Raw genomic sequence first — 55,951 nt, 5'->3', positions numbered from 1 at the left:
CCTTGTTAGGTGCCATTATTTTTTATCTTATTTCTTTTTGGGCGGTTGATCATGTTGTAAATGTTGTTAAATGGGTGGAAGAGTCGCTTGTAAAAGCACCCATAACCGATATTATCTTTGGAAGCGTTGGCTTAGTTTTTGGATTAATCATCGCCTTTTTAATTGGGTATGCTTTAACAACTATTGAAGTGCCTGTCTTAAATACTGTTGCTCCTATTGTGTTAACCCTTATATTTGGCTATTTAGGTTTTCAGGTGGGCTTTAAAAAGCGTGATGAGCTTCTAACCTTATTTTCAAACAGAAAGAAGAAGAATATAGAAGAAGAAACTGAAGCACCACCGAAAAATGTGTTGAAATTATTGGATACAAGTGTCATTATTGATGGCAGAATCGCCGATATTTGCCAAACTGGATTTCTAGAAGGAACCATTGTCATCCCGCAGTTTGTTCTGGAAGAATTACAGCATATTGCTGACTCATCAGATGTTTTAAAGCGGAATAGAGGACGAAGAGGTCTTGACATTCTAAACCGAATTCAGAAAGAGCTTGCGATTAAAGTAGAGATTTATGAAGGTGACTTTGAAGAAATTCAGGAAGTAGATAGCAAGCTAGTGAAGCTTGCGAAAGTAACAAATGGAATCGTTGTTACAAATGATTTTAACCTAAATAAAGTTTGCGAATTCCAAGGGGTTTCTGTCTTAAATATTAATGATCTAGCCAATGCTGTTAAACCGGTTGTTCTTCCTGGAGAAGAAATGAAGGTACAGGTCATTAAAGATGGAAAGGAACAAAATCAAGGAATTGCTTATCTGGATGATGGCACAATGATTGTGGTCGAGGATGGCCGGGATTACATCGGAAAGCATATTGATGTCCTTGTCACGAGTGTTCTGCAAACCTCAGCTGGACGAATGATATTCGCGAAACCAAAGCTATTGGAAAAAGCATTATAAGGGATTGGGGTTTGTTTGAAATGGCTTATCAAGTCATCATTCCTGCTGCAGGCCAGGGAAAAAGAATGGGAGCGGGCAGGAATAAAGTTTTATTAGAAATAGATCAACAGCCGATTTTTATTCATACATTAAGAGTTTTTGAGCTAGATGAGAATTGCGAGGGCATTTATCTTGCCATCAATCCCCAGGATGAGAATGAAATGAAGGCGCTCCTTAAGGAATATGGCATTTCAAAGGTGATAGCTTTAGCTCCTGGCGGAAAGGAAAGGCAGCATAGTATTTATAATGCCTTAAAATGTGTGAAGCAAGAGGGAATCGTTCTTGTTCACGATGCAGCAAGACCATTTATTGATAAAAAACTTCTCGACTCGTTAGTAATAGCTGCAGAGAAAAATGGGGCCGCGATACTAGCGGTCCCTGTAAAGGATACAGTAAAAAAGGCTGCCGGAAATATTGTGACTGAAACGGTAGAAAGAACCAGCTTGTGGGCTGTCCAAACCCCACAGGCTTTTCGTTTTTCTATTTTAATGAATGCTTACCAGAAGGCTGAAGCAGATCATTTTCTCGGAACCGATGATGCAAGTTTGGTGGAGCGGACTGGGCAGGATGTTATGATTGTTGAAGGAAATTATGACAATATTAAGCTGACAACGCCAGAGGATTTATATTTTGCAGAGGCCATTATTCGGAAACGAATGGGCAATCAACCATAACTATTTTTATAAAAGAGGAGACAATAAGATGTTTCGAATTGGACAAGGCTTTGATGTGCATCAATTAACGGAAGGGCGCCCGCTTATACTAGGCGGAATTGAAATTCCATATGAAAAAGGTTTATTAGGTCATTCTGATGCGGATGTACTATTACATACAGTGGCTGATGCTTGTCTAGGGGCAATCGGTGAAGGAGACATCGGAAGGCATTTTCCCGATACCGATCCTGAGTTCAAAGATGCAGATTCAGCAAAATTATTAGAACATGTGTGGAATTTAGTTAAGGAAAAAGGGTATGAGCTTGTCAATGCAGATTGTACCATCATTGCTCAAAGACCAAAAATGGCTCCATATATTGGCCAAATTAGGGAGAGAATAGCCCAATTACTAGAAACCTCTGTTGAAAACATTAACGTAAAGGCTACGACAACTGAGAAGCTAGGATTTGTCGGCAGAGGCGAGGGAATTGCTTCACAAGTTGCTGTTTTATTGCAGAAAAAGAAATGATAAAATAAATCAATAAAAAAGTAGATTTTTAGAGGAGGACATAAGTAATATGTCAAACGATATTCGTGTACGTTATGCCCCTAGTCCAACTGGACATTTACATATCGGTAATGCCCGTACAGCTTTATTCAATTATTTATTTGCTAGAAGCAAAGGCGGGAAATTTATCATCCGTATTGAAGATACTGACAAGAAACGTAATATTGAAGGCGGAGAAGAAAGTCAGTTAAAGTACTTAACATGGCTCGGGATTGATTGGGATGAAAGCGTGGATAAGGATGGCGGCTTTGGCCCTTATCGCCAATCTGAGAGAAATGATATTTATGAAAAGTATTATCATGAACTTCTTGAAAATGGTTCTGCCTATAAATGCTATTGTACGGAAGAAGAGTTAGAGGCTGAAAGAGAAGCGCAAACGGCTAAAGGAGAAACGCCAGCTTACTCCGGCAAATGCCGTCATTTGTCTCCAGAGGAGCGTACAAAGCTTGAAGCAGAAGGAAGACAGCCGAGCGTTCGCTTCTTAGTTCCACAAGGTAAAGTATATGCTTTCGATGATATGGTTAAAGGAAATGTATCCTTTGAATCAGATGGAATTGGTGATCATGTTATCGTCAAAAAAGATGGCACACCTACCTATAATTTTGCCGTAACGGTTGATGATCATTTAATGCAGATTTCCCATGTATTAAGAGGGGATGATCACATCTCCAATACACCTAAGCAATTGATGATTTATGATGCTCTCGGCTGGGAAGCTCCGGTTTTTGGACATATGACATTAATTGTCAATGAGAGCCGCAAAAAATTAAGTAAGCGTGATGAGTCCATTATCCAGTTTATCGAGCAATACGAGGAGCTAGGCTATTTGCCTGAAGCCCTATTTAACTTTATTGCCCTATTAGGATGGTCTCCATCTGGCGAGGAAGAAATTTTCTCTAAGGAGGAGTTCATTAATATTTTTGATGCTAGCCGCTTATCTAAATCACCTGCTCTTTTCGATAAACAAAAGCTGACATGGATGAACAATCAATATATGAAAACGATTGATATTGATCGTCTTGTCGCCATTTCTCAGCCACATCTTGTAAAAGCGGGCCGAATTAGTGAGAACTTGACTGAAGAGGAAACACAATGGGTGCGCAGCCTCATTTCCTTATATCAGGAAAAAATGAGCTACGGCGCTGAAATTGTAGAGATGTCAGAGATTTTCTTTAGTGATAAAACAGTTATGGATGATGAAGCGAAGGCTGTTATCGAAGAGGAACAGGTTCCAGAGGTTCTAACTGCTTTTCTACAGGAAATTGAAGGCATAAGTGAATTCAAGGCCGATGAAATTAAGGCTGCGATGAAGGCTGTGCAAAAATCTACTGGCCATAAAGGCAAGAAGCTCTTTATGCCTATCCGCGTTGCGATAACAGGCCAGACTCATGGGCCGGATCTCCCGCAGGCAATTGAGCTTTTCGGGAAAGAAAAAGTAAAAATGCGATTAATGAGTATTTTAGATTAACATATTGCCCAAAATGTAATATAGTAATAAGTAACTCAATAAATGAAAAGTGTTGAAGAGGAAAAGTAAGAATATGATGCTTTTTAGAGAGAACCATCACCGGCTGAAAGTGGTTTAAGCCTCTCATTGATCTGAAGTGCCCCTCTGAGCCTCATTTCGAACGGATTTTTCATATCTTAGCAGTATGAAATTTTCCTAATAGAAGTGAGCGGAACTAATCCGTTAACAAGTAAAAGTTGAGACATTTCGATGTCTAAACAGAGTGGAACCGCGCATAAAGCGTCTCTGTCGTAATTGACGGAGGCGTTTTTTTTATACCCAAAATACAAAAACGATATAACAATTTTGGAGGGGGGTATTATTAAAAGTCTTCGATATGAAAGCTTATCCTCACTGAAAAAAGCACCATGTACACACTCTTTTTTAACCTGTGGAAATAAAAAATTTCCCGGAAAATACTATTCGAAAAAATCTTTTTTATAAATAAATTATCGAATGAAGATTAGGGAGGGGACAAACGTGTTTAATAGGCTAAAGGAAGATATCGAAGTTATATTTGAACAGGATCCGGCTGCAAGAAGTTATTTAGAGGTAATCTTAACTTATTCAGGCCTGCATGCCATATGGGCACATCGATTAGCACACGCGCTTTTTAAAAGAAAACTCTATTTTCTTGCAAGAGTCATCTCACAAATCAGCCGCTTTTTCACAGGAATTGAAATTCATCCAGGTGCGAAAATCGGAAGAAAACTTTTCATTGACCATGGGATGGGGGTAGTCATTGGGGAGACTTGCGAAATTGGTGATAATGTAACCATTTTCCAAGGGGTAACATTAGGAGGAACCGGGAAAGAGAAAGGAAAGCGGCATCCTACTATTAAGGATAATGCCTTGATTGCTACAGGAGCAAAGGTGCTTGGATCCATTACGATCGGGGAAAATTCGAAGGTTGGAGCGGGATCTGTCGTTTTACATGAAGTGCCTCCTAATTCGACAGTAGTAGGAATACCAGGTAAAGTAAAAATCCAGGATGGTGTTCGTATTAAAAAAGATTTAAATCACAGCGACCTTCCTGATCCTATTGCAGATCGATTTAAAGAATTGGAAAAAGAAATTGCCCAACTGAGCAATGAATTAGAGGACCTTAAGAAAGAAAGGAGCCTAGTTAATGGCCATTCAAATTTATAATACACTAACAAGACAGAAAGAGCCGTTTATCCCTTTAGAGAAAGGGAAGGTAAAAATGTATGTGTGCGGTCCAACTGTTTATAATTATATTCATATAGGAAATGCAAGACCGCCAATTGTTTTTGATACGGTTAGAAGATATTTTGAGTATAGAGGTTATGATATCAAGTACATCTCTAATTTCACAGATGTTGATGATAAATTAATCCGTGCGGCGAATGAATTGGGAGAAGAAGTTCCCGTCATTGCAGAGCGCTTTATCGATGCCTATTTTTCAGATGTTTCGGCGCTTGGCTGCAAACGTGCTGACGCCCACCCGAGAGTGACTGAGAGCATGGACATTATTATTGAATTCATTGAAGCATTAATTGAAAAGGGATATGCCTATGAATCTGAAGGGGATGTCTACTACCATACCCGCAAATTTAAGGAGTATGGAAAGCTTTCTCACCAATCCATTGATGAGCTTCGGTCAGGCGCCCGCATTGCTGTAGGAGAAAAGAAGGAAGACGCTCTTGATTTTGCCCTTTGGAAGGCAGCAAAAGAAGGAGAAATTTATTGGGATAGCCCATGGGGAAAAGGTCGCCCTGGCTGGCACATAGAGTGCTCCGCGATGGCGAAAAAATATTTAGGCGAAACAATTGATATTCATGCGGGCGGACAGGATTTAGCCTTCCCTCACCATGAAAATGAAATCGCCCAATCGGAAGCAGTAAGCGGAAAAACATTTGCGCGTTATTGGATGCATAACGGCTATATTAATATCGATAATGAAAAAATGTCAAAATCACTTGGTAACTTTGTTCTTGTCCATGACATTATTAAGAATCATGATCCGCAGGTGCTTCGATTCTTCATGCTGTCCGTTCATTATCGCAACCCAATTAACTATAGTGAAGAATTACTAGAAAATACGCGTGCGGGTATAGAAAGAATTAAAACATCCTACCAAAACTTGAAGCATCGCCAAGAAACAAGTGCAGACCTAACTGAAAACAATCAAGAATGGCTAGATAAAATTGCAGCACAGCACGAAGAATTTATCAAGGCAATGGACGATGATTTTAATACAGCAAATGCCATTTCTGTTCTCTTTGAGCTTTCCAAATTAGCGAATTATTATTTAATGGAGAAAAATACCTCCCTACAAGTGATTAAGGCATTTACTAAGGAATTTGAGGATCTTTTCCAAGTGCTTGGGCTCACTTTAGATTTCCCGAAAGAGGATTTGCTCGATGAAGAGATTGAGCGTTTAATCCAGGAGCGTATTCAAGCACGTAAGGATCGAAACTTCCAATTAGCCGACCAAATCCGTGATCAGCTAAAAGACATGAACATCATTCTTGAAGATACACCTCAAGGCATTAGATGGAAAAGAGGCTAAAGAATGCTTCAATACGATCATAAAATTGATGAGAAACAGCTAAACAGCCTCGCCCTTGCTTATATGGGCGATGCTGTTTTTGAAATCTATGTCAGAAGACATCTTATCCAGCATGGGCAGGTTAGGCCAAATCAGCTGCATAGAGAGGCCACTCATTATGTGTCTGCTAAAGCTCAATCGGTCATTATTCACCAGATGCTGGATTCAGACTTTCTGACAGAAGAGGAAATTGCCGTTGTGAAAAGAGGAAGAAATGCAAAGTCCGGTTCTGTCCCGAAAAATACAGATGTTCAAACCTACCGATATAGCACGGCATTTGAAGCGTTAATTGGCTATTTACATTTATCAGGTAAAGAGGAGCGGCAGGAGGAAGTGATCTTGTCTGCTTTTCGAATAGTAGAAGAAAGGAAAGGAGGAAATTCTAAATGAGCCAAGATTTTATTATGGGAAAAAACCCTGTAATGGAAGCACTTAAATCAGGACGGGATATTAATAAAATTTTCATAGCAGAGGGGTCACAAGGAGGACAAATGCAGCAGGTAATTGGGCTTGCCAAAGCATCAAATGTATTTGTTCAATTTGTCCCGAAGAAGAAATTAGATCAGATGGCGGAAGGGAATCATCAAGGGGTTGTTGCACAGGTTGCAGCCTACCAATATGCGGAAATAGATGATCTTTTCCAAGCAGCCGAAAAAAGAAACGAGGCCCCCTTTTTCTTATTATTAGATGAAATAGAAGACCCTCATAATCTAGGGTCGATCATGAGAACAGCTGATGCAGTAGGTGCACATGGAATTATTATTCCGAAGCGGAGAGCGGTAGGTTTAACGGCGACAGTTGCTAAGGCATCGACTGGCGCGATTGAGCATATCCCTGTTGTCCGTGTGACAAATATGGCTAGAACAATCGATGAACTTAAAGAAAAAGGCGTTTGGATTGCCGGGACAGATGCCAAGGGAAGTGAAGATTACCGCCGTTTTGACGGAACATTGCCGCTTGGTCTTGTCATTGGAAGTGAAGGAAAAGGTATGGGACGATTAATCCGGGATAAATGTGATTTCTTAATCCATTTACCGATGGCAGGCCATGTGACTTCTCTGAATGCATCTGTTGCAGCAGCTCTTTTAATGTATGAGGTCTACAGGAAGCGACATCCTCTTGAGGGATAGAAATGGACATCCTACTTGTTGACGGGTATAACGTAATTGGTGCCTGGCCAGAGCTAAGAGAGCTAAAGAAAAAGGATTTAGCAGCTGCCAGAGACCGGTTAATTGAAAAAATGGCAGAGTATCAGGGGTATTCTGGATATAGGGTCATAGTCGTATTTGACGCTCATTATGTGAAGGGTACCGAGAAGAAATATAAGGATTCAAAAGTGGAAGTTATTTTTACACGGACAAATGAGACGGCTGATGAAAGAATTGAGAAACTTGCCATCAGCCTAAACAATATTAAAACCCAAGTTCATGTTGCAACCTCCGACTATACAGAGCAATGGGCAATTTTTGGACAGGGTGCGCTGCGAAAGTCCTCAAGAGAATTATTAAATGAAATGAATTCGATTGAAAGTAAAATAGAAAAAAGGGTAAAGAAGATTCAGGAAAAGCAGCCATTTTCGAAAATCCCGCTTAGCAAGGAAATGGCAGAAATTTTTGAAAAGTGGCGCAGAGGAGACCAATGAGTGGTTGACGCTGGAAAAATTCTTACTGTATAATATTTCTATCTATGCTTGGTGCGGTCGGGGGGATCTTAGTGGATACTGACTTGAAAACAATCGATGAGAATAATTTAGGGTATATGCAGCTTGAAGATGAAGAATTGATTGATTTAGTGCATAAAGGCGAGAGTGAAGCGTTAGATTATTTAATTCATAAGTATCGCAATTTTGTACGTGCCAAAGCAAGATCATATTTTTTAATTGGTGCAGATAAGGAAGATATTGTTCAAGAAGGAATGATTGGCTTATACAAGGCTATTCGTGATTTTAAAGAGGACAAGCTATCTTCGTTTAAAGCGTTTGCAGAGCTGTGCATTACTAGACAAATTATCACAGCCATCAAAACCGCTACAAGGCAGAAGCACATTCCGCTGAACTCATACGTGTCATTGGACAAGCCGATTTATGATGAAGAATCAGATCGAACGTTAATGGATGTTATTTCTGGTGCAAAGGTAATGGATCCTGAGGAATTAATCATTAATCAGGAAGAGTTTGATCATATTGAGGTCAAAATGTCCGAGCTGCTTAGTGATCTTGAAAGAAAAGTACTTTCCCTTTATTTGGATGGACAATCTTATCAAGAAATTTCGGAAGAATTAAACCGTCATGTGAAATCAATAGACAACGCTCTGCAAAGGGTGAAACGAAAGCTTGAGCGGTATTTGGAGGTCCGAGAAATTACTTTATAGAGCGGATGGGAACAAGCAGATCACTCAATCTCCACTTTCCCTGTTATTGACATCGTTTATGGTCCGTGATAAAGTTTTAAGGACGTAAATGTATTTTAGTAGGTGGAATGATGAGAAAAAAAGTAGTACTAGCATGCAAAGAGTGCGGATCCAGAAATTATTCAACAATGAATAATAAAGACTCCGAGCGCCTAGAGCTTAAGAAGTATTGTAAAACATGCAGCAATCATACCATTCATAGAGAAACAAAGTAAGTAATTATTGTCGAATTTTATATATGTATTTTTCTAAATTTCATAAACTTCTTATTCACTAGAATAATCGTAATTTGATTTTTCGATTGTTTAAATTCATTATGAAATTTACTTAGATTATAAGTAAGTTGGGGGTTACAATATGCAGCGCATCTTGAATTTTTTCCGTGATATTGGACGTGAAATGAAAAAGGTCAGTTGGCCAAAGCGCAAAGAACTGACTGGCTATACTGTAACAGTCCTAGCAACTGTTGCGTTTTTTGCAGTGTTCTTCGCAGTGGTTGACTTAGGTATTTCTGAATTGATTCGATTAATTCTTGAATAACCCCTGTATATCCATGGTATAATGGTGAATAGCACAGGAAACATTTGCAAAGCCCGGTAACGGGTTTTTTATTTGGTTAAAAAATGTTTTATATAGGCAGTTTTTTACGAAAATAGTCAAACCTATTTAATGATACAGGGAGGGAAGGACGATTTAGTCCCCTTGAATGGAAAAGAATTGGTATGTTGTTCATACGTATTCCGGTTACGAAAATAAAGTAAAGGCAAACCTGGAGAAACGCGTAGAATCTATGGGAATGCAAGATAAAATCTTCCGGGTTATCGTTCCGGAAGAAGAAGAAACTGATTTCAAAAACGGCAAAAAGAAAGTAGTAAAGCGTAAAGTTTTTCCAGGCTATGTACTTGTAGAAATTGTGATGACAGATGATTCATGGTACGTAGTTCGGAATACACCAGGCGTTACGGGCTTTGTCGGATCAGCAGGTCACGGCTCTAAACCGACACCGCTATTGCCTGAAGAAGTTAATGTAATCTTGAAGCGTATGGGTGTTGAAGAAAGACGAGTAGAAATTAACTTTGAAATCGGAGAAATGGTTCAAGTGAAAGAGGGACCATTCGCCAACTTTACAGGATCGATTGAAGATATTGACAGAGACAAAGCGAAAATTAAAGTCCTTGTTAATATGTTTGGCCGTGACACGCCGGTTGAGTTGGATTTTTCTCAAATAGAGAAACTATAATTTGAAAAAAACTTGAAATTAGCTTTGAAAAGTGATAATATTTCAAAGGTCAGTATGTCTCAGGTTTAGAGACCGGACTATTGTTATGTTCTTTATCTTGATATAAAGACTATAAGTTGAGTGGGAGGGGACCCTAACAGTCACTAAGGCCCCATTTACCACATCACGGACTTTAAGGAGGTGTGTCTCGTGGCTAAAAAAGTAATCAAACTTGTAAAATTACAAATTCCAGCAGGTAAAGCAAACCCTGCACCGCCAGTAGGACCTGCACTAGGTCAAGCGGGTGTTAATATCATGGGATTCTGTAAAGAATTTAACGCACGTACAGCTGAACAAGCTGGCCTAATCATTCCTGTTGAAATTACGGTTTTTGAAGACCGTTCATTTACATTTATTACGAAAACTCCTCCTGCTGCCGTTCTTCTAAAAGTAGCAGCTGGAATTCAGTCTGGTTCTGGTGAACCAAACCGTAATAAAGTAGCAACAGTCAAGCGTGACAAGGTACGCGAGATTGCTGAAACAAAAATGCCTGACCTAAACGCTGCTAGCGTAGAAGCTGCAATGCTTATGGTTGAAGGTACTGCACGCAGCATGGGTATCGTTATCGAAGACTAATCCATGCTTAGAGTTTTAGGCTGTTCAATGGGGTTGCGTTGCTGAGCTTGGTTTCACACGCAACCTTTGTTCTGTCTAAGGCTTTGTGCTTTTCTGATGTCTAGCTCTGGCGCTGCTAAAGGCGCCTGCGCTTTTCAAAGTGGGAGGTTATTCCGCTAAAACCACAATCTAGGAGGAAAATACAATGGCTAAAAAAGGCAAAAAGTTTTTAGAAGCTTCTAAGCTTGTAGACCGTATGAAGGCTTATCCAATCGAAGAAGCGATTGATCTTGCAAAGAAAACAAACTTTACTAAGTTTGATGCGACTGTAGAAGTTGCTTTCCGCTTAGGAATTGACCCTAAGAAAGCTGACCAGAATATTCGTGGAGCGGTTGTGCTTCCAAACGGTACTGGTAAAACTCAACGCGTTTTAGTATTCGCAAAGGGTGAAAAAGCGAAGGAAGCAGAAGCTGCTGGAGCAGATTATGTAGGCGATGCAGAGTACATCAACAAAATCAGCCAAGGCTGGTTTGATTTCGATGTAATCGTTGCGACACCTGACATGATGGGTGAAGTTGGTAAGCTTGGTCGTGTGTTAGGACCAAAAGGCTTAATGCCAAACCCTAAAACTGGTACAGTTACATTTGATGTGGAAAAAGCTGTTAACGAAATTAAAGCAGGTAAAGTAGAATACCGCACTGATAAAGCTGGTAACATCCATGTTCCTATCGGTAAAGTTTCTTTCGAAAACGAAAAGCTTATCGAAAACTTCAACACAATTTTCGAAACAATGCTTAAAGTTAAACCATCTGCTGCAAAAGGTACTTACATGAAGAACGTATCTGTTACTTCAACTATGGGACCTGGCGTTAAAGTAGATCCTTCAACTGTTACAGTTAAGTAATTATTGGAAATTAACTTACAAGATTGACAAACAAAATTACATTTAGTAATATGTATTTTGTTGTTAAATATAATACCATTTGTACCGTAGACAGCAGGTGCTTCTTGCTTAATATCCTGCCGAGGTCATACGATAGATTATTGTTTTGCCTATTGTATACTCCCTCCATGTCTGCTTGATGTGGAGGTTTTTTATTGAACGGTATAAGTGCAGAAATTTCTACAGGAGGTGTAAAGATGAGCAGTGCTATCGAACAAAAGAAACAAACTGTCGAAGAAATTGCTGACAAACTAAAGGCTAGTGTATCAACAGTTGTTGTTGACTACCGCGGTCTATCTGTTGCTCAAGTAACTGAACTTCGTAAACAGCTTCGTGAAGCTGGTGTTGAATTCAAAGTATACAAAAATACTTTAACACGCCGTGCTGCAGAAGTTGCCGAACTAGCTGCTTTAAACGAAGTATTAACTGGTCCTAATGCGGTTGCATTCAGTACTGAAGATGTAATTGCTCCAGCAAAAATCATCAATGACTTCGCTAAAAAGAATGAAGCACTTGAAATTAAAGCAGGTGTAATTGAAGGAAACGTTGCATCAGCAGAAGAAATTAAGGCTCTTGCAGAACTACCATCTCGCGAAGGCTTACTATCTATGCTACTCAGCGTGCTTCAAGCACCTATCCGCAATCTTGCTCTTGCTGCAAAAGCTGTTGCAGACCAAAAAGAAGAACAAGGCGCGTAAGTTGAATTTTTTAACGATAAACACATCGGTTTAAACCAAATATAAGGAGGAAACATTATCATGACTAAAGAACAAATCATTGAAGCAGTAAAATCTATGACTGTTTTAGAATTAAACGACTTAGTAAAAGCTATTGAAGAAGAATTTGGTGTAACTGCTGCAGCTCCTGTAGCTGTTATGGGTGGTGCTGCTGGTGCTGCTGAGGAAGAAAAAACTGATTTTGATGTAATCCTTGCTTCTGCAGGCGATCAAAAAATCAAAGTTATCAAAGTTGTTCGTGAAATCACAGGTCTTGGACTTAAAGAAGCAAAAGAACTTGTTGACAACACTCCAAAAGCAATCAAAGAAGGCGCTTCTAAAGAAGAAGCTGAAGAAATCAAAGCTAAACTTGAAGAAGTTGGAGCTGGCGTTGAAGTTAAGTAATATAGAAAAAGAAAAGCTCGCTGTATAGCGGGCTTTTTTTAACCTCTCATTATTTCTACAGCCAAATCCCCGTTGGAGGTGACGATATCGTGTCAGAACATTACTATTCCAAAACACAAAGTACAGAAAGTAATCCTAAATATTGGAGCTTTACTTTAAAGGAGCATTCATTTCGTTTTAAGACGGATAATGGAGTTTTCTCAAAAAGCGAAGTTGATTTTGGATCCAGGCTGCTAATCGAAATGTTCGAACAGCCAGGTATTGAAGGGAACATCCTTGATGTTGGCTGTGGATATGGACCGATTGGACTTTCAGCAGCGAAGCTTATGGAGGACCGCCTTGTCCATATGGTGGATGTTAATTCAAGGGCGTTAGCACTCGCTCGTGAAAATGCGGAGTTAAATCAAATTAAAAATGTATGTATTTATGAAAGTGATCGCCTTGAAAATGTTAAGGCTGACAAGTTTGCGGCGGTATTAACGAATCCTCCAATTCGGGCGGGCAAAAAAGTTGTTCATGATATTTTTGAGCAAAGCTATCATAAATTACAGAAAGGCGGAGATCTCTGGGTAGTGATACAAAAAAAGCAGGGAGCCCCGTCAGCTATTGAAAAGCTATCAGAGTTTTTTAGTGAAATAGAAACGGTAGAAAAGAAAAAAGGCTATTATATTTTGCGGGCAAAAAAAGATTGACTTGACTTTTTGCGTATGTTAGCATTATATAATGCCAACATAATACGTTCCGATTATTTACTAAAATACACAAAAGTTGTATAATTTTGGTTTTTAATGGGAAAGATAATAAAATATTGTCGTTATGTGAAAATGTGGTTTTTTGAACTAAAAACCCTTTTTTCTTTTTGTCATGGGTGAATTAATGATGGTTGTTGATTTGGTTATTTATGTGCATGTTAACGAGTTTTATTCGAGACGAAAACATTCGAGAACATGTTGGAAATGGCTTTTTACAGGTCAACGATATTATTTAACATATCCTTTGTCTTAAGATAGGACAGTTGTTCTATTTGAGAATATTATTGCCATTAAGCTTGATTTGAGGGGTGAATCAGTTGATAGGTCAACTTGTTCAGTATGGACGACACCGCCAACGTAGGAGTTACGCGCGAATCAGTGAAGTTTTAGAATTACCAAATCTAATCGAAATCCAAACCTCTTCTTATCAATGGTTTCTTGATGAGGGTTTACGTGAAATGTTCCAGGACATTTCGCCGATTGAAGACTTTACTGGTAATTTATCGCTTGAATTTATTGATTACAGCCTTGGCGATCCAAAGTATTCCGTTGAGGAATCGAAAGAACGAGATGTTACATACTCTGCACCGTTACGTGTAAAGGTACGTCTTGTAAACAAAGAAACAGGCGAAGTTAAAGACCAGGATGTTTTTATGGGTGACTTCCCGCTTATGACGGAAACAGGTACATTTGTGATCAATGGAGCTGAACGTGTAATCGTATCTCAGCTTGTTCGTTCACCGAGTGTATATTATAGTGGAAAATTAGATAAAAACGGGAAGAAAGGCTTTACGGCAACTGTCATCCCGAACCGCGGCGCTTGGCTTGAGTATGAAACAGATGCCAAGGATGTCGTGTACGTTAGAATAGATCGTACTCGGAAACTGCCCGTTACGGTTCTTTTGCGTGCCCTTGGGTTCGGTTCTGATCAAGAAATCATCGATTTGATTGGAGACAATGAATACATTCGCAACACGCTAGAGAAAGACAATACAGAAGGTACAGATAAGGCGTTATTAGAAATTTACGAACGCCTTCGTCCTGGCGAACCTCCAACTGTAGATAATGCGAAAAGTTTATTAGTTTCAAGGTTTTTCGACCCTAAGCGTTATGATTTAGCAAACGTAGGAAGATACAAGATTAATAAAAAGCTTCATATAAAAAATAGATTGTTCGGGCAAAAATTAGCTGAAACGCTAGTTGATCCGGAAACAGGCGAAATTATTGCTGAAAAAGGTGTAACTCTTGATAGGCGTACACTTGACCGCATTCTGCCAAACCTTGAAAAAGATATTGGTTTCAAGACAGTTAGCCTTGTTGGTGGTGTACTTGATGAGGATATCACGCTTCAGTCTATTAAAATTTATGCACCTAACGAAGATGGCGAAAAGGTTATTAATGTAATTGGGAACGCGTATGTTGAAGAGGCAGTAAAGAATATATCACCTTCAGATATCATTGCTTCTATCAGCTACTTCTTTAACCTATTGCATTCTGTAGGGGATACAGATGACATTGATCATCTTGGAAATCGACGTTTGCGTTCTGTTGGTGAGCTTTTACAAAACCAGTTCCGTATTGGTCTTTCCAGAATGGAACGTGTGGTTCGTGAAAGAATGTCCATTCAAGATACAAACACGATCACTCCGCAGCAATTAATTAATATTCGCCCTGTCATTGCATCTATTAAAGAGTTCTTCGGAAGCTCACAGTTATCTCAATTCATGGATCAGACAAATCCGCTTGCAGAATTAACGCATAAACGCCGTTTATCTGCGCTTGGACCAGGTGGATTAACTCGTGAACGCGCCGGCTTTGAAGTGCGTGACGTTCACTATTCCCACTATGGCCGTATGTGTCCGATTGAGACTCCTGAGGGACCGAATATTGGATTGATTAACTCATTATCATCATTTGCAAAGGTGAACAGATTCGGCTTTATTGAAACGCCTTATCGTCGTGTTGACCCTGAAACAGGCAAAGTAACAGACCGTATTGATTATTTAACGGCTGATGAAGAAGATAACTATGTAGTAGCCCAGGCCAATGTGCTTCTTGCTGATGACGGTTCCTTCCTTGAAGAGGAAGTTGTAGCACGTTTCAAAGGTGAAAACACAGTTGTCCCTCGTGATCGTGCCGACTACATGGATGTATCACCAAAGCAGGTTGTATCTGCTGCTACAGCGTGTATTCCGTTCTTAGAAAATGATGACTCCAACCGTGCACTAATGGGTGCAAACATGCAACGTCAAGCTGTACCTTTGATGCAGCCAGAAGCTCCAAGAGTTGGAACAGGTATGGAATATGTATCTGGAAAAGACTCCGGTGCTGCGGTCATTTGTAAGCACGAAGGAATCGTTGAACATGTTGAAGCCCGCGAAGTATGGGTTCGCAGAATTGTTAATGTAGATGGCCAAGAAGTAAAAGGCGATCTTGATAAATATAGAATGCTGAAATTCATCCGTTCCAACCAAGGAACTTGCTACAACCAGCGTCCAATCGTTGCTGTTGGCAACCGTGTTACGAAGGGTGAAATCTTAGCCGACGGTCCTTCCATGGAGCTTGGGGAATTAGCACTTGGGCGTAATGTCCTAGTTGCCTTCATGACATGGGATGGATATAACTATGAGGATGCCATCATTATGAGTGAGCGTCTCGTGAAAGATGATGTTTACACCTCTATCCATATTGAGGAGTATGAATCAGAATCTCGTGATACGAAGCTCGGACCTGAAGAAATTACTCGTGATATTCCAAACGTTGGGGAGGATGCTCTTCGCAATCTGGATGAAAGAGGAATTATTCGTACAGGTGCTGAGGTTAAGGATGGCGATTTGCTAGTAGGTAAGGTAACCCCTAAGGGTGTAACAGAACTTACTGCGGAAGAAAGATTATTACATGCTATCTTTGGTGAAAAGGCTCGAGAAGTCCGTGATACTTCCCTTCGTGTTCCACACGGCGGCGGCGGAATCGTTCTGGATGTTAAAGTCTTTAATCGAGAAGATGGAGATGAGTTGCCCCCAGGCGTAAATCAACTCGTGCGTGTTTACATTGTTCAAAAGCGTAAAATCTCCGAAGGGGATAAGATGGCCGGACGACATGGTAACAAAGGGGTTATCTCTAGAATTTTACCAGAAGAAGATATGCCTTATATGCCGGACGGAACACCTGTTGATATTATGTTAAACCCATTAGGGGTACCATCACGTATGAACATTGGACAGGTGCTTGAGCTGCATCTTGGTATGGCTGCCAGATCTTTGGGCATCCACGTTGCTTCTCCTGTATTTGATGGTGCAACTGAAGAAGATGTTTGGGCAACTATTGAAGAGGCTGGAATGGCGCGTGATGCGAAAACAGTCCTATATGATGGACGTTCAGGAGAGCCTTTTGACAACCGGGTATCTGTTGGTGTCATGTATATGATTAAACTTGCTCACATGGTTGATGATAAACTTCATGCTCGTTCGACAGGTCCATACTCTCTTGTTACACAGCAGCCTTTGGGCGGTAAAGCTCAATTTGGCGGACAGCGTTTCGGAGAGATGGAAGTATGGGCGCTTGAAGCGTATGGCGCTGCTTATACATTGCAGGAAATCTTAACGGTTAAATCGGATGATGTTGTAGGACGTGTGAAAACGTATGAAGCCATCGTCAAAGGCGAAAACGTTCCAGAGCCTGGAGTACCTGAGTCATTTAAAGTATTAATTAAAGAACTTCAAAGTCTAGGTATGGATGTTAAGATTCTTTCAGGTGATGAGAAAGAAATTGAAATGCGTGATACGGAGGATGAGGAGGATATGCAGCAAGCTGAATCCTTCACAATTGCTCCTGAACCGCAAAACTCAGAAGCTGAAGAAGTTGTTACTAAAGAGTAGGTTACGGATAAAATTTAATATTAGTTCACAGCCTTCGCATATTTAAGCGGGGCTGATGAACATTATCATTGCACCCCAATTGCTTTTTATGGGCAAAATGGGCATAGCCCGGAGATAAAAAGGGAGGTAGGCCCCTTGATAGATGTAAACAATTTTGAGTATATGAAAATCGGCCTTGCTTCACCAGATAAGATCCGTTCGTGGTCACATGGTGAGGTAAAAAAGCCTGAAACGATTAACTATCGTACGTTAAAACCTGAAAAAGACGGTTTATTCTGTGAACGAATTTTCGGACCAACAAAGGACTGGGAATGTCATTGCGGAAAATACAAACGTGTACGCTATAAAGGTGTAGTTTGTGACCGATGCGGCGTTGAGGTTACGCGTGCAAAGGTGCGTCGTGAAAGAATGGGTCATATTGAGCTTGCTGCTCCTGTTTCCCACATCTGGTATTTCAAAGGAATCCCAAGCAGAATGGGACTTGTTCTTGATATGTCTCCGCGTGCTTTGGAAGAAGTCATTTACTTTGCGTCTTACGTAGTGACTGATGCAGGTGACACGGCCCTCGAGAGAAAGCAATTGCTTTCGGAAAAGGAATACCGGGCATATCGTGAAAAATACGGAAATAAGTTTCAAGCTTCTATGGGTGCTGAATCCATTAAAAAACTTCTTTCAGATATTGATTTAAATAAAGAAGTTGACATTTTAAAAGATGAGCTAAGAACCGCACAAGGACAGCGAAGAACACGTGCTATTAAGCGTTTAGAAGTATTGGAAGCTTTCCGTGGTTCAGGCAATGAGCCATCTTGGATGATCCTTGATGTACTCCCTGTTATCCCGCCGGAGCTTCGTCCGATGGTTCAGCTTGATGGCGGCCGTTTCGCTACATCTGACCTAAATGATTTATACCGTCGTGTGATTAATAGAAATAATCGTCTAAAACGTTTATTGGATCTTGGTGCGCCTAGTATCATTGTTCAAAACGAAAAGCGTATGCTCCAAGAAGCCGTAGATGCTTTAATTGATAATGGCCGCCGTGGCAGACCTGTTACAGGACCTGGTAACCGTCCATTAAAATCACTATCTCACATGTTAAAAGGTAAGCAGGGACGCTTCCGTCAAAACCTATTAGGAAAACGTGTTGACTACTCTGGCCGTTCGGTTATCGTTGTAGGACCTAACTTAAAGATGTATCAGTGCGGACTTCCGAAAGAAATGGCATTAGAGTTATTTAAGCCATTCGTTATGAAAGAGTTAGTCGAAAAGGGCTTATCTCATAATATTAAATCGGCCAAACGCAAAATTGAACGTGTTCAGCCAGAGGTTTGGGATGTTTTAGAAAGTGTTATTAAAGAACATCCAGTTCTTCTGAACCGTGCCCCTACTCTTCATAGATTAGGAATTCAAGCGTTTGAACCAACATTAGTTGAAGGCCGTGCTATTCGTCTTCATCCGCTCGTTTGTACAGCCTATAACGCTGACTTCGATGGTGACCAAATGGCGGTTCACGTTCCACTTTCATCAGAAGCACAAGCTGAAGCACGTCTGTTAATGCTTGCAGCTCAAAACATTTTGAATCCGAAAGATGGAAAACCAGTTGTAACTCCTTCTCAGGACATGGTATTAGGAAACTACTACTTGACTCTTGAAAGAGATGGCGCAGTTGGAGAAGGGATGATTTTTAAGGATGTAAATGAAGCGTTGCTCGCGTATCAGAATGGATATGTCCACCTGCATACACGTGTGGCAGTTCATGCTGGATCCTTGAAAAATCCAACATTTACACCGGAGCAAAATCAGAAGCTCCTTGTTACAACAGTAGGAAAGCTAATCTTCAATGAAATTTTGCCGGCATCCTTCCCTTATATAAACGAGCCTACTAGACAAAATTTAGAGGAGGAAACTCCAGCTAAATATTTTGTAGAAAGAGGTCAGGAAGTACTTTCGGTTATTCGTGAAATGCCGCTAGTAGATCCGTTTAAGAAGAAGATTCTTGGTAATATTATTGCTGAAGTTTTCAAACGCTATAAAATTACTGAAACATCAAAAATGCTTGACCGCATGAAGGATCTTGGATTTAAGCACTCTACAAAAGCAGGTATTACAGTTGGTGTTTCTGACATCGTGGTACTTGGCGAGAAGGAACTGATTATCCAAGAGGCACAAACAAAAGTTGATAATGTTATGAAGCAGTTTAGACGCGGTCTCATAACAGAAGATGAGCGTTATGATCGTGTTATCTCCATTTGGAGTGCTGCAAAAGACACCATTCAAGAGAAATTGATGAAGTCACTTGATAAATCAAACCCTATCTTTATGATGAGTGATTCCGGCGCCCGTGGTAACGCATCTAACTTTACTCAGTTAGCAGGTATGCGCGGACTGATGGCGAACCCGGCCGGTAGAATTATCGAGTTACCAATTAGATCAAGTTTCCGTGAAGGCTTAACAGTATTGGAATACTTTATTTCTACTCACGGTGCTCGTAAAGGTCTAGCCGACACAGCGTTAAAAACAGCGGACTCAGGTTATTTAACACGTCGTCTAGTAGACGTTGCTCAAGATGTCATTGTTCGTGAAGATGATTGTGGTACGGATAGAGGCTTACTAATTAGTGCGTTGAAAGATGGCACTGAAGTGATTGAAACTTTGGAAGAACGTCTAATTGGCCGACATGCGAGAAAGGCTATTAAACATCCGGAAACTAAAGAAGTAATCGTACCTGAAAATGGTCTAATTACGGAAGATCTTGCTCAAGAGGTTACAGAAGCGAACATAGAACAAGTTTGGATCCGTTCAGCATTTACTTGTAACACGCGCCACGGCGTATGTAAGAAATGCTATGGCCGCAATCTAGCAACTGGTCAAGAGGTTGAAGTTGGTGAGGCAGTAGGTATTATCGCTGCTCAATCTATCGGTGAGCCTGGAACACAGTTAACGATGCGTACATTCCATACAGGTGGAGTTGCGGGAGACGATATTACACAAGGTTTGCCGCGTATCCAAGAATTGTTTGAAGCACGTAATCCTAAAGGGGTAGCTGTTATTTCCGAAATTGAAGGAATTGTAGTAGGGATTAATGAAGGCAGAGACCGTCAGCATGAGATTGTTGTCCAAGGTGAAGTAGAATCCCGCACATACTCAGCGCCATATACAGCACGACTTAAAGTAGCGGTGAATGACCAGGTAGAACGCGGACAGGAATTAACGGAAGGTTCGATTGATCCGAAGGAATTAATCAGAGTGAAGGACGTTACGGCTGTTCAAGAATACTTATTACGCGAAGTACAGAAGGTTTATCGTATGCAAGGGGTTGAAATTGGTGACAAGCACATCGAAGTAATGGTTCGCCAGATGCTTCGTAAGGTACGTGTCATTGATGCAGCTGAAACAGATGTATTGCCAGGGACACTTCTTGACATACATCAGTTTACAGATGCTAATGAGAAAGCCCTTCTTGCTGGTAAGCTTCCTGCAACAGGACGTCCAGTGTTACTAGGTATCACGAAAGCATCACTTGAAACAGATTCGTTCCTATCTGCTGCATCATTCCAGGAAACAACTAGAGTTCTTACAGATGCGGCGATTAAAGGAAAACGTGATGAACTACTGGGATTAAAGGAAAATGTTATCATTGGTAAGTTAGTCCCAGCTGGAACTGGAATGCAGCGTTATCGCAGAGCTGAGCCTTACACAAAGGAAGAGGCGGCTGAGGATGCAGTTCCTGTAGAATAAATTCAGATGATCGGTGCTGGCTAAATCGCTTGGCCAGTACCGTTTTTTAAATGGATTACCATCATATTTTTTAAAAAAATATAAGATTGTTTGTTGACATCCAAAAATGAAGATGGTAATATAGCAAAGGTGCTCCTATTAACTGGATACTTTGGAGGATGTCACTTATGTCTTATGAAAAAGTATTGCAGGCAAAAGAAGTAATAATAGGAACTAGGCAAACTGTGAAAGCACTGCAGACAGGAACAACTAAAGAGGTTATTATTGCCAAAGATGCAGACCCGAAAGTAATCGCAAATGTGGCAAGTAAAGCATCTGAAGTAAATGTTCCGGTTCTCTATGTAGACTCCATGAAAAAGCTTGGAAAAGCATGTGGAATTGATGTTGGTGCAGCAGCTGTTGCGATTATCAATTAAAAACTGTTTTTGTAGAACGAATCTACAAAGACTTTGTTTTTTGCAACAAAATGAACCACCTGGATGTGTGGGCTTAAACAAAATAGTGAAGGGAGGACAATTCAATGCCTACAATTAACCAATTAGTGCGCAAGCCTCGTCAAACGAAAGAGGATAAGTCAAAATCACCTGCGCTAAACAAAGGCTATAACAGCTTCAAAAAAGCACAAACAAATGTTTCTTCACCACAAAAACGCGGTGTATGTACTCGTGTTGGTACAATGACTCCGAAAAAACCAAACTCAGCATTACGTAAATATGCTCGTGTACGTTTATCTAACGGGATCGAGGTTAATGCTTATATTCCTGGTATCGGTCATAACCTGCAAGAACACAGCGTTGTTCTAATCCGTGGCGGACGTGTAAAGGACTTACCGGGGGTACGTTACCATATCGTTCGTGGAGCATTAGACACAGCTGGTGTTGCTAACCGTATGCAAAGTCGTTCTAAATACGGTCAAAAGAGACCAAAAGCAGCGAAAAAATAATTTCAATAAAATAAAGAAAAGAATTTTTGAAAGGAGGAACTAATATGCCACGTAAAGGTCCTATAGCAAAAAGAGACGTATTACCGGATCCGATTTACAACTCAAAGCTTGTTAGCAAACTTATTAATAAAATGATGGTTGACGGTAAGAGAGGTAAATCTCAAGCAATTCTTTACTCAGCATTTAATATTATTAGCGAGCGCGCTGGAAAAGAGCCAATGGAAGTTTTCGATCAAGCGCTTAAAAACATCATGCCTGTACTTGAAGTAAAAGCACGCCGTGTCGGCGGATCTAACTACCAAGTACCAGTAGAGGTGCGTCCAGATCGTCGTACAACTCTTGGTCTTCGCTGGTTAGTAAACTACTCTCGTCTACGTGGAGAAAAGACGATGGAAGAGCGTTTAGCTAACGAAATTCTAGATGCTGCTAACAATACTGGAGCATCTGTTAAGAAACGTGAAGACACTCACAAAATGGCAGAAGCTAACAAAGCATTTGCTCACTATCGTTGGTAGGATTTATACCCAATACAAAATATTACTCATACTAGGAAGGAGAAAGACCCAATGGCAAGAGAGTTCTCCTTAGAAAATACTCGTAATATCGGAATCATGGCTCACATCGATGCCGGTAAAACAACAACAACTGAGCGTATTCTTTACTACACAGGAAAAATCCACAAAATCGGTGAAACACACGAAGGTGGAGCCCAGATGGACTGGATGGAGCAAGAGCAGGAGCGCGGAATCACGATTACATCTGCAGCAACAACTGCACAATGGAAAGGTCACCGCGTTAACATCATCGATACACCAGGACACGTAGACTTCACAGTTGAAGTTGAACGTTCACTTCGTGTACTTGATGGTGCAGTTACTGTCCTTGATGCTCAATCTGGGGTAGAACCACAAACCGAAACAGTATGGCGCCAAGCTACAACTTACGGCGTGCCACGTATTGTTTTCGTTAACAAAATGGATAAACTCGGTGCAGATTTCTTATATTCTGTAAAAACTCTACATGATCGTCTACAAGCGAATGCTGCTCCAATTCAATTACCAATCGGTGCTGAAGATGCGTTCAAAGGTATCATTGACTTGGTTGAAATGGATGCTACATTCTACAACAACGATCTTGGAACTGATATTCAAGTTGGAGAAATCCCAGAAGAATATCAAGCTCAAGCCGAAGAATATCGTGAAAAGTTAATTGAAGCAGTAGCTGAACTTGATGAAGAACTAATGGAAAAATACCTTGGTGGAGAAGAAATCACTAAGGCAGAGCTAAAAGCGGCTATCCGTAAAGCAACTCTAAGCGTTGAATTCTATCCAGTAATGTGCGGAACTGCTTTCAAAAACAAAGGTGTTCAAAAAATGCTTGATGCAGCAATCGACTATCTTCCGTCTCCACTGGATATTCCAGCTATTAATGGTGTTAATCCAGATACAGAGGAAGAAACAGAGCGTCACGCAGATGACAGCGAGCCGTTCTCAGCTCTTGCTTTCAAAGTTATGACTGACCCTTATGTTGGTAAACTTACATTCTTCCGTGTTTACTCTGGTACATTGAACTCAGGTTCTTATGTGAAAAACTCAACGAAAGGTAAGCGTGAGCGTGTAGGACGTATTCTGCAAATGCATGCTAACTCTCGTGAAGAGATTTCGATTGTACATGCTGGAGATATCGCAGCGGCTGTAGGTTTGAAAGACACGACTACAGGGGATACACTTTGTGATGAAAAAGCTCCTGTTATCTTAGAATCTATGGAATTCCCAGAGCCAGTTATTCAATTATCTATCGAGCCAAAAACAAAGGCTGACCAAGATAAGATGACAACTGCTCTACAAAAGCTTCAAGAAGAAGATCCGACATTCCGTGCACATACTGACCAGGAAACTGGAGAAGTTATCATTGCTGGTATGGGTGAGCTTCACCTTGATATCCTTGTTGACCGTATGCGTCGTGAATTTAAAGTAGAAGCTAACGTTGGTGCACCACAGGTTGCCTACCGTGAAACTTTCCGTGCTTCAGCGTCAGTTGAAGGTAAATTTGCTCGCCAATCTGGTGGACGCGGACAGTATGGTCATGTTTGGATTGAATTCTCTCCAAACGAAGAAGGTAAAGGCTTTGAATTCGAAAATGGTATTGTCGGTGGGGTTGTTCCTCGTGAATATATCGCTCCTGTACAAGCTGGTCTTGAAGATGCGCTTGATAGAGGAGTCCTTGCTGGCTTCCCATTAGTTGATATTAAGGCTAGATTGTTTGATGGATCTTACCATGATGTTGACTCATCTGAAATGGCGTTTAAGATTGCTGCATCAATGGCATTGAAAAATGCAGCATCTAAATGTAGCCCTGTAATTCTTGAGCCGGTAATGAAGGTTGAAGTTATTATCCCTGAAGAATACATGGGAGATATTATGGGTAACGTTACTTCACGCCGTGGTCGCGTTGAAGGTATGGAAGCTCGCGGCAACGCTCAAGTTGTACGTGCAATGGTTCCGCTATCAGAAATGTTTGGTTACGCTACTTCATTACGTTCAAGCACACAAGGTCGTGGTGTTTTCTCTATGACATTTGATCATTACGAAGAAGTACCAAAATCAATTTCTGAAGAAATCATCAAAAAACATAAAGGTGAATAAAAGTAATTGATTTTACCTTTTTAATCAAGTATAACTACTATTGTAAGCATCATAGCTGCGAGGGGATTTCTCTTCGCGGCTCAAATAATACTTATTTTTTATATATTAAAGGAGGATTTTCCTAATGGCTAAAGCTAAATTTGACCGTTCAAAACCCCATGTTAACATTGGTACAATCGGACACGTTGACCATGGTAAAACTACTTTAACTGCTGCTATCACTACTGTACTTGCAAAGAAAATGGGTGGAGAAGCAAAAGGTTACGACCAAATCGATAACGCTCCAGAAGAAAAAGAGCGTGGAATCACTATCTCAACTTCTCACGTTGAGTACGAAACTGAAAACCGTCACTATGCACACGTTGACTGCCCAGGACACGCTGACTACGTTAAAAACATGATCACTGGTGCTGCTCAAATGGACGGCGGTATCCTAGTAGTATCTGCTGCTGACGGCCCAATGCCACAAACTCGTGAGCACATCCTTCTTTCTCGTCAAGTAGGTGTACCTTTCCTTGTTGTGTTCATGAACAAGTGTGACATGGTTGACGATGAAGAGCTTCTTGAATTAGTAGAAATGGAAGTTCGTGACCTTCTTTCTGAATACGACTTCCCAGGAGATGACATTCCTGTAGTTAAAGGTTCTGCTCTTAAAGCTCTTGAAGGTGAAGCAGAATGGGAAGAAAAAATCATTGAGCTTATGGCTGCTGTTGATGAGTATGTTCCAAACCCAACTCGTGACACTGACAAGCCATTCATGATGCCAGTTGAGGACGTATTCTCAATCACTGGTCGTGGAACTGTTGCTACTGGACGTGTTGAGCGTGGAGTAGTTAAAGTTGGAGACGTTATTGAAATCACTGGTTTCACAGAAGAGCCAAAATCAACTACAGTTACTGGAGTTGAAATGTTCCGTAAATTACTAGACTACGCTGAAGCTGGAGATAACATCGGTGCTCTTCTTCGTGGTGTAGCTCGTGAAGATATCCAACGTGGACAAGTACTTGCTAAGCCAGGTACAATCAAGCCACACACAGTTTTCAAAGCTGAAGTTTACGTATTATCTAAAGAAGAGGGTGGACGTCATACTCCATTCTTCACTAACTACCGTCCTCAGTTCTACTTCCGTACAACTGACGTAACTGGTATTTGTAATCTTCCTGAAGGCGTAGAAATGGTTATGCCTGGAGATAACATTGAAATGCACGTTGAGCTTATCGCACCAATCGCTATCGAAGAAGGAACTAAGTTCTCTATTCGTGAAGGTGGACGTACAGTAGGCGCTGGCGTTGTTGCTACAATCGTTGAATAATTAATGATAGAAACCAGGTGGGTGACGATCCATCTGGTTTTTTATTTTGCTTTATAGAGAATAAGGAAATAGTACTGTTTCTTCTATATATGTACTATGAAGTAAATATTGATGTTTTTATATGACTAGAAAAATGATTTATGTAATTATTGGATTCCCGAAGACTCACTTGAAAATTAGAATGAATGCCGCTATAATAATACGAGTGTGAAAGACATCTAGAAATTGCATTATTTAGTGTTGCAATTGACTTGTGTTTTCTGTATAATAGACAATGTTGGTCTTTGACTGCGATGAAGTGAAAGGTTGCTGACACACCCGGCCGCTTTGCCATGGCGAGTGTGTGGGAAATTTTCACGGAGAATGTCTATTTTAAAATAGGCGAAAAGGAGGGAAAATAATGGCAAAACAAAAAATTCGTATTCGTTTAAAAGCGTATGATCACAGAATCCTTGATCAATCTGCTGAAAAGATTGTTGAGACTGCAAAACGTTCTGGTGCGGCTGTATCTGGCCCGATTCCATTACCGACTGAAAAGTCTATCTACACAATCCTTCGTGCGGTTCATAAGTACAAAGATTCTCGTGAGCAGTTCGAAATGCGTACGCACAAACGTCTAATCGACATCGTTAACCCAACACCACAAACGGTAGATTCACTAATGCGTTTAGATTTACCATCAGGTGTAGATATCGAAATCAAACTTTAATGAAATAAATTTAACTTAACTATCTAGGAGGTGTGACTGAAATGACCAAAGGAATCTTAGGAAGAAAGATTGGTATGACTCAAGTGTTCGCTGAAAACGGTGATCTTATCCCGGTAACAGTAGTTGAGGCAGCTGCAAACGTTGTTCTTCAAAAGAAATCAGTTGAAACTGACGGCTACGAAGCAATCCAAATCGGATTTGACGACAAACGTGAGAAGCTATCTAACAAACCTGAAAAGGGCCATGTTGCTAAAGCTAACACTGCTCCTAAGCGCTTCGTTCGCGAATTACGCGGAGTGAATTTAGGAGAATATGAAGTTGGTCAAGAAGTCAAAGTTGATATTTTCGCAGCAGGTGAAACTGTTGATGTAACAGGAATCTCAAAAGGTAAAGGTTTCCAAGGTGCAATTAAACGCCACGGACAATCCCGCGGACCAATGTCTCACGGTTCACGTTACCACCGTCGTGTTGGTTCAATGGGACCTGTTGCTCCAAACCGTGTATTCAAAGGTAAATTATTACCAGGACGTATGGGCGGAGAGCAAGTTACAGTACAAAACCTTGAAATTGTAAAAGTTGACGTTGAACGTAACCTATTATTAATTAAAGGTAATGTACCTGGAGCTAAAAAATCTTTATTAAAAATCAAAAGTGCGGTAAAAGCATAGTAATAAGTCGGAAAGGAGGAAATAAGAATGCCGAAAGTAGCATTATTTAACCAAAGCGGTTCTCAAGTTGGTGAAATTGAGCTTAATGATACGATCTTTGGTATCGAGCCTAATAACCACGTTCTATTTGAAGCGGTTGTTATGCAAAGAGCTTCTTTACGTCAAGGAACTCACAAAACTAAAATCAGATCTGAAGTAGCAGGCGGCGGTCGCAAGCCATGGCGCCAAAAAGGCACTGGCCGTGCTCGTCAAGGTTCTATCCGCTCACCACAATGGCGTGGCGGTGGTACTGTGTTTGGTCCTGTTCCACGTAGCTACAGCTACAAGCTTCCTAAGAAGGTTCGTCGCTTAGCGATCAAATCAGCATTATCTTCTAAAGTGTTAGCAGAAAACATTTTAGTATTAGAAAGCCTTGCTTTCGAAACTCCAAAAACAAAAGACTTTAAAGGTGTTTTAAAAGGTCTTTCTATTGAATCCAAAGCACTTATTGTAACAGCTGACCTTGATGAAAACGTAGCATTATCTGCTCGTAACATTCCTGGTGTAACTGTTGTAACTGCTACAGGAATCAACGTTCTGGACGTTTTAAATCATGATAAATTAATCATGACGAAAGCAGCAGTTGAAAAAGTAGAGGAGGTGCTTGCATAATGGATGCACGCGATATCATTAAGCGCCCCGTAATTACTGAAGCTTCTTCTGATTTAATGGCCGATAAAAAATATACGTTTGAAGTTGACGTTAGAGCTAATAAAACTCAAGTTAAAGATGCTGTAGAAACTATCTTCGGTGTTAAAGTTGAGAAAGTAAACGTTATGAACTACAAAGGTAAATTCAAGCGTATGGGACGTTTTGGTGGATACACAAACAAACGTCGTAAAGCAATTGTTAAATTAACAGCTGACAGCAAAGAAATCGAATTCTTTGAAGTTTAATATTAATTGAAGAGGAGGGAATAAAATGGCGATTAAAAAGTATAAACCTACCTCTAACGGTCGTCGCGGCATGACAGGTTTCACTTTCGAAGAAATCACTACTGATAAACCCGAAAAATCCCTGTTAGCTCCATTGAATAAAAAAGCAGGCCGCAACAACCAAGGTAAGATAACTGTTCGTCATCAAGCCGGCGGTCATAAACGCCAGTATCGTATTATCGACTTTAAACGTAACAAAGATGGCATTCCAGGACGCGTTGCTACGATCGAGTACGATCCAAACCGTTCATCAAGAATTGCTCTAATTAACTATGTAGATGGTGAAAAGCGCTACATCCTAGCTCCTAAAAACCTAGAAGTAGGTATGGAAGTAATGTCTGGTCCAGAGGCTGACATTAAAGTGGGTAACGCTCTGCCATTAATAAACATTCCAATGGGTACTGTAATCCATAACATCGAGTTAAAACCTGGTAAAGGTGGACAATTAGTCCGTTCTGCAGGAACTTCTGCTCAAGTTCTTGGTAAAGAAGGTAAATATGTTCTTGTACGCCTAAACTCTGGCGAAGTACGTATGATCCTCGCTACTTGCCGTGCAACTATCGGTCAAGTAGGTAACGAGCAACATGAGCTTATTAACATCGGTAAAGCTGGACGTTCCCGCTGGTTAGGTAAGCGCCCAGCAGTTCGTGGATCCGTAATGAACCCTAACGATCACCCACACGGTGGTGGTGAAGGACGTTCACCAATCGGACGTAAGTCTCCAATGACTCCTTGGGGCAAACCAACACTTGGTTTCAAAACACGCAAAAAATCAAACAAGTCGGATAAGTTTATTGTTCGTCGCCGTAAAAAATAACGGGATTGCCCTACGGTTCACGTATGGAACCGTAGATCAATCGCGAAGGGAGGTTCACTCATGGGTCGCAGCTTAAAAAAAGGACCTTTTGTTGATGATCATTTAATGACAAAGATCGAAAAGCTAAATGAAACTGATGGCAAACAAGTTATCAAAACTTGGTCTCGCCGTTCTACGATCTTCCCGCAATTCATCGGACACACAATTGCAGTTTACGATGGTCGTAAACACGTTCCTGTATATGTCACTGAAGACATGGTAGGCCACAAGCTTGGAGAATTTGCTCCAACACGCGCTTACAAAGGGCATGGCAATGATGATAAGAAAACAAGACGTTAATGAGAGGAGGGCATTCTTATGCAAGCTAAAGCTGTTGCAAGAACAGTTCGTATTGCTCCTCGTAAAGCTCGTTTAGTCGTAGATTTAATTCGAGGAAAGCAAGTAGGTGAAGCAGTAGCAATTTTGAACTTAACTCCAAAAGCTGCTTCTCCAATCGTAGAGAAGGTTTTGAAATCTGCATTAGCAAACGCTGAGCACAACTACGAAATGGACGTTAACAATTTAGTGGTTGCTCAAGCTTTCGTTGACGAAGGACCAACACTTAAACGTTTCCGTCCTCGTGCAATGGGCCGTGCAAGCCAAATTAACAAACGTACTAGTCATATTACTATCGTTTTATCAGAAAAGAAGGAGGGATAATCAGTGGGTCAAAAAGTAAATCCAGTCGGTTTGCGTATCGGTGTTATCCGTGATTGGGAATCAAAATGGTACGCAGGCAAAGACTATGCTGATCTTTTACACGAAGACCTTAAAGTTCGTGAGTACATCACAAAGCGTCTGAAGGATGCTTCTGTATCAAAAGTAGAAATCGAACGTGCAGCTAATCGTCTAAACATCACTATTCACACTGCCAAGCCAGGAATGGTTATTGGTAAAGGTGGTACTGAAGTTGAAGCACTTCGTAAAGCTCTTAACTCACTTACTGGCAAACGTGTACACATCAATATTCTTGAAATCAAAAAAGCTGATATCGATGCGAAATTAGTTGCGGAAAACATTGCTCGTCAATTAGAAAACCGCGTATCTTTCCGTCGTGCTCAAAAACAAACTATTCAACGTGCAATGCGCGCTGGTGCGAAAGGTATCAAAACAATGGTATCTGGACGCTTAGGCGGTGCTGATATCGCTCGTTCTGAATCTTACAGCGAAGGAACAGTTCCACTTCATACTCTTCGTGCTGATATCGATTATGCGACAGCTGAAGCTGATACAACTTACGGTAAGCTTGGTGTGAAAGTATGGATTTATCGTGGAGAGGTCCTTCCTACGAAGAAGAAATCTGAGGAAGGAGGCAAATAATATGTTACTGCCTAAACGCGTAAAATATCGTCGTGTGCACCGTGGAAATATGCGCGGTCAATCAAAAGGCGGCACAGAAGTGAATTTCGGTGAATTCGGTCTACAGGCTACTGAAGCTTCATGGATCACGAACCGTCAAATTGAATCAGCTCGTATCGCTATGACTCGTTACATGAAACGTGGCGGTAAAGTTTGGATTCAAATATTCCCTCATAAGCCATACACTGCCAAGCCTCTAGAAGTCCGAATGGGTTCCGGTAAGGGTGCTCCTGAAGGATGGGTAGCAGTTGTTAAGCCTGGGAAAGTAATGTTCGAAATTGCAGGTGTTTCTGAAGAAATCGCTCGTGAAGCTCTTCGACTTGCTGCACACAAGCTTCCGCTTAAGTGTAAGTTTGTAAAACGAGAAGAAATTGGTGGTGAATCAAATGAAAGCTAATGATATTCGTGACCTTACCACTGCCGAAATTGAACAAAAAGTCAAATCATTAAAAGAAGAATTATTCAATCTTCGCTTTCAGTTAGCGACTGGCCAGCTTGAGAATACAGCTCGTATTCGTGAAGTGCGCAAATCAATCGCTCGTATGAAAACAGTGATTCGTGAAAGAGAAATTGGTTTTTCAAAGTGAAATTGAGAGGAGGTTCGCACAATGAGTGAACGCAACCAACGCAAAGTTTACACTGGGCGTGTTGTTTCAGACAAAATGGATAAGACCGTTACTGTCCTTGTTGAAACTTACAAAAAGCACCCTTTATACGGTAAACGCGTTAAGTACTCTAAAAAATTCAAAGCTCATGATGAGCAAAATACAGCGAAAACTGGCGATATTGTCCGTATTATGGAAACTCGTCCGCTTTCAGCTACAAAACGCTTCCGTCTTGTAGAAGTAGTAGAAAAAGCAGTTATTATCTAATTGTTCGGAAAAGAGTTAATTCCGAAGGGAGGTTACACACATGATTCAACAGGAATCACGTTTGAAAGTTGCAGACAACTCTGGTGCTCGTGAAGTACTTACAATTAAAGTTCTTGGTGGCACTGGCCGCAAATACGCTAACATCGGTGATATTATCGTTTGTACAGTGAAACAAGCAACACCAGGTGGCGTTGTTAAAAAAGGTGATGTTGTTAAAGCAGTAGTTGTTCGGACAAAGAGCGGTGTACGCCGTAATGACGGTACTTACATTCGTTTTGATGAAAACGCATGTGTAATTATTCGTGACGATAAGGGTCCTCGTGGTACTCGTATCTTCGGACCTGTTGCTCGTGAACTACGCGACAGCAACTTCATGAAAATTATTTCTTTAGCTCCAGAAGTTCTATAATTAAAACTAAATTGCCTTTAAGGAGGTGCTTACTGATGCATGTGAAAAAAGGTGACAAAGTTATGGTCATCTCTGGTAAGGATAAAGGCAAAACGGGTGTCATTCTTGCAGCGTTCCCTAAACAAGACCGAGTACTTGTTGAAGGAGTAAACATTGTGAAAAAACATTCCAAGCCATCCCAAGTGAATCCGCAAGGCGGAATCATTAGCCAAGAGGCTCCGATTCATGTGTCAAACGTTATGCCTATCGACCCTAAGTCTGGCAACCCAACACGGGTAGGCTATAAAACGGTTGATGGCAAAAAAGTACGTGTAGCAACAAAATCCGGTGAAGTTCTAGATAAATAGTTTATAGAAGAAGGGAGGTACAATGAATGAGCCGCCTAAAAGAAAAGTATACAAAAGAAATTACTCCTGCTCTTATGAGCAAGTTCAACTATAAATCAATTATGCAAGTACCTGCGATTGATAAAATCGTTATCAACATGGGTGTTGGTGATGCTGTTCAAAACGCTAAAGCACTAGACAATGCGGTTGAGGAATTAGCGCTAATTGCTGGTCAAAAACCAGTTGTTACTCGTGCAAAAAACTCTATCGCTGGATTCCGTCTTCGTGAAGGTATGCCGATCGGTGCGAAAGTTACTCTTCGTGGAAAGCGTATGTATGAGTTCTTTGATAAGTTAGTCTCTGTATCACTTCCACGTGTACGTGACTTCCGCGGTATTTCCAAGAAGTCTTTTGACGGACGTGGAAACTATACTTTAGGTGTAAAAGAGCAGTTAATCTTCCCTGAGATTGATTACGATAAAGTAAACAAAGTTCGTGGTATGGATATTGTTATCGTAACTACAGCTAATACTGATGAAGAAGCTCGTGAACTTTTAACTCAATTTGGAATGCCGTTCCAAAAGTAATCGCTAAATAGAGGGAGGCGAAAACGTGGCTAAAAAGTCAATGATTGCGAAACAAAAACGCACGCCTAAATATAAGGTACAAGAATACACACGCTGCGAACGTTGCGGACGTCCACATTCTGTTTACCGTAAATTTAAGCTTTGCCGTATCTGTTTCCGTGAATTAGCATATAAAGGTCAAATTCCTGGCGTGAAAAAAGCTAGCTGGTAAACCTATAGGTTTAGGAAGGAGGTAAAAACAATGGTCATGACAGATCCAATTGCAGATTTGCTAACTCGCATCCGTAATGCGAATATGGTACGTCACGAAAAATTAGAAGTTCCTGCTTCTAATATCAAAAAAGAAATCGCTGATATCCTTAAGCGTGAAGGTTTCGTACGCGATGTTGAGTTTATTGAAGACAACAAACAAGGGATCATCCGCATTTTCTTAAAATACGGTTCTAATAACGAACGTGTAATCACTGGTCTAAAGCGTATTAGCAAACCTGGACTTCGTGTATATGCAAAAGCTGATGAAGTTCCACGTGTACTTAACGGCCTTGGAATTGCTCTAGTTTCTACTTCTCAAGGAGTTCTTTCTGATAAAGAAGCTCGTGCAAAACAAGTTGGCGGAGAAGTTTTAGCATACGTTTGGTAATAGACTTTCTTAATGAATGGAGGTGCAATAAATGTCTCGTATAGGTAAAAAACCAATTGAAGTTCCAACTGGTGTTACAATTAACATCGATAGTAAAAACACAGTTACAGTAAAGGGTCCTAAAGGTGAACTTACTCGTTCATTCAGCCCGGACATGACGATCCAACTGGAAGAGAATGTACTAACTGTTTCTCGTCCATCTGAATCGAAAGAACACCGTACTTTACACGGTACAACTCGTGCATTACTTTCTAACATGGTTGAAGGTGTATCCAAAGGTTTTGAAAAAGGTCTTGAGCTAATCGGGGTCGGATACCGTGCTCAAAAGCAAGGTACTAAACTTGTACTAAACGTAGGGTACTCTCATCCTGTTGAAATTGAACCTGAAGCTGGCGTGGAAGTAGAAGTTCCATCTAACACAAAGGTTATCGTTAAAGGAATCAACAAAGAACGTGTTGGTGCTTTAGCGGCTAACATTCGTGATGTTCGTCCTCCAGAGCCTTACAAAGGAAAAGGTATCCGCTATGAAGGCGAATATGTGCGTCGTAAAGAAGGTAAAACTGGTAAGTAATGCCGCATAGGTAAACGAAAGGAGTGACTTAAATGATTACGAAGGCTGACAAAAATGCAGTTCGTAAGAAAAGACATGGCCGTGTACGCGCTAAACTTTCTGGAACTGAAGCTCGTCCTCGTTTAAACGTGTTCCGCTCTAATAAGCATATTTATGCTCAATTAGTTGACGATGTAAAGGGAGTTACTTTAGCAAGTGCTTCTACTTTAGATAAAGAAGTAAGTCTAGAATCTGCAGGCAACGTTGATGCAGCAGTTAAGGTCGGAGAATTAGTTGCAAAGCGTGCAGTTGAAAAAGGAATCAAAGCTGTCGTATTTGACCGTGGAGGTTACCTCTATCATGGCCGCGTAAAAGCATTAGCTGATGCTGCTCGCGAAAACGGTTTAGAATTTTAATAGACAAAGGAGGGACACAAAAAGATGCGTCGTATTGATCCAAACAAACTTGAACTTGAAGAACGCGTAGTTACGGTTAATCGTGTAGCGAAGGTTGTTAAAGGTGGACGTCGTTTTCGTTTCTCTGCTCTTGTAGTAGTAGGTGACAAAAACGGTCATGTCGGCTTTGGTACTGGTAAAGCACAAGAAGTACCAGAAGCAATCCGTAAAGCGATTGAAGATGCTAAGAAAAACTTAATCGAAGTACCAATGGTTGGAACAACGATTCCTCACCAAGTTATTGGTAACTTCGGTGCAGGGGAAGTACTTCTAAAGCCTGCATATGAAGGTACTGGAGTTATCGCTGGTGGACCAGTTCGTGCGGTACTTGAATTAGCTGGTGTTGGTGATATTCTTTCTAAATCTTTAGGAACAAACACACCAATCAACATGGTTCGAGCTACTTTGAACGGTTTAACACAATTAAAACGTGCTGAGGACGTAGCTAAATTACGTGGTAAATCAGTAGAAGAACTGTTAGGATAAGGAGGGAAATCAAATGGCGAATAAACTAGAAATTACCCTCACTCGCAGCGTGATTGGCCGCCCAGGGGACCAACGCGAAACAGTTAAAGCTCTTGGCTTACGTAAAATGCACCAAACAGTTGAGCATCAAGACAATCCGGCTATTCGCGGAATGATCAATAAAGTTGCTCACCTTGTTACGGTAAAAGAAATATAATATTCACTCTTCTACAAAATAAGGAGGTGCCAACATGAAACTTCATGAATTAAAGCCTGCAGAAGGTTCACGCGGGGAGCGTAAACGCAAAGGCCGTGGAATCGGTTCTGGTAATGGTAAAACTGCTGGTAAAGGTCATAAAGGTCAAAATGCTCGTTCTGGCGGCGGTGTACGCCCTGGATTCGAGGGTGGTCAAACACCTTTATTCCAACGTTTACCAAAACGTGGTTTTACAAACATTAACCGTAAGGAATATGCGGTAGTGAACCTTGATGCTCTAAATCGTTTTGAAGAAGGAACGGAAGTAACTCCTGAACTTCTTATCGAAACAGGTGTAGTAAGCAACGAAAAAGCAGGAATCAAGATTCTTGCAAAAGGCAAAGTTGAGAAAAAGCTTACTGTTAAAGCTCATAAATTCTCCTCTGCTGCAAAGGAAGCGATTGAAGCTGCCGGCGGTCAAACTGAGGTGATTTAATGTTTCAGACAATCTCCAATTTTATGCGCGTGGGTGATATAAGAAGAAAGATCATATTCACCCTTTTAATGCTGGTTGTATTCCGCATCGGTACATTTATACCGGTACCAGGCGTGAATGCGGAGTTTTTGAAGTCACAGGACCAATTTAATGTATTTGGACTTCTAAATACATTTGGCGGCGGAGCACTAATGAATTTCTCCATACTGGCAATGGGAATCATGCCGTATATCACGGCATCCATTATCATTCAGTTATTACAAATGGATGTTGTTCCTAAGTTTACTGAATGGTCAAAGCAAGGAGAAGTGGGACGCCGAAAGTTAGCTCAGTTTACCCGCTATTTTACAATTGTGCTTGGTTTCATCCAAGGCTTTGGTATGTCCTATGGGTTTAATAACCTAGCAGGTGGGCAGTTAATTGAAAATCCAGGTATTGGAAGTTATCTTCTAATTACAACTGTATTAACGGCTGGAACTGCATTCTTAATGTGGTTAGGTGAACAAATTACTTCTAAAGGTGTAGGGAATGGAATCTCTATTATCATCTTTGCTGGGATCGTAGCTGGTATTCCATCAACGATTAACCAAATCTACGCTCAGCAATTTGAAAATGCTGGAGAGCAGCTATTCCTTCGCATCGTTACAGTCGTATTAATTGTTGTTGCTGTTGTTGCTATCATTGTAGGTACCATTTTTATTCAGCAGGCTTTAAGGAAAATTCCTATTCAGTATGCAAAAAGAATGGTAGCAGGCAAAAGCCCTGTTGGAGGTCAATCCTCACACTTACCTTTAAAAGTAAACGCTGCTGGTGTTATTCCGGTTATCTTCGCTGTTTCTTTTATCGTTACTCCTAGAACAATTGCCTCGTTCTTCGAGCAAAATGATGTAACACTCTGGATTCAACGAGTATTTGATTACTCACATCCAATTGGTATGGTAGTGTACAGTGCTCTTATCATTGCCTTTACTTATTTCTACGCTTTCATTCAAGTGAATCCGGAACAGGTTTCTGATAACTTGAAGAAGCAAGGTGGATATATTCCTGGTATTCGTCCAGGAAAGAATACGCAAGAGTATTTAACACGCGTTCTATACCGTTTAACATTTGTAGGTGCCATCTTCCTAACAGCTATTGCGATCTTACCAGTTCTATTCATTAATATTGCTGGATTGCCGGAATCAGCTCAAATCGGTGGAACTAGCTTACTCATTGTTGTCGGTGTTGCACTAGAAACGATGAAGCAGCTAGAGGCTCAGCTTGTTAAACGTCACTATAAAGGCTTTATTAAATAATTTGGTTTTTAGGGAACCATGGAGGTCCCTAAAAGCCAATCAGATTTAGGGGGATTTCACATGAACCTAGTATTAATGGGGCTCCCTGGTGCCGGAAAAGGTACACAAGCAGAAAAGATTGTCGCTAAATACGGCATCCCTCATATCTCTACTGGAGATATGTTCCGTGCAGCCATTAAGGATGAAACGGAACTTGGCCTTCAGGCGAAATCATTCATGGACAAAGGCGAACTTGTTCCTGATGAGGTTACTATTGGTATTGTCCGCGAAAGATTATCCAAGGATGACTGCCAGAATGGCTTCCTGCTCGATGGCTTTCCTAGAACTGTTGCTCAAGCAGAAGCATTAGAAAACATCCTTGTGGGATTAAATAAACAGATTAACTACGTGATTAATATTGATGTTGATAATAGTATTCTTATGGATCGCCTAACTGGCCGTCGCATCTGTAAAGATTGCGGTGCTACTTATCATCTTGTTTTCAATCCTCCTGCAAAAGAGGGAGTATGCGATCGCTGCGACGGAGAGCTGTATCAGCGTGCTGATGATAATGAGGATACTGTGAAGAATCGCTTAGATGTTAATATTAAGCAAACAAAACCACTGCTCGATTTTTATGAAACAAAAGGCTATTTGCGCAATATTGATGGGCAGCAGGAAATAGATAAAGTATTTTCTGATGTAGATCAATTACTCGAGGGCTTGCAATAATGATCATTTGCAAAACACCGCGTGAAATTGAAATCATGCGCGAGGCTGGAAAAATTGTAGCACTTACTCATGAAGAACTGAAAAAACATATTGCACCCGGCATTACAACTTTAGAGCTAGATGCAATTGCAGAAAAGTTTATTCGAAAACATGATGCAATACCATCCTTTAAAGGTTATAATGGCTTTCGCGGCAGCGTTTGTGCTTCAGTTAACAATGAGCTTGTCCATGGCATTCCTAGTAATCGGGTATTAAAGAATGGCGATATTATTAGCGTTGATATCGGTGCTAAATATAACGGTTATCATGGTGATTCAGCTTGGACGTATCCGGTAGGTTCAATTGATAAGGAGACTCAGACACTTCTTGATGTGACCGAGGAATCTTTATATAAGGGCCTTATGGAAGCAAAACCAGGTGTACGTCTGTCGAACATCTCACATGCGATTCAAACGTATGCGGAATCATTTGGTTTTTCCATTGTACGTGAGTATGTGGGTCATGGAATCGGGCAAGACTTACATGAGGATCCGCAAATTCCTCATTATGGTCCCCCAGATAAGGGCCCGCGTTTAAAACCAGGAATGGTTCTTTGTATTGAACCCATGGTGAATGCAGGAAGCCGATATGTGAAAACGTTAGAAGACAATTGGACAGTTGTAACGGTTGACGGAAAAATGTGTGCCCATTTTGAGCATACAATTGCGATCACCGACACAGGCTATGAGATTCTTACCAAAGTTTAAGCCAGGTTGTAATCTCGCAGTCCATGCAATTTGTTCTACTTTTAGTCAAACCGTATTGGTTCTTTGCGGACTTGATGCTATCGATGTGATATAATATTAAGGTTGTTGTATGGCCTATAATTTTTTAAGACTGATGATGATTTTTTAATCTTCATCTTAAGAATAAACCAGACTGCATCTGTAATTTCATTGATCAAGCATCTCCAGAAGTTCAGGAAGATTACAAGAATCCGGTTGTGTAATGGATGCAATACACTTTGACTATTATGTTAAAGTGAAGAAATGAATTCGTATATATTTGAAAAAGGGGGACTTGTTCGATGGCGAAAGACGATGTAATTGAAATAGAAGGTACTGTTGTTGACACTTTGCCAAATGCCATGTTTAAAGTAGAATTAGAGAATGGTCATACTGTACTAGCTCATGTTTCTGGAAAAATTCGTATGCACTTCATTCGAATTCTGCCAGGAGATAAGGTAACAGTTGAGCTTTCTCCATATGACTTAACACGCGGAAGAATCACTTATCGTTTTAAATAACCACTGCACTCCGTACTACTAAGGAGGTTAGGATAATGAAAGTAAGACCATCAGTTAAGCCAATCTGCGAAAAGTGTAAAGTTATCCGCAGACGTGGCAAAGTTATGGTTATCTGTGAAAACCCTAAACATAAACAAAAACAAGGCTAAAAACAAGGAGGTGCGCAAAGAATGGCACGTATTGCTGGTGTAGATATTCCACGTGAAAAACGTGTAGTAATCTCATTAACTTACATCTATGGGATTGGTAAAGAAACAGCTAAGAAAGTTTTATCAGAGGCTGGTGTTTCTGAAGATACTCGTGTTCGTGATTTAACAGAAGACGAATTAAATAAAATCCGTGAAGTCATCGATAAATTAAAAGTTGAAGGTGACCTTCGTCGTGAAGTATCACTTAACATCAAGCGTTTAATGGAAATCGGCTGCTACCGCGGTCTTCGTCACCGTCGTGGTTTACCTGTTCGTGGACAAAATACTAAGAACAATGCTCGTACACGCAAAGGTCCTCGTAAGACTGTAGCGAACAAGAAGAAATAATCAGTAAAGGAGGTACTTTAAATGGCACGTAAAACTAATACACGCAAACGCCGTGTGAAAAAGAATATTGAACAAGGTGTTGCTCACATTCGTTCTACTTTCAATAACACAATTGTAACTATTACAGACGCTCATGGGAATGCACTTTCATGGTCAAGCGCTGGCGCATTAGGGTTTAAAGGTTCTCGTAAATCTACTCCTTTCGCAGCTCAAATGGCAGCAGAAACTGCAGCGAAGTCTTCTATGGAGCATGGAATGAAAACTCTAGAAGTAACTGTTAAAGGACCTGGTGCAGGCCGTGAAGCTGCAATTCGTGCACTTCAAGCTGCTGGTTTAGAAGTTACTGCAATTAGAGACGTAACTCCAGTTCCTCATAATGGATGCCGTCCACCAAAACGTCGCCGCGTTTAATTTTTCTGTATAAATTTTGTATCCTTGTCTATAATGGGATATGATGGAAAATTTTCTTGCTTTTATACAGACTATTATTCAAGTTGTTGTGCGCAAAACGGGAACGTATACATGGGGAATTTCGGTTATGAATATAGCCGGGGTTTCGACGTTTTGAAGGAGGGTGTATTTTCATGATCGAAATAGAAAAACCAAAAATCGAAACGGTTGAGATCAGCGATGATGCCAAGTACGGGAAGTTCGTTGTAGAGCCACTTGAGCGTGGATATGGTACAACTTTGGGTAACTCCTTACGTCGTATCCTTTTATCCTCACTTCCTGGTGCCGCAGTTACATCAATTCAAATTGATGGGGTACTTCATGAGTTCTCAACAATTGAAGGCGTCGTAGAAGATGTAACATCTATTATTTTGAACATCAAAAAGCTTGCACTTAAGATCTACTCTGATGAAGAGAAGACGCTTGAGCTTGATGTACAGGGTGAAGGTGCTGTTAAGGCCGCTGATATTACTCATGACAGTGATGTTGAAATTCTAAATCCAGATCTTCACATCGCGACTTTAGGAACAAATGGTCATTTGCGTATGCGTTTAACTGCTAAGCGCGGACGTGGATATACGCCGGCTGTCCAAAATAAAAGAGAAGATCAGCCGATTGGCGTCATACCAATTGATTCAATCTATACACCAGTTTCGCGTGTTTCTTTCCAAGTAGAAAATACACGCGTAGGCCAAATGACTAACTACGATAAGTTAACATTTGACGTTTGGACTGACGGAAGTACTGGTCCTCAAGATGCGGTTGCACTTGGTGCTAAGGTTTTAACCGAGCATTTAAATATCTTCGTTGGTTTAACTGATGAAGCTCAAAATGCTGAAATTATGGTTGAAAAAGAAGAAGATCAAAAAGAAAAAGTACTTGAGATGACAATCGAAGAACTAGATTTATCTGTTCGTTCATATAACTGTTTAAAACGTGCTGGTATCAATACCGTTCAAGAGTTAGCTAATAAAACGGAAGAAGATATGATGAAGGTTCGTAACTTAGGCAGAAAGTCTCTTGAGGAAGTTAAACACAAACTAGAAGAGCTTGGATTAGGCCTACGAAAAGATGATTGATAAGCTAGACGCTTTGAAGCATTTTCAAGTAGCTACAATAGCTTAAAGAATCACTTCAACAAAGGAGGGAAACTTTCATGGGATACAGAAAGTTAGGACGTACTAGCTCTCAACGTAAAGCTATGTTACGTGACTTAGCAACAGACTTAATCATCAACGAGCGTATTGAAACAACTGAAGCTCGTGCGAAAGAACTTCGTTCAGTTGTTGAGAAATTGATCACTCTTGGAAAACGTGGCGATTTACATGCTCGTCGTCAAGCAGCTGCATATGTGCGCAACGAGGTAGCTAACGCTGAAACGAATCAAGATGCTGTACAAAAATTATTCAGCGATATCGCTTCTCGCTTTGAAGAGCGCCAAGGTGGATATACTCGTATTATGAAGCTTGGACCTCGTCGTGGAGACGGAGCACCAATGGTCATCATCGAGTTAGTATAATTTTTTAACAAAAAGGGGCGAGAGACAGTTTGTTCAGAAACTTGTTCATTGCCCCTTTTTTGTAAAATGACCTTCTGCCTAATTGTGGCATCCGAGGAATTTAAGTAAAAAGTGAGTGTTACGATGAGCGTACTTATAGGCGTTGGCTAAGTGATCTATTTTTCATATATCACTTGTATGACTCGTCTAGCTCTTGCACCTTTCCGAGTTTTTTAGTTTGCGTATAACAGGTGGGGCCTGTTTTTTTCGGAAAGGTGCAGACTTTTTAAATAAAGTAAAATGACAAATGTTGTATGGGCTTTTAATAGGGAGACAGCTTTGGCATTTTATACAGCTCAGATAACAGATATAAGTTTAGAAATTATTGTTTCCTTTGTGAGGGAAGTGTAAATTCTGAAATATTGTTATCAGCATTATATATCCACTGTCATACTATTGAGGCTCGCCAATTGTGGCGGGTTTTTTAATAGTTAAAAGTCTATTTCGGTGTTGATTGTCTGGCAGTACAGTTTAGAATAGAGAGAGAAGAGTGAGATGAGGGGAGGAACAACTATGAGCAAGAAACCGTTAGTCCAGCTTAAAAATGTCTCATTTCAATATGATATTCAGGCTCCGTATGCTCTTCACGATGTATCTTTTGAGATCTATGAAGGGGAATGGCTTGCGATTGTAGGTCATAATGGTTCTGGTAAATCTACGCTAGCGAAGCTATTAAATGGATTGCAGTACTCACAGGAAGGTTCCATTACTGTGAATGGGATCCCATTAACTGAAGAGACGGTCTGGGATACTCGAAAAATTATAGGAATGGTCTTTCAAAACCCAGATAATCAGTTTGTTGGGACGACTGTTCAGGATGATGTGGCTTTTGGTTTAGAAAATAACGGAATTGCTAGAGATGAAATGATAGAAAGAGTTCATAGTTCCTTAGAAAAAGTGAAAATGGCGCAATTTCTTGATCAAGAGCCGCACCATCTATCAGGTGGTCAGAAACAAAGGGTGGCTATTGCAGGTGTCATTGCTCTTAGGCCTTCCATTATTATTTTAGATGAAGCAACATCCATGCTGGATCCAAGGGGCAGGGAAGAGGTTCTAGAAACGGTTAGGGAGTTAAAAGAAACCCATAATATGACCGTCATTTCCATTACCCATGACTTAGAAGAGGCTGCAAAAGCTGATCGAATTATTGTGATGAACAAAGGTAAGCTGTACAAAGAGGGGGCGCCAGGGGAAATTTTCCAAATGGATGAAGAGCTGGTGAAACTCGGTTTAGATATTCCTTTTCCAGTCAAAATGAGTAAGCTATTAAAGGAACAAGGAATCTCCTTATCAAGGCATTTTTTATCTGAAGAAGAGTTGGTGACTGAGCTATGGACATCTCACTGCAAAAAGTAGAATATCGCTATCAGGTAAATACCCCTTTTGAACATTTAGCCATAAAGGATGTCTCCATTAATATTCCGTCTGGAACGTTTCTGGCGATAATTGGGCATACAGGCTCCGGTAAATCTACTGTTCTTCAGCACCTAAATGCACTGCTAAGACCAACCGCGGGAAAAGTCTTGATTGGCGAGAAAGAAATTACTTCAGAAAAAAAGCAAAAAAATCTTAGAGAAGTTCGGCAAAAGGTTGGCATTGTCTTTCAGTTTCCGGAGCATCAATTGTTTGAAGAAACGGTTGAGAAGGATATTTGCTTTGGGCCAATGAATTTCGGCGTTTCCGAGGAGGAAGCGAAGAAAAGGGCTAGAATTGCCATCAAGCAAGTAGGGCTTGCAGACGAAATTCTCGAAAAGTCCCCGTTTGACTTATCTGGCGGGCAAATGCGGAGGGTTGCGATTGCTGGAGTACTTGCGATGGAGCCGGATGTGATCGTCCTGGACGAGCCTACTGCAGGCCTTGATCCAAGAGGGCGGAAGGAAATAATGGATATGTTCCACGCGCTTCATCAGGAAAGAAACCTATCAACCATTCTAGTCACTCATAGTATGGAGGATGCTTCCAGATATGCAGATCAAATTGTGATTATGCATAAGGGAGAAGTGTACAAAAAAGGAACACCCGAAGAGATTTTTTCAATGCCTGAAGGTTTAATTGAGCTTGGATTAGATGTGCCAGAGGTTGTCCGTTTCCAGCAAAAAATTGAAAAGGCATTCCAAATGAAATTTCCAAAAACTTGCTTATCGGTTGAAAAGCTAACAGAAGAAATCGCTGCTGTCATAAAGAGGGGTGACCAAAAATGATGGAGAAAATGATTTTTGGCCGCTACGTACCAGCTCAGTCTGTTATTCATCGAATGGATCCACGATCCAAGCTTATAGTGATTTTTCTATTTGTATGTATCGTTTTTATTGCAAACAACAGTTTAACTTATGGGGCATTATTAATTTATACTTTTTTAATGGTGTCAATGTCTAAAGTTCCTATGCGATTCATTCTTTCAGGTCTGAAACCTGTTCTTTGGCTCGTGCTTTTTACATTGCTCTTGCATTTGTTTTTGACAAAGGACGGGAAAATTCTATTTCAAGCAGGCTGGTTTACCATTTATGAAGAGGGATTAAGGATGGGGCTCTTTATTTCCATGCGTTTCTTCCTGCTGATCTTAATGACGTCCATCCTGACGTTAACAACGACACCGATTGAGATTACAGATGGTCTTGAAAGTCTGCTGCATCCTTTAAATAAAATTAAGTTTCCAGTTCACGAGCTTGCTCTCATGATGTCCATCTCTTTAAGATTTATTCCAACCTTGATGCAGGAGACAGATAAAATTATGAAGGCGCAGACAGCAAGAGGGGTAGATTTTACAAGCGGACCGATTAAAGACAGGGTAAAGTCGATTATTCCTCTTCTCATCCCACTTTTTGTCAGTTCCTTTAAACGAGCTGAGGAGCTTGCCACAGCCATGGAAGCAAGGGGATACCGCGGCGGTGAGGGAAGAACAAAATACAGGCAGCTCAGCTGGAGCTTGACAGATTCAGCAATGATTATTCTGCTTGGAATTTTGACCATTGTTTTATTCTTATTAAGAACATAATGGGGCTTGATGATGAAAAGGTTTAAGTGTCTAGTAACCTATGATGGAACTTTATTCTCTGGCTATCAGGTCCAGCCGAATAAGCGGACTGTACAAAGAGAACTGGAAAATGCCTTGAAAAAACTTCATAAAGGGGCAGACATAAAGGTTAGTGCCTCTGGGAGAACGGATGCAGGCGTCCATGCAAAGGGACAGGTTATTCATTTTGACTCTGAGTTAAATATTCCGCTGCCAAAGTGGGATATTGCGCTTAATTCTCTTTTGCCTGATGATGTTGTCGTTTTGAGCACGGAAGAAGCTGAAGGCGGATTCCATGCCCGATTTGATGCAAAGGGGAAGGAATATCGGTATGTTATGAGCCTTTCCACAAAGAGAGATCCTTTTAGCCGAAATTATGCCTTTCAGTATCCTTATCCATTGAATATTTCAGCAATGAAGGAAGCGGCAGCTTATTTAATGGGGACTCATGATTTTACGAGCTTCTGCTCTGCCAAGACGGAGGTAGAGGATAAAGTCAGGGAATTAAAGGAAATTGTTCTGATTAAGGGCCAAGGCTCTCTTGAGTTTCGATTTGTTGGCAACGGTTTTTTGTATAATATGGTCAGGATATTAGTTGGCACTCTTTTAGAGGTCGGAGCTGGAGAAAGAAGCCCGAATTCCATGGCAGACATTTTGGAAAAGAGGGATCGATCCTTCGCGGGAAGAACAGCTCCTGCTCAAGGGCTTTATTTGTGGAAGGTATTTTATTAAAGACAAATATTTTTCCGAAAACCTGTATGATCCACTCGGTCGCGTTGTGAAGCAGATTTTTGATAAAAATATTTCAAAACAACTAAACCTGGTGTAACATTTTATTGACAATAGCTGTATAAAAGTGTATCATAGCAAAGGTATTGTTATTAAAACCACGATAAGCCCCGGAACTTATTGTGTCTAAGATAAATGAAACCAATGAAATTATGAAGATGGAATTTTTAGGAGGGAAAATGATGCGTACAACGTTTATGGCGAATGCAAACAATATCGAACGTAAATGGTACGTGATTGATGCAGAAGGCAAAACTCTAGGTCGTCTTGCTAGTGAAGTTGCGTCAATCCTACGTGGTAAACATAAACCAACTTTTACACCACATGTTGATACTGGTGATCATGTAATTATTCTAAATGCAGCTAAGATTGAATTAACTGGTAATAAATTAAATGACAAAATTTACTACCGTCACACAAATCACCCAGGTGGTTTAAAACAAAGAACTGCTAACGAAATGCGTACGAACTTTCCTGAGAGAATGTTAGAGCTTGCTATTAAAGGCATGCTTCCAAAGAACACTCTTGGCCGTCAAATGTTCAAGAAATTACACGTATATGCTGGCGCTGAACATAAGCACCAAGCACAACAACCTGAAGTTTACGAACTTCGTGGATAATTTATAGGGGAGGTTATTAACTTGGCACAGGTTCAATATATTGGCACTGGTCGTCGTAAGAGCTCCGTTGCACGAGTTCGTTTAGTTCCAGGCGACGGTAAAATTATTATCAATGGTCGTGAAATTGAAGATTATATCCCATTTGCTGCTTTACGTGCAGTTGTAAACCAACCGTTAGCAGCTACTGAAACTCAAGGTAGCTATGACGTTCATGTAAATGTAAATGGTGGAGGTTACACTGGTCAAGCTGGCGCAATCCGCCACGGTATCGCTCGTGCGTTACTTCAAGCTGATCCAGAATACCGTCCAACACTAAAAGCTGCTGGACTATTAACTCGTGACGCTCGTATGAAAGAACGTAAAAAATACGGTCTTAAAGGCGCTCGTCGTGCACCTCAGTTCTCAAAACGTTAATTATCAACGTTTCAAAGGCTCTCAAGCTTATTGCTTGGGGGTCTTTTTTATGCCTGAAAAGTGCTTTTGACCACGAAAATACTTTTTGGCCGCATTTGATCACCAATTATAGCTCAATAACCTTCTGGAATTTTGATGCGGTTTGCTTTTTAAGAGTGTTAGTTACATGGGTTATATATATTCATTGTCAATTGAAGATCGGCGTGTCCTAGCCGCTCTTGTACTTCTTTAATACTCGCACAGCTTCAAATAATAAGGAGCATGAGTATGGCGTAAACGATGTATAGTTATGGGATGGAGACTGTGTTTCGTAATTAGAATATTTTGCCTTCATTAAGATAGGCTAAGCGTAATGGTGTTCTATCGCCCCTTGTAAAACAAGATTATTGGCACATTTATTATTCCATTAGCAAAACCCTCTTCCATTTGACTTATACACCACTTTTTAAGCAAAGCTAGGGTTTTATTATCCAAACTAATTAAACGCTTAGAATCCTTTGTTTTTGGTGTCTGAACAAGAGTTTACTTGTTACAATGTTTTAGAAATAAAAAACCAGTCATTTTTTCGACTGGTAATTAATTGATAATTAGAAATTACTAAAAAGGTAATGGAACGTATCGTGTTTAATCAAAATAAAAGTACCTAATCCTATTAATACGAAGGGAACAATAATGTGACCATTACGTTCTAAAGTCTGAGCTATTAACGGTTGGTGTACGAGGACATTACCTAAATAACACAAAACTGCTACAAGTGCTAAAAAGATAACCATAATAAGAATAATATTCCATAAACTATTGGTTGAGAAGAACGGAATATAAAGACCTATATTATCAACACCATTAGCAAATGTGACTGTGGTAATCTTTAATAACCAAACAAATTGACTAGAATTATCTTTCCTCATTTGGTACAAAGATACCAGTGATTGTATTCCAATATAGATAGGAATTAATCCAAGTATACCTATCCATGCTTTAGGAATGAGTAAAGCTCCAAATGCTCCAATTAAACTTATGGTAAGAAGCAGAATATAGCCCAAGTATTGTCCAGCCACAATAAATCGTTTCTGTTCTGTTGTCTTTGCTTGTGAGAACCAAGTCATCAAAAGGAAAATGTCATCAATGTTTGTTGCTACAAAAAAAACGATAGTTGAAAAAATAAGAGTTAACATACTCTACAACTTTATCCTTTCAGTAATTGTCGTTTAATTATTAAATGCTTAAAAATGAACTGCAAGCCTTTACTTCCTCTAATCAAAGAAAAGGCACTAACTAGAAGTTAGTAAAAATAAGGTGTTATGTTCTAAATTAGCTTGAGAGTGATCTAAAGGGGAAGTTTCAACTAAAGCTTAAAATAATTGCTTAAATCCGATAATCATGAAAATAAACCCAGCAATAAGTGGAGAGTAATTACCTAAGATTTTTGAGAAAACTTTATTTCCAACAGAATTTCCAAACCAAATGGCAATATAACCCCAAACAGTAATACTAAATATCACGGACCAAATAACGGAATTATAGGCAACCGTTGCCCCAAGTCCGCTAGCAATGTTTGTGATTGAAAGTGTAAAACCTAGGAAAACACCCTGTCGAATATTAGGCTTTTGTATCTTTATCTCACTTTTTTTTCTATAAACAAACCAATCATTATAAATGGTGAATAATCCGATGCTGAACAATATACAAAAAGATACTAGTCCAGTTTCTTTTTGTGAAATAAATTGTGAAATAACATAGCCTAAGAATACCCCAATGATTGTAAAAAAGAATCCAATAACATTAATGATCAGGTTGAACCAATAAGGTATTTTAAAATTTTTAAGCCCATAGGCAATTCCAACACCTGCATTATCTATATTTGTACTTATTCCAATCAAATTTACAATTAAGAAAGAACTGAACCATTCCACCCTTATTCATTTTCCTCCTTTCTAATTGAATGGAAAAGGGGATTAATTAAACCTCTAAAAGAAGCACATAGCATGTCCTTATACATATGCTATGTAAGCGGGATTTAATACGTGTCCCCGTATATTTGGAATGCTAAAAAAGAAATCTTACACAAAAACATAAATTTGTGTTCGAGTCTTTTGGTGTTCTGGAATCTTTATAAAATCGGTAAATGGTTTTAATTTTCTCGACGAAGAAAAAATGCATGAGGAATATCATAATGTTAACGGGTTCTATTATGGGGGATATTTGACAAAAATGACGAGGTAGCAAAAACAAAAGGATACTAAATTTGCAATCATTGATTCTGAAGTAAAAGAGCCAAATGTTGCTAGTGTTCTTTTTAAAGAGCAAGAAGCAGCTTTCCTTTTTGGGGTTGCAGCAGCGGCGCTTACATTTGGGACGAAGCATTCATCTAATACAAAACCATCCAATAAAGATGGTTAAGGAAAATGGAGAAAAATCAAGATCTTAGAAAAAGCCAGTTTGTGATTCAAAATGTCTCTATTTCTGTTTCGGAAAAATCTGTTAAAAATATCACGAAGCGGATTTACAAATCCCCCCTGTAGAGTTGGTCTTAAAGGCGCTCTTCGTGCACCTCAGTTCTTAAAACGTTAATATTACTCTCAACCGATTGGTTGGGAGTTTTTTGTTTGTTGACTTTAATGGCCAGCGAATAGGAACAATCCCTTTTTCTTCATTCCTTTTTCGAAAAAGGGATTTGTCTATATTCCCTGGGTAAAACTCGCTTCCAATCATTGTATAGTAGTTTTATTTATTGCTGGATATAACCCTGTCTTTCCAGTTCCAAAAGCTTTGTCTTCATTTCTAATCCACCACGATAGCCCGTTAACGCTCCGTTTTTTCCTACTACACGATGACAGGGAACAGTGATTAAAACGGGATTAGCTCCGATGGCTGTCCCTACAGCACGAACTGCAGCTGGTTTATTAATATCGTTTGCTATTTCAGAGTAGGACTTTGTCTGTCCATACGGAATCTTGCAAAGTGCATTCCAGACTGCCATCTGGAATGGTGTCCCATTGTAATCAAAGGGGACTGTAAAGGTTTGCCGTTTTCCGTCAAGATACTCGATGATTTCAATCGCAAAAGGTTCGAGCTTTTCTCCAACTTCAACAAGAGGACTTCCAGGAAAGCGTTTCTTAGCCCATTCAGACAATTCCTCGAATGGTTTGTTCTGTGAACCAACAAACACAAGCCCCTTAGATGTCGAAGCGATAAAAAAATTCCAATGCTTATATTTTAGCAAAGACCAAAAAAGTGTCGGTTTTTTCTCTGATCTCAATTTAAATTTCCTCCGTTATCTTCATGGACCGATGTAATTCACGATATTGTGCAGGTGTTTGTCCGGTTTTCTTTTTAAATAGAGTAATAAAATAGGGCGTGTTAGGCATTCCTGCACATATAGAGATATCTGCAATCGCATTATTTGTTTGAATCAGGTACTCTTTAGCTGCTTTTATTCTAACCAGCTGGATATACTCAACTGGCGTGACACCTGTTATCTTTTTAAACGTTCGATGCAAATGATAGGGACTTCCGTGAGTTATATTTGCTAATGTTTCTAGAGTTAATTTTTCAATGAAATTTTTATCAATGTATTCAGTGATAAGAGCAACCCACTCACTATCAGGCAATTTCTCATTAGTAGGCTTGCAACGTTTACAAGGGCGGAAATTTGCTTGGAGAGCTTGTTCTGCGTCTTGAAAAATACGTACATTTTCCTTTTTCGGAACGCGAGATTTACATGACGGTTTACAGAAGATCCCTGTGGTCTTTACAGCATAGAAAAATTGATTATTATACGAGGTATCATTGTTAATAATTGCTTGCCACATTTCATCTGTCATCATTTCATAATCATGATTTATTTGAGATCCATTATTGACACTGTCCGTCATTTATCTCACCTCTCCTTACATTATACACCCTATTAATTCAGTACGTAGGGGGACTGAGATAAAATAGCAAGATAGTGAAAATTAAAGCATGAATCTAATGAAACGTGATATCTACTAATTAAATTTTTGCCAATCCTTATGGGTTTTCCTAATTGTCTGAAACATGGTTTTATCCTCTAATTTATAAAAATGAGAAATTGACGAGATAAAAATGGCCATATTTGGATTATTGAGGGGAATTTACATATAGCCTGCCAGACTATCGGCTGCAATTAAGGAAACACGATCAATTTCAGAAAGTAAGGAATTAATTTTTGCAGATGAAGAAGCGGGATTTTTGAATAGCTTTTTCAACATGGAGCATCGTCCCGCCACTTAGTTCACATAATCCCATAAATTACTTTCGGAAAATTCATATGTTTCAGGCGGATGGCTTTGTAAAGCTTTATTTTCAATCATAATTGAATATTTTTTCACTTGCTCTGACTAAGATATTCTATTATCCATCAATTCCATCTGTAGATTGGTACCCAATACTATGAAGATACTTCTCCAATAAAGTTAAAAAGATTTCAATATCATCGTTTGTAAGGTCACCGATGTTTGCTACTCTAAAAGAATTAAAATGGTTAAGCTTACCTGGATAGATCGTTATCCCGTTGGCATAAAAATAATCATGCATACTGTTGAAATCATACTTTTTACATGTAGGCTCAACTATCGCTGTAATAATTTTTGAATGATGGTCAGCAGGAACGAGATGTCTTAAGCCCAATCTAGAGAGGCCCGTGATGAGCGATTCCCAACACTTAGAATACCGTTCATATCTTTCTTTCACCCCTTCTTCTTTTACTTCTAAAATGGCTTGTTTTAGTGCATATATTGTCTGTACAGGTGGAGTAAAACGCATTTGGCCTGTCTCGGTGAAGTGTTTATATTGAGCATAAAGATTTAAGTAATAATTGGATGGTTTTTCCAACTCCTCTTTCTCTAAATTGCTTTTTTTAGCTACTACAAATGAGACTCCTGCCATTCCTTGGAGATTTTTATTAGAGCTAGCTGCTAAATAACTAATATTCATACGATTCATTTGAATAGGGATAGCCGCAAAAGAACTCATTGCATCTACCATTAATTCAATCCCTTTTTCCTTGCAAATGGCACCTATCGATTCAATATCGTTTAATAATCCCGTTGTTGTTTCATTATGCACGACCGCAAGATAAGAAACAGTTCGTGGAAATGCTTGAATAAATGAATGTAATGACTCTAGTTGAATGGGTTGATCAGCTGCGCTTATAAATTCAACCCAATCTAGCTGATAAGCTTCTGCTATTTCACACATTCGTTTTCCATAGGCTCCGTTATTAATGATTACTATAACTCCATCGTTCATAACTGAACTCAAGATTGATTCTACTGCTGCAGTTCCAGAACCACCAAACAGTACAGTTGAATACTGCTCCGTATCTGCTACTAGACTTGTAAGTTCTGTGGAAACGAAATTCATTATTTGACTGAATTCATCTTCGCGAGGACAAATATCAGGTACTACTTGTGCATATTTAACCGTATCCGTTGTAGTAGCAGGCCCGGGATTTAATAATATATTTCTTTTAACTTTCCGCATGATGCTCCTCCTTTTCATCACAAATGAATGGGAGCCCAATACCCGGGGAACCCATTGGTGGAAGTTTCACATTATTTAATGAACCCTTGAAGGCGTGTTTTAACTTCACTAGGGGTAATTTTAGGGCGTCCTAAGTTTTGTTTTGATCCTTTTGCGATGTTTAAATAAAAAAACGTCAGTCCTTTTGTCTTTTTCCATTCTTGTATACCCATTTCAAGTTCGTGTAAGTTATGGATATAATATGATTTTTCATAACCGCAAGCGGCAGCGATATCGACCATGTTAACATTGTGAGAAACGGTATTTTGCCCTCCTGTTGAATCATGAGTTTGATTATCTAGGAGGATGTGCAGCATATTTTCAGGTTGATAATAACCATTTGTTGCTAAACTGCCCATTCGCATGAGAAGAGAACCATCTCCATCAATGACAATTACATCTAACTCTTTTTGCGTATAGGCTAAGCCTAACCCAAGGGAACTGACACAGCCCATGGAACCAACCATATATAGATTGTTGGCGGAATCCTCTAATTCGTAAAGCTCCCTGCCTGTTTTACCGGTTGTTGCAAGTTGAATGGTTTTCTCATCTTTGAACTGATTGATTATTTTTAACGTATTAAATCGGCTTGGTCGTTCATCAGAGGAGGTTTTTTCGATCTTTATTTTATTTTTATTTATAGACCTTTCCTCTTTCTTCAACTTCTCACTTTCGAACGTTCCTTTTTTCACTACAAAGAAGAATGATTGATTTCGTTCAATCCATTTGTTAGCTTCTTCAACCTGTTTCATCGCCTCGCTAATATCAGGAGATAAGAATTTCCATTTTATTTGCATTAACTCTAATAATTGTGTCGTAATTTGTCCCATTAATTCATGCTGAGGCTCATCAGCTAAACCAGGTTCTCCCCGAAGACTAACAAACCCAAGTATAGGTATTTGAAAGGGGTAATTTAAGGAGGTTAATGGAGAAATACAATTAGTTAAGCCCGAGTTTTGCATTAAAACAACTGGTTTCCTTCCTCCTAAATAAGCTCCCGAAGCAATGGCAATAGCATCACCTTCGTTAACGGCAGCAATATATTCACACTCATTAATGGAATAATTGATAAGATTCTTTAAAAATGAACATGGGACGCCGCTGTAAAAGTCAAAACCTAACCTTTTAAGCTCATTTCCAAATTTATTTGTGTTTAACATTCCATCACTCTGTTTCCGTCTGCGACTGGTTTGTAGTTGAAGGCAAATATTTCTTCTCTGCTCTTTGAAGCTCCTCGGCATTTTGAAGTCTAAAAATTTCTTTCACACTTACGATTGAATCCTCAACATGGATGAGACTTTCATCTTCTAGTATTTGTTTTGAGATCTTTTGCATAGCAGTGATTGAAGCTCTTAAATTATGGTTAGCCCAGATTACAGTGTTTATTCCTAATCTTCTGAATTCGTCAGTTGGAGTTGTATAGTATTTTGTAGGAACAATTACAACTGGATGTCTCCCATTCCATTCTTTCATAAATGCTTCAACTTCTTTAATATCCGCCTTCTTGCTGTGCATAAGAATAGCATCGGCACCTGCCTGCCTGTAGGCTTCCGCACGTTTAAGAGCCTCTTCTAATCCCCAGCCTGCAATAAAAGCCTCAACTCTAGCTACAACCATAAAATCTTCATCTTCTTGGGCATCTTTCATTGCTTTGATTTTCCCGCAAAATTCATCAATCGACGCGAGGGGCTGGGCTTCTCCATTAATAAATGAGTTCGTTTTTGGAAAAAGCTTATCCTCGATGCAAACGCCAGCAATATCTAATTGTTCTAGTTTTCTAACTAACCTTCGAGCATTATTGAAATTTCCATATCCTGTATCACCGTCTAATAGAATGGGTATTGTAGTGGCATCACTCATAAATTCAAGTATATCTAATACTTGTGTCCAAGAAGCTTCATTATTATCTCTAACACCCATTGATGCTGAAATCGATAGTCCACTAGCCCAAATCCCTTTAAAACCTACTTCCTCTACAACCTTTGCGGAAAGAGCGTTATGGGCTTCCATTAAAAAACTAGGTTTTTGGGAATTTAGTAAATTTTTTAATTTAGTTGTTTTCCTCATGGTTTTCCCTCACTTTACTACGATACCAATCGTGTTGTCCTTTTAACATATGTATGAATAATGTAAATTGTTATCAGGCAAGGATAAATATAATAATATTGCCTACAACATCATGCATGTGATTAATGAATAGTGGAAATGGGAGTTAGTCAAGGGGATTATACTACCCATGAATCGAATAGACATTTCCTCTTGCCTTGGGACGACAGCTGATACAGTAAGCAGAAAACTCGCTGAATTTGAAGATATTGGTTGGATTAAGCAAATCGCACAGAGAGATTGAGGTTTGGGATTTAGATGGGTTACTGCTTGCTTTTGATTGTTTAAAGCCCTAGGGTCCCTCCACTTGTACCTATAACTAGAGGTTCCTAGGGCTTTACCTGCTTAATAGATATTTCGGCTTATTAACTAATCAACGCGCTTTTCGCTCATAAGCTCGCTCACGGTACCGAGTTTGTACCCTTTTGCTTTAATATTGGTTATCATGGTCTCCAATCCTTCGGCGGTAGGCTTTGTAGGATGCATGAGAACCATTGCTCCATTCTCTATCTTTGACACAACCCTTCTAACCATTTCGGAAGCAGGTGGTTTTCTCCAATCAACCGTATCGACTGTCCAGAGAATGGTTTTCATATTAAGCCGGTTAGCGACTTGAATGGTGACCTGATTAAAGCTTCCGCTTGGTGGAGCAAACCACACTGGAGTGATGCCGATGGTTTCTTTAATGACATCATTTGTCTTCTTTAACTCTTCCACAGTTTCTGCCTCAGATCGCTGCTGGAGATTTGGATGACTATAGGCGTGGTTGCCAATCTCATGACCGGCCTCCTTAATCAACTTGGCTAGATCGGGATTCTTTTTAACCCAACTTCCATCGAAAAAAAACGTTGCCTTTGTTTGATGTTTATTTAAAACATCCAGCATTCCAGGGATGTATTCATTTCCCCAGGCCACATTAATTAAAAAAGCAACCATAGGCTTCTCAGGATTACCCCTATAAATCGGTTGGGGCCCCAAACTTTCTAAATGGACATTTGGTGATATTTCCTTAAAAACGATATCGTTTTTATTAAAAACACCGCTTGCTTTCATCTTTTTATAACTAGCTTCAATGTCTACACTTAGCCCATTGTATCCGGGTATCGCTTTCCATATTCTATCTACTCTTGCATCAATTGGCTTAATATAATGCTGATCACTATACATTTCAATTTCTCTATAAAGTGAATTGTCCTCATTCATTTCCGAGGAAGTTGTGATTTCGACTCCATAATCAGACTTGGCGTTATATGGAATGATGAAGATCCCTAGCAATAAAACGAATATACTCAATAAAAAAAGCTTTCTTATCAATGCAAACCCTCCATATTTTTTTGATGGTATTAGGTTTCCCATTCACGAGAATTTAAATAGGATTAGCTAGGCCTAAGAAAATTCTGAGGCTTTTATTAAAAATTGGCAGTTGGCCTTTTTGTATGTCTCTCCTTGCATCGTTAAAGACTATTTATAAGAGGTGAGACAGCATGAATGTAATTACAACCTTTGTAGAAAAGAAAAGAGAAAAACAAATTAAATATGAAAAATCCGTTTTACGTGAAATTTCTATAAAAGCTCTAAAGGAAAAAGTGCAGCAGCATTTTGGTTCCTCACGATTTATGAACGGGCTGCTGATGAATAATGGAATAGAAGAAGCCTGCTATGATGTGGCCATTGAAGCCTACTTACTAGGAGCGCACTTTAGCCGGTTTGGATATTACGGTGAAAGCGCAGAGGATGTGAGATTCCGCTGCCGGCAAGAAGAAAAGCATTTAGTTGATACGTTATATCATTTCCTGCTGTATTGGGGACATGGAGAAGAAGGGGTATTGAGTGAATCCCTCTATTATTTATGCGAGCAATACGTTTTATACTGGTGGATGGAAGGTTTTGATAAAGGGGAAAAAAGACATAGATTAAGGCTTCATTAAAGATTGCTCCAAAGAATGAGAATTGCCAAGGATTATATAAATAGGTCTTCTAGATACTCCATATGACCACCGTTCACGAAACATTAATATTGTCGTTTCAATGACTCTCACCTAATTGGCTGAGGGTCTTTTATGTTTAAATAGCAGATTATCTCCCCGATTTTACATACTAGATTCGAAATTGGATATATAATCCTTAAATTACTGAAAAATCCTATACAATAATAAATAAATTATTCAAAATTGTATAAAAATATTTTATCATTTGGTATAACT

Annotated in this window: 71 protein-coding genes, 1 pseudogene and 2 other annotated features (1 of these 74 cut by a window edge); of the genes and pseudogenes, 64 read left to right on the top strand and 8 right to left on the bottom strand. The window is 39.9% G+C overall.

Features of this window, described 5'->3' with window-relative positions; translation table 11 throughout:
* From V7164_RS03490 to rpsI, 61 genes are all read left to right on the top strand, one after another.
* Positions 1 to 953: the 3' portion of a PIN/TRAM domain-containing protein gene (locus tag V7164_RS03490; RefSeq protein WP_335346146.1), read on the top strand. It extends 130 nt beyond the left edge of the window; only the last 953 of its 1,083 coding nucleotides appear in the window; its start codon lies beyond the left edge, outside the window; it ends in the stop codon at positions 951 to 953.
* Positions 954 to 973: 20 nt separating this feature from the next.
* Entirely contained in the window at positions 974 to 1,666 is a 693-nt protein-coding gene (gene ispD / locus V7164_RS03485; RefSeq protein ID WP_335346147.1) for a 2-C-methyl-D-erythritol 4-phosphate cytidylyltransferase, read from the top strand.
* A gap of 28 nt (positions 1,667 to 1,694) precedes the next feature.
* Positions 1,695 to 2,174: a 2-C-methyl-D-erythritol 2,4-cyclodiphosphate synthase gene (gene ispF, locus V7164_RS03480; protein ID WP_335346148.1), complete on the top strand. Its 480-nt coding sequence runs from the start codon at positions 1,695 to 1,697 to the stop codon at positions 2,172 to 2,174.
* 49 nt (positions 2,175 to 2,223) lie between these two features.
* Complete coding sequence (gene gltX / locus V7164_RS03475; protein WP_335346149.1) at positions 2,224 to 3,681, top strand: glutamate--tRNA ligase; 1,458 nt, start codon at positions 2,224 to 2,226, stop codon at positions 3,679 to 3,681.
* Between the two features lie 43 nt (positions 3,682 to 3,724).
* Positions 3,725 to 3,971 (top strand) — a binding site (T-box leader).
* Positions 3,972 to 4,200: 229 nt separating this feature from the next.
* Positions 4,201 to 4,869, top strand: coding sequence for a serine O-acetyltransferase (gene cysE, locus V7164_RS03470; RefSeq protein WP_335353385.1), 669 nt, complete (start codon positions 4,201 to 4,203; stop codon positions 4,867 to 4,869).
* A complete protein-coding gene (gene cysS / locus V7164_RS03465; protein ID WP_335346151.1) occupies positions 4,850 to 6,253 on the top strand; it encodes a cysteine--tRNA ligase in 1,404 nt (467 codons plus the stop codon). The genes cysE and cysS overlap by 20 nt, the downstream gene beginning before the upstream one ends.
* 3 nt (positions 6,254 to 6,256) lie before the next feature.
* A complete protein-coding gene (locus V7164_RS03460) occupies positions 6,257 to 6,682 on the top strand; it encodes a Mini-ribonuclease 3 (protein WP_335346152.1) in 426 nt (141 codons plus the stop codon).
* On the top strand, positions 6,679 to 7,422 hold the full coding sequence (gene rlmB, locus V7164_RS03455) for a 23S rRNA (guanosine(2251)-2'-O)-methyltransferase RlmB (protein WP_335346153.1): 744 nt from the start codon (positions 6,679 to 6,681) through the stop codon (positions 7,420 to 7,422). The genes V7164_RS03460 and rlmB overlap by 4 nt, the downstream gene beginning before the upstream one ends.
* A gap of 2 nt (positions 7,423 to 7,424) precedes the next feature.
* Positions 7,425 to 7,934 carry an NYN domain-containing protein gene (locus tag V7164_RS03450; protein WP_150929534.1) on the top strand — a complete coding sequence of 170 codons (510 nt, stop codon included), beginning with the start codon at positions 7,425 to 7,427 and terminating at the stop codon, positions 7,932 to 7,934.
* Between the two features lie 116 nt (positions 7,935 to 8,050).
* Positions 8,051 to 8,662, top strand: a complete 612-nt coding sequence (gene sigH, locus V7164_RS03445) for an RNA polymerase sporulation sigma factor SigH (RefSeq protein WP_231735073.1) — start codon at positions 8,051 to 8,053, stop codon at positions 8,660 to 8,662.
* A gap of 110 nt (positions 8,663 to 8,772) precedes the next feature.
* Complete coding sequence (gene rpmG / locus V7164_RS03440) at positions 8,773 to 8,916, top strand: 50S ribosomal protein L33 (protein ID WP_315668897.1); 144 nt, start codon at positions 8,773 to 8,775, stop codon at positions 8,914 to 8,916.
* 142 nt (positions 8,917 to 9,058) lie between these two features.
* A complete protein-coding gene (secE, locus tag V7164_RS03435) occupies positions 9,059 to 9,241 on the top strand; it encodes a preprotein translocase subunit SecE (protein WP_066301592.1) in 183 nt (60 codons plus the stop codon).
* Between the two features lie 166 nt (positions 9,242 to 9,407).
* Positions 9,408 to 9,941, top strand: coding sequence for a transcription termination/antitermination protein NusG (nusG, locus tag V7164_RS03430; protein WP_315666859.1), 534 nt, complete (start codon positions 9,408 to 9,410; stop codon positions 9,939 to 9,941).
* A 189-nt stretch (positions 9,942 to 10,130) separates the two neighbouring features.
* Positions 10,131 to 10,556 (top strand): 50S ribosomal protein L11, encoded by a 426-nt coding sequence (rplK, locus tag V7164_RS03425; protein ID WP_066301589.1) that lies wholly within the window; start codon positions 10,131 to 10,133, stop codon positions 10,554 to 10,556.
* A 184-nt stretch (positions 10,557 to 10,740) separates the two neighbouring features.
* A complete protein-coding gene (gene rplA / locus V7164_RS03420; RefSeq protein ID WP_335346154.1) occupies positions 10,741 to 11,439 on the top strand; it encodes a 50S ribosomal protein L1 in 699 nt (232 codons plus the stop codon).
* A gap of 66 nt (positions 11,440 to 11,505) precedes the next feature.
* Positions 11,506 to 11,641, top strand: a sequence feature (ribosomal protein L10 leader region).
* Between the two features lie 34 nt (positions 11,642 to 11,675).
* Entirely contained in the window at positions 11,676 to 12,176 is a 501-nt protein-coding gene (gene rplJ / locus V7164_RS03415; protein WP_335346164.1) for a 50S ribosomal protein L10, read from the top strand.
* A gap of 60 nt (positions 12,177 to 12,236) precedes the next feature.
* Positions 12,237 to 12,599, top strand: a complete 363-nt coding sequence (rplL, locus tag V7164_RS03410) for a 50S ribosomal protein L7/L12 (RefSeq protein ID WP_335346155.1) — start codon at positions 12,237 to 12,239, stop codon at positions 12,597 to 12,599.
* Between the two features lie 89 nt (positions 12,600 to 12,688).
* On the top strand, positions 12,689 to 13,291 hold the full coding sequence (locus V7164_RS03405) for a class I SAM-dependent methyltransferase (RefSeq protein WP_335346156.1): 603 nt from the start codon (positions 12,689 to 12,691) through the stop codon (positions 13,289 to 13,291).
* Positions 13,292 to 13,668: 377 nt separating this feature from the next.
* A complete protein-coding gene (gene rpoB / locus V7164_RS03400) occupies positions 13,669 to 17,229 on the top strand; it encodes a DNA-directed RNA polymerase subunit beta (protein ID WP_335353384.1) in 3,561 nt (1,186 codons plus the stop codon).
* 135 nt (positions 17,230 to 17,364) lie between these two features.
* Positions 17,365 to 20,964 carry a DNA-directed RNA polymerase subunit beta' gene (gene rpoC / locus V7164_RS03395; RefSeq protein ID WP_335346157.1) on the top strand — a complete coding sequence of 1,200 codons (3,600 nt, stop codon included), beginning with the start codon at positions 17,365 to 17,367 and terminating at the stop codon, positions 20,962 to 20,964.
* Positions 20,965 to 21,131: 167 nt separating this feature from the next.
* On the top strand, positions 21,132 to 21,380 hold the full coding sequence (locus V7164_RS03390; protein ID WP_335346158.1) for a 50S ribosomal protein L7ae-like protein: 249 nt from the start codon (positions 21,132 to 21,134) through the stop codon (positions 21,378 to 21,380).
* A gap of 104 nt (positions 21,381 to 21,484) precedes the next feature.
* Complete coding sequence (gene rpsL, locus V7164_RS03385; protein WP_335346159.1) at positions 21,485 to 21,907, top strand: 30S ribosomal protein S12; 423 nt, start codon at positions 21,485 to 21,487, stop codon at positions 21,905 to 21,907.
* A 44-nt stretch (positions 21,908 to 21,951) separates the two neighbouring features.
* Complete coding sequence (gene rpsG / locus V7164_RS03380) at positions 21,952 to 22,422, top strand: 30S ribosomal protein S7 (RefSeq protein ID WP_315666869.1); 471 nt, start codon at positions 21,952 to 21,954, stop codon at positions 22,420 to 22,422.
* A gap of 51 nt (positions 22,423 to 22,473) precedes the next feature.
* Entirely contained in the window at positions 22,474 to 24,552 is a 2,079-nt protein-coding gene (fusA, locus tag V7164_RS03375; protein ID WP_335346160.1) for an elongation factor G, read from the top strand.
* Between the two features lie 124 nt (positions 24,553 to 24,676).
* Positions 24,677 to 25,864, top strand: coding sequence for an elongation factor Tu (gene tuf / locus V7164_RS03370; protein WP_335346161.1), 1,188 nt, complete (start codon positions 24,677 to 24,679; stop codon positions 25,862 to 25,864).
* Positions 25,865 to 26,264: 400 nt separating this feature from the next.
* On the top strand, positions 26,265 to 26,573 hold the full coding sequence (gene rpsJ, locus V7164_RS03365) for a 30S ribosomal protein S10 (protein WP_009336571.1): 309 nt from the start codon (positions 26,265 to 26,267) through the stop codon (positions 26,571 to 26,573).
* A 41-nt stretch (positions 26,574 to 26,614) separates the two neighbouring features.
* Positions 26,615 to 27,241, top strand: coding sequence for a 50S ribosomal protein L3 (gene rplC / locus V7164_RS03360; RefSeq protein ID WP_335353383.1), 627 nt, complete (start codon positions 26,615 to 26,617; stop codon positions 27,239 to 27,241).
* A gap of 27 nt (positions 27,242 to 27,268) precedes the next feature.
* Positions 27,269 to 27,892, top strand: a complete 624-nt coding sequence (gene rplD / locus V7164_RS03355) for a 50S ribosomal protein L4 (RefSeq protein ID WP_315666873.1) — start codon at positions 27,269 to 27,271, stop codon at positions 27,890 to 27,892.
* Entirely contained in the window at positions 27,889 to 28,176 is a 288-nt protein-coding gene (gene rplW, locus V7164_RS03350; protein ID WP_315668898.1) for a 50S ribosomal protein L23, read from the top strand. Before rplD ends, rplW begins: the two co-directional genes overlap by 4 nt.
* 25 nt (positions 28,177 to 28,201) lie before the next feature.
* Positions 28,202 to 29,032, top strand: coding sequence for a 50S ribosomal protein L2 (rplB, locus tag V7164_RS03345; protein ID WP_066301520.1), 831 nt, complete (start codon positions 28,202 to 28,204; stop codon positions 29,030 to 29,032).
* Between the two features lie 60 nt (positions 29,033 to 29,092).
* Positions 29,093 to 29,371 carry a 30S ribosomal protein S19 gene (gene rpsS, locus V7164_RS03340; protein ID WP_066301517.1) on the top strand — a complete coding sequence of 93 codons (279 nt, stop codon included), beginning with the start codon at positions 29,093 to 29,095 and terminating at the stop codon, positions 29,369 to 29,371.
* 18 nt (positions 29,372 to 29,389) lie between these two features.
* Positions 29,390 to 29,731 (top strand): 50S ribosomal protein L22, encoded by a 342-nt coding sequence (gene rplV, locus V7164_RS03335; RefSeq protein WP_009336582.1) that lies wholly within the window; start codon positions 29,390 to 29,392, stop codon positions 29,729 to 29,731.
* Between the two features lie 3 nt (positions 29,732 to 29,734).
* Positions 29,735 to 30,391 carry a 30S ribosomal protein S3 gene (rpsC, locus tag V7164_RS03330; protein WP_335343879.1) on the top strand — a complete coding sequence of 219 codons (657 nt, stop codon included), beginning with the start codon at positions 29,735 to 29,737 and terminating at the stop codon, positions 30,389 to 30,391.
* Position 30,392: 1 nt separating this feature from the next.
* Positions 30,393 to 30,827, top strand: a complete 435-nt coding sequence (gene rplP / locus V7164_RS03325; protein WP_335353382.1) for a 50S ribosomal protein L16 — start codon at positions 30,393 to 30,395, stop codon at positions 30,825 to 30,827.
* A complete protein-coding gene (rpmC, locus tag V7164_RS03320) occupies positions 30,817 to 31,017 on the top strand; it encodes a 50S ribosomal protein L29 (protein ID WP_057776544.1) in 201 nt (66 codons plus the stop codon). The genes rplP and rpmC overlap by 11 nt, the downstream gene beginning before the upstream one ends.
* 21 nt (positions 31,018 to 31,038) lie before the next feature.
* Positions 31,039 to 31,302 (top strand): 30S ribosomal protein S17, encoded by a 264-nt coding sequence (gene rpsQ, locus V7164_RS03315; protein ID WP_066301504.1) that lies wholly within the window; start codon positions 31,039 to 31,041, stop codon positions 31,300 to 31,302.
* Between the two features lie 40 nt (positions 31,303 to 31,342).
* Entirely contained in the window at positions 31,343 to 31,711 is a 369-nt protein-coding gene (rplN, locus tag V7164_RS03310; protein WP_066301501.1) for a 50S ribosomal protein L14, read from the top strand.
* 35 nt (positions 31,712 to 31,746) lie between these two features.
* Positions 31,747 to 32,058 carry a 50S ribosomal protein L24 gene (gene rplX / locus V7164_RS03305; protein ID WP_335343881.1) on the top strand — a complete coding sequence of 104 codons (312 nt, stop codon included), beginning with the start codon at positions 31,747 to 31,749 and terminating at the stop codon, positions 32,056 to 32,058.
* Positions 32,059 to 32,084: 26 nt separating this feature from the next.
* Positions 32,085 to 32,624 (top strand): 50S ribosomal protein L5, encoded by a 540-nt coding sequence (rplE, locus tag V7164_RS03300; protein WP_335343882.1) that lies wholly within the window; start codon positions 32,085 to 32,087, stop codon positions 32,622 to 32,624.
* Between the two features lie 25 nt (positions 32,625 to 32,649).
* Entirely contained in the window at positions 32,650 to 32,835 is a 186-nt protein-coding gene (gene rpsN, locus V7164_RS03295; protein WP_009499044.1) for a 30S ribosomal protein S14, read from the top strand.
* 30 nt (positions 32,836 to 32,865) lie between these two features.
* Positions 32,866 to 33,264, top strand: coding sequence for a 30S ribosomal protein S8 (rpsH, locus tag V7164_RS03290; RefSeq protein WP_066301490.1), 399 nt, complete (start codon positions 32,866 to 32,868; stop codon positions 33,262 to 33,264).
* Between the two features lie 31 nt (positions 33,265 to 33,295).
* Entirely contained in the window at positions 33,296 to 33,835 is a 540-nt protein-coding gene (rplF, locus tag V7164_RS03285; RefSeq protein ID WP_335343883.1) for a 50S ribosomal protein L6, read from the top strand.
* Positions 33,836 to 33,867: 32 nt separating this feature from the next.
* Positions 33,868 to 34,230 (top strand): 50S ribosomal protein L18, encoded by a 363-nt coding sequence (gene rplR, locus V7164_RS03280; protein ID WP_335343884.1) that lies wholly within the window; start codon positions 33,868 to 33,870, stop codon positions 34,228 to 34,230.
* 24 nt (positions 34,231 to 34,254) lie between these two features.
* Positions 34,255 to 34,755 (top strand): 30S ribosomal protein S5, encoded by a 501-nt coding sequence (rpsE, locus tag V7164_RS03275; protein WP_057776552.1) that lies wholly within the window; start codon positions 34,255 to 34,257, stop codon positions 34,753 to 34,755.
* 13 nt (positions 34,756 to 34,768) lie between these two features.
* Positions 34,769 to 34,951 (top strand): 50S ribosomal protein L30, encoded by a 183-nt coding sequence (rpmD, locus tag V7164_RS03270; protein WP_066301482.1) that lies wholly within the window; start codon positions 34,769 to 34,771, stop codon positions 34,949 to 34,951.
* 34 nt (positions 34,952 to 34,985) lie between these two features.
* A complete protein-coding gene (rplO, locus tag V7164_RS03265; protein WP_066301477.1) occupies positions 34,986 to 35,426 on the top strand; it encodes a 50S ribosomal protein L15 in 441 nt (146 codons plus the stop codon).
* The gene (gene secY / locus V7164_RS03260; protein WP_335343885.1) at positions 35,426 to 36,721 is read left to right on the top strand and encodes a preprotein translocase subunit SecY; all 1,296 of its coding nucleotides are present in this window, start codon (positions 35,426 to 35,428) and stop codon (positions 36,719 to 36,721) included. Before rplO ends, secY begins: the two co-directional genes overlap by 1 nt.
* Before the next feature lie 60 nt (positions 36,722 to 36,781).
* Positions 36,782 to 37,432 carry an adenylate kinase gene (locus V7164_RS03255; protein ID WP_335343886.1) on the top strand — a complete coding sequence of 217 codons (651 nt, stop codon included), beginning with the start codon at positions 36,782 to 36,784 and terminating at the stop codon, positions 37,430 to 37,432.
* Entirely contained in the window at positions 37,432 to 38,178 is a 747-nt protein-coding gene (map, locus tag V7164_RS03250; protein ID WP_335343887.1) for a type I methionyl aminopeptidase, read from the top strand. The genes V7164_RS03255 and map overlap by 1 nt, the downstream gene beginning before the upstream one ends.
* A 320-nt stretch (positions 38,179 to 38,498) precedes the next feature.
* Positions 38,499 to 38,717, top strand: a complete 219-nt coding sequence (gene infA / locus V7164_RS03245) for a translation initiation factor IF-1 (RefSeq protein WP_009336604.1) — start codon at positions 38,499 to 38,501, stop codon at positions 38,715 to 38,717.
* A 35-nt stretch (positions 38,718 to 38,752) separates the two neighbouring features.
* Complete coding sequence (gene rpmJ, locus V7164_RS03240; RefSeq protein WP_000868344.1) at positions 38,753 to 38,866, top strand: 50S ribosomal protein L36; 114 nt, start codon at positions 38,753 to 38,755, stop codon at positions 38,864 to 38,866.
* A 21-nt stretch (positions 38,867 to 38,887) separates the two neighbouring features.
* Entirely contained in the window at positions 38,888 to 39,253 is a 366-nt protein-coding gene (rpsM, locus tag V7164_RS03235) for a 30S ribosomal protein S13 (protein ID WP_066301463.1), read from the top strand.
* Between the two features lie 21 nt (positions 39,254 to 39,274).
* Entirely contained in the window at positions 39,275 to 39,664 is a 390-nt protein-coding gene (gene rpsK / locus V7164_RS03230) for a 30S ribosomal protein S11 (RefSeq protein ID WP_151537137.1), read from the top strand.
* A gap of 173 nt (positions 39,665 to 39,837) precedes the next feature.
* A complete protein-coding gene (locus tag V7164_RS03225; RefSeq protein WP_066301462.1) occupies positions 39,838 to 40,782 on the top strand; it encodes a DNA-directed RNA polymerase subunit alpha in 945 nt (314 codons plus the stop codon).
* Positions 40,783 to 40,859: 77 nt separating this feature from the next.
* Positions 40,860 to 41,222, top strand: a complete 363-nt coding sequence (gene rplQ / locus V7164_RS03220) for a 50S ribosomal protein L17 (protein ID WP_221845911.1) — start codon at positions 40,860 to 40,862, stop codon at positions 41,220 to 41,222.
* Between the two features lie 552 nt (positions 41,223 to 41,774).
* The gene (locus V7164_RS03215; RefSeq protein ID WP_335343888.1) at positions 41,775 to 42,617 is read left to right on the top strand and encodes an energy-coupling factor ABC transporter ATP-binding protein; all 843 of its coding nucleotides are present in this window, start codon (positions 41,775 to 41,777) and stop codon (positions 42,615 to 42,617) included.
* On the top strand, positions 42,593 to 43,462 hold the full coding sequence (locus tag V7164_RS03210; protein WP_335343889.1) for an energy-coupling factor ABC transporter ATP-binding protein: 870 nt from the start codon (positions 42,593 to 42,595) through the stop codon (positions 43,460 to 43,462). Before V7164_RS03215 ends, V7164_RS03210 begins: the two co-directional genes overlap by 25 nt.
* Positions 43,459 to 44,256: an energy-coupling factor transporter transmembrane component T family protein gene (locus V7164_RS03205; protein WP_335343890.1), complete on the top strand. Its 798-nt coding sequence runs from the start codon at positions 43,459 to 43,461 to the stop codon at positions 44,254 to 44,256. The genes V7164_RS03210 and V7164_RS03205 overlap by 4 nt, the downstream gene beginning before the upstream one ends.
* Before the next feature lie 12 nt (positions 44,257 to 44,268).
* Positions 44,269 to 45,006: a tRNA pseudouridine(38-40) synthase TruA gene (gene truA, locus V7164_RS03200; RefSeq protein ID WP_335343891.1), complete on the top strand. Its 738-nt coding sequence runs from the start codon at positions 44,269 to 44,271 to the stop codon at positions 45,004 to 45,006.
* A 239-nt stretch (positions 45,007 to 45,245) separates the two neighbouring features.
* The gene (rplM, locus tag V7164_RS03195; RefSeq protein WP_335343902.1) at positions 45,246 to 45,683 is read left to right on the top strand and encodes a 50S ribosomal protein L13; all 438 of its coding nucleotides are present in this window, start codon (positions 45,246 to 45,248) and stop codon (positions 45,681 to 45,683) included.
* Between the two features lie 21 nt (positions 45,684 to 45,704).
* Entirely contained in the window at positions 45,705 to 46,097 is a 393-nt protein-coding gene (rpsI, locus tag V7164_RS03190; RefSeq protein WP_335343892.1) for a 30S ribosomal protein S9, read from the top strand.
* A gap of 587 nt (positions 46,098 to 46,684) precedes the next feature.
* On the opposite strand, the gene V7164_RS03185 is transcribed toward rpsI, so the two are convergent.
* Entirely contained in the window at positions 46,685 to 47,272 is a 588-nt protein-coding gene (locus V7164_RS03185) for a cadmium resistance transporter (protein WP_335343893.1), read from the bottom strand.
* Positions 47,273 to 47,449: 177 nt separating this feature from the next.
* The gene (locus tag V7164_RS03180) at positions 47,450 to 48,010 is read right to left on the bottom strand and encodes a manganese efflux pump MntP (protein ID WP_335343894.1); all 561 of its coding nucleotides are present in this window, start codon (positions 48,008 to 48,010) and stop codon (positions 47,450 to 47,452) included.
* Positions 48,011 to 48,320: 310 nt separating this feature from the next.
* On the opposite strand from V7164_RS03180, the pseudogene V7164_RS03175 reads away from it, so the two are divergent.
* Positions 48,321 to 48,458, top strand: a pseudogene (locus V7164_RS03175) (BMP family ABC transporter substrate-binding protein); the annotation flags it as partial.
* Between the two features lie 367 nt (positions 48,459 to 48,825).
* Here V7164_RS03175 and V7164_RS03170 read toward each other — a convergent pair.
* From V7164_RS03170 to aepX, 5 genes are all read right to left on the bottom strand, one after another.
* Entirely contained in the window at positions 48,826 to 49,356 is a 531-nt protein-coding gene (locus V7164_RS03170; protein WP_335343895.1) for a methylated-DNA--[protein]-cysteine S-methyltransferase, read from the bottom strand.
* 1 nt (position 49,357) lies between these two features.
* Positions 49,358 to 49,972, bottom strand: coding sequence for a bifunctional transcriptional activator/DNA repair enzyme AdaA (locus tag V7164_RS03165; protein ID WP_335343896.1), 615 nt, complete (start codon positions 49,970 to 49,972; stop codon positions 49,358 to 49,360).
* A gap of 499 nt (positions 49,973 to 50,471) precedes the next feature.
* Positions 50,472 to 51,602, bottom strand: coding sequence for a 2-aminoethylphosphonate aminotransferase (locus V7164_RS03160; RefSeq protein ID WP_438824699.1), 1,131 nt, complete (start codon positions 51,600 to 51,602; stop codon positions 50,472 to 50,474).
* A gap of 71 nt (positions 51,603 to 51,673) precedes the next feature.
* The gene (gene aepY / locus V7164_RS03155; RefSeq protein ID WP_335343897.1) at positions 51,674 to 52,801 is read right to left on the bottom strand and encodes a phosphonopyruvate decarboxylase; all 1,128 of its coding nucleotides are present in this window, start codon (positions 52,799 to 52,801) and stop codon (positions 51,674 to 51,676) included.
* 4 nt (positions 52,802 to 52,805) lie between these two features.
* Positions 52,806 to 53,708, bottom strand: a complete 903-nt coding sequence (aepX, locus tag V7164_RS03150; protein WP_335343898.1) for a phosphoenolpyruvate mutase — start codon at positions 53,706 to 53,708, stop codon at positions 52,806 to 52,808.
* A 169-nt stretch (positions 53,709 to 53,877) separates the two neighbouring features.
* On the opposite strand from aepX, the gene V7164_RS03145 reads away from it, so the two are divergent.
* Positions 53,878 to 53,991, top strand: coding sequence for a helix-turn-helix domain-containing protein (locus V7164_RS03145; protein ID WP_335343899.1), 114 nt, complete (start codon positions 53,878 to 53,880; stop codon positions 53,989 to 53,991).
* A 125-nt stretch (positions 53,992 to 54,116) separates the two neighbouring features.
* On the opposite strand, the gene V7164_RS03140 is transcribed toward V7164_RS03145, so the two are convergent.
* On the bottom strand, positions 54,117 to 55,103 hold the full coding sequence (locus V7164_RS03140; RefSeq protein WP_335343900.1) for a polysaccharide deacetylase family protein: 987 nt from the start codon (positions 55,101 to 55,103) through the stop codon (positions 54,117 to 54,119).
* Positions 55,104 to 55,231: 128 nt separating this feature from the next.
* Between V7164_RS03140 and V7164_RS03135 the strand changes: the two genes are divergently transcribed.
* On the top strand, positions 55,232 to 55,675 hold the full coding sequence (locus tag V7164_RS03135; protein WP_335343901.1) for a YbaK family protein: 444 nt from the start codon (positions 55,232 to 55,234) through the stop codon (positions 55,673 to 55,675).
* Positions 55,676 to 55,951 lie beyond the last annotated feature (276 nt).

The sequence above is a fragment of the Bacillus sp. JJ1474 genome, assembly GCF_036965225.1.
GTDB lineage: Bacteria > Bacillota > Bacilli > Bacillales > Cytobacillaceae > Cytobacillus.
The sequence above is the reverse complement of the archived record's forward strand: the minus strand, read 5'-3'. Positions and strand labels throughout refer to the sequence as shown.

Bases quoted from the DNA above. Each gene is read 5' to 3' on its own strand.
- ispD (WP_335346147.1), top strand. From the start codon at position 974: ATGGCTTATCAAGTCATCATTCCTGCTGCAGGCCAGGGAAAAAGAATG.
- ispF (WP_335346148.1), top strand. From the start codon at position 1,695: ATGTTTCGAATTGGACAAGGCTTTGATGTGCATCAATTAACGGAAGGG.
- gltX (WP_335346149.1), top strand. From the start codon at position 2,224: ATGTCAAACGATATTCGTGTACGTTATGCCCCTAGTCCAACTGGACAT.
- cysS (WP_335346151.1), top strand. From the start codon at position 4,850: ATGGCCATTCAAATTTATAATACACTAACAAGACAGAAAGAGCCGTTT.
- V7164_RS03460 (WP_335346152.1), top strand. From the start codon at position 6,257: ATGCTTCAATACGATCATAAAATTGATGAGAAACAGCTAAACAGCCTC.
- rlmB (WP_335346153.1), top strand. From the start codon at position 6,679: ATGAGCCAAGATTTTATTATGGGAAAAAACCCTGTAATGGAAGCACTT.
- V7164_RS03450 (WP_150929534.1), top strand. From the start codon at position 7,425: ATGGACATCCTACTTGTTGACGGGTATAACGTAATTGGTGCCTGGCCA.
- sigH (WP_231735073.1), top strand. From the start codon at position 8,051: ATGCAGCTTGAAGATGAAGAATTGATTGATTTAGTGCATAAAGGCGAG.
- rpmG (WP_315668897.1), top strand. From the start codon at position 8,773: ATGAGAAAAAAAGTAGTACTAGCATGCAAAGAGTGCGGATCCAGAAAT.
- secE (WP_066301592.1), top strand. From the start codon at position 9,059: ATGCAGCGCATCTTGAATTTTTTCCGTGATATTGGACGTGAAATGAAA.
- nusG (WP_315666859.1), top strand. From the start codon at position 9,408: ATGGAAAAGAATTGGTATGTTGTTCATACGTATTCCGGTTACGAAAAT.
- rplA (WP_335346154.1), top strand. From the start codon at position 10,741: ATGGCTAAAAAAGGCAAAAAGTTTTTAGAAGCTTCTAAGCTTGTAGAC.
- rplJ (WP_335346164.1), top strand. From the start codon at position 11,676: ATGAGCAGTGCTATCGAACAAAAGAAACAAACTGTCGAAGAAATTGCT.
- rplL (WP_335346155.1), top strand. From the start codon at position 12,237: ATGACTAAAGAACAAATCATTGAAGCAGTAAAATCTATGACTGTTTTA.
- V7164_RS03390 (WP_335346158.1), top strand. From the start codon at position 21,132: ATGTCTTATGAAAAAGTATTGCAGGCAAAAGAAGTAATAATAGGAACT.
- rpsL (WP_335346159.1), top strand. From the start codon at position 21,485: ATGCCTACAATTAACCAATTAGTGCGCAAGCCTCGTCAAACGAAAGAG.
- rpsG (WP_315666869.1), top strand. From the start codon at position 21,952: ATGCCACGTAAAGGTCCTATAGCAAAAAGAGACGTATTACCGGATCCG.
- fusA (WP_335346160.1), top strand. From the start codon at position 22,474: ATGGCAAGAGAGTTCTCCTTAGAAAATACTCGTAATATCGGAATCATG.
- tuf (WP_335346161.1), top strand. From the start codon at position 24,677: ATGGCTAAAGCTAAATTTGACCGTTCAAAACCCCATGTTAACATTGGT.
- rpsJ (WP_009336571.1), top strand. From the start codon at position 26,265: ATGGCAAAACAAAAAATTCGTATTCGTTTAAAAGCGTATGATCACAGA.
- rplC (WP_335353383.1), top strand. From the start codon at position 26,615: ATGACCAAAGGAATCTTAGGAAGAAAGATTGGTATGACTCAAGTGTTC.
- rplD (WP_315666873.1), top strand. From the start codon at position 27,269: ATGCCGAAAGTAGCATTATTTAACCAAAGCGGTTCTCAAGTTGGTGAA.
- rplB (WP_066301520.1), top strand. From the start codon at position 28,202: ATGGCGATTAAAAAGTATAAACCTACCTCTAACGGTCGTCGCGGCATG.
- rpsS (WP_066301517.1), top strand. From the start codon at position 29,093: ATGGGTCGCAGCTTAAAAAAAGGACCTTTTGTTGATGATCATTTAATG.
- rplV (WP_009336582.1), top strand. From the start codon at position 29,390: ATGCAAGCTAAAGCTGTTGCAAGAACAGTTCGTATTGCTCCTCGTAAA.
- rplP (WP_335353382.1), top strand. From the start codon at position 30,393: ATGTTACTGCCTAAACGCGTAAAATATCGTCGTGTGCACCGTGGAAAT.
- rpmC (WP_057776544.1), top strand. From the start codon at position 30,817: ATGAAAGCTAATGATATTCGTGACCTTACCACTGCCGAAATTGAACAA.
- rpsQ (WP_066301504.1), top strand. From the start codon at position 31,039: ATGAGTGAACGCAACCAACGCAAAGTTTACACTGGGCGTGTTGTTTCA.
- rplN (WP_066301501.1), top strand. From the start codon at position 31,343: ATGATTCAACAGGAATCACGTTTGAAAGTTGCAGACAACTCTGGTGCT.
- rplX (WP_335343881.1), top strand. From the start codon at position 31,747: ATGCATGTGAAAAAAGGTGACAAAGTTATGGTCATCTCTGGTAAGGAT.
- rplE (WP_335343882.1), top strand. From the start codon at position 32,085: ATGAGCCGCCTAAAAGAAAAGTATACAAAAGAAATTACTCCTGCTCTT.
- rpsH (WP_066301490.1), top strand. From the start codon at position 32,866: ATGGTCATGACAGATCCAATTGCAGATTTGCTAACTCGCATCCGTAAT.
- rplF (WP_335343883.1), top strand. From the start codon at position 33,296: ATGTCTCGTATAGGTAAAAAACCAATTGAAGTTCCAACTGGTGTTACA.
- rplR (WP_335343884.1), top strand. From the start codon at position 33,868: ATGATTACGAAGGCTGACAAAAATGCAGTTCGTAAGAAAAGACATGGC.
- rpsE (WP_057776552.1), top strand. From the start codon at position 34,255: ATGCGTCGTATTGATCCAAACAAACTTGAACTTGAAGAACGCGTAGTT.
- rpmD (WP_066301482.1), top strand. From the start codon at position 34,769: ATGGCGAATAAACTAGAAATTACCCTCACTCGCAGCGTGATTGGCCGC.
- rplO (WP_066301477.1), top strand. From the start codon at position 34,986: ATGAAACTTCATGAATTAAAGCCTGCAGAAGGTTCACGCGGGGAGCGT.
- secY (WP_335343885.1), top strand. From the start codon at position 35,426: ATGTTTCAGACAATCTCCAATTTTATGCGCGTGGGTGATATAAGAAGA.
- V7164_RS03255 (WP_335343886.1), top strand. From the start codon at position 36,782: ATGAACCTAGTATTAATGGGGCTCCCTGGTGCCGGAAAAGGTACACAA.
- map (WP_335343887.1), top strand. From the start codon at position 37,432: ATGATCATTTGCAAAACACCGCGTGAAATTGAAATCATGCGCGAGGCT.
- infA (WP_009336604.1), top strand. From the start codon at position 38,499: ATGGCGAAAGACGATGTAATTGAAATAGAAGGTACTGTTGTTGACACT.
- rpmJ (WP_000868344.1), top strand. From the start codon at position 38,753: ATGAAAGTAAGACCATCAGTTAAGCCAATCTGCGAAAAGTGTAAAGTT.
- rpsM (WP_066301463.1), top strand. From the start codon at position 38,888: ATGGCACGTATTGCTGGTGTAGATATTCCACGTGAAAAACGTGTAGTA.
- rpsK (WP_151537137.1), top strand. From the start codon at position 39,275: ATGGCACGTAAAACTAATACACGCAAACGCCGTGTGAAAAAGAATATT.
- V7164_RS03225 (WP_066301462.1), top strand. From the start codon at position 39,838: ATGATCGAAATAGAAAAACCAAAAATCGAAACGGTTGAGATCAGCGAT.
- rplQ (WP_221845911.1), top strand. From the start codon at position 40,860: ATGGGATACAGAAAGTTAGGACGTACTAGCTCTCAACGTAAAGCTATG.
- V7164_RS03215 (WP_335343888.1), top strand. From the start codon at position 41,775: ATGAGCAAGAAACCGTTAGTCCAGCTTAAAAATGTCTCATTTCAATAT.
- V7164_RS03210 (WP_335343889.1), top strand. From the start codon at position 42,593: ATGGACATCTCACTGCAAAAAGTAGAATATCGCTATCAGGTAAATACC.
- V7164_RS03205 (WP_335343890.1), top strand. From the start codon at position 43,459: ATGATGGAGAAAATGATTTTTGGCCGCTACGTACCAGCTCAGTCTGTT.
- truA (WP_335343891.1), top strand. From the start codon at position 44,269: ATGAAAAGGTTTAAGTGTCTAGTAACCTATGATGGAACTTTATTCTCT.
- rplM (WP_335343902.1), top strand. From the start codon at position 45,246: ATGCGTACAACGTTTATGGCGAATGCAAACAATATCGAACGTAAATGG.
- V7164_RS03185 (WP_335343893.1), bottom strand. From the start codon at position 47,272: ATGTTAACTCTTATTTTTTCAACTATCGTTTTTTTTGTAGCAACAAAC.
- V7164_RS03165 (WP_335343896.1), bottom strand. From the start codon at position 49,972: ATGACGGACAGTGTCAATAATGGATCTCAAATAAATCATGATTATGAA.
- V7164_RS03160 (WP_438824699.1), bottom strand. From the start codon at position 51,602: ATGCGGAAAGTTAAAAGAAATATATTATTAAATCCCGGGCCTGCTACT.
- aepY (WP_335343897.1), bottom strand. From the start codon at position 52,801: ATGTTAAACACAAATAAATTTGGAAATGAGCTTAAAAGGTTAGGTTTT.
- aepX (WP_335343898.1), bottom strand. From the start codon at position 53,708: ATGAGGAAAACAACTAAATTAAAAAATTTACTAAATTCCCAAAAACCT.
- V7164_RS03145 (WP_335343899.1), top strand. From the start codon at position 53,878: ATGAATCGAATAGACATTTCCTCTTGCCTTGGGACGACAGCTGATACA.
- V7164_RS03140 (WP_335343900.1), bottom strand. From the start codon at position 55,103: ATGGGAAACCTAATACCATCAAAAAAATATGGAGGGTTTGCATTGATA.
- V7164_RS03135 (WP_335343901.1), top strand. From the start codon at position 55,232: ATGAATGTAATTACAACCTTTGTAGAAAAGAAAAGAGAAAAACAAATT.